The following is a 57,011-nucleotide window of genomic DNA, read 5'->3' as shown; positions in this document are numbered from 1 at the left end:
GACCTGTTGCAGCCGGGCCGCGTCCGCCGACACGAGGGCCGGTTCGTCGGGCAGGTCGAGCCGCCAGGTGTGGTCCATGCCGGCCGCGCGGGCGTCGCTGACGGTGTCCACGACGAGCGGGACGAGATCGGTCTGTTCGAACTGCAGGGGCCGGCCCGCGTCGAGCCGGGCGAGCAGCAGCAGATCCTCCACGAGCAGCGTCATCCGGCCCGCCTCGGACTCGATGCGGCGAAGCGCGTGCCGGGTGTCGGGGCCGACCTGTTCCCGCCCGCGCCGGGTCAGTTCGGCGTAGCCGCGGATGGAGGCCAGTGGTGTGCGCAGTTCGTGGCTGGCGTCCGCGACGAACTGCCGCACCCGCGTCTCGCTCTGCTGGCGGGCGTGCAGGGCGCCGTGCACATGGTCGAGCATCCGGTTGAGTGCGACGCCGACCCGGCCGACCTCGGTGTGCGGGTCGCACTCGGACTCCGGGACCCGCTCGCTGAGGTTCACCTCGCCGGAGTGCAGGGGCAGTTCGGAGACCCGGGTGGCGGTGGCGGCGACCTTGCGCAGCGGCCGGGTGGCGACGCCGACCAGGACATGGCCGGCGATCCCGGCGGCGACCAGACCGGCGGCGGTGACGCTGACCTCGACGAGGATCAGGGTGTTGATGTTGTCGTCGGTGTCCTTGGTCGGTACGGCGACGTAGTAGCTGCCCTTGGGTCCGGTGACGTACTGGGCGCGGTAGCTGCCGAGGCCGGGGATGTCCACGGTGTGCATGCCGCCGTCCCGGGTGACGGCGCCGAGGGCCGCGAGCTGGGCCTCGGTCAGCGCCTTGGGGCTCATGTCGTAGGTGTGGTCGGACTTGTGGCCGACCTTGCCCTCGGTGACCACGCCGTCCTCGACCTGGGCCGCGACCGTGTACTGCGGCTGCGGGCCCCGGGTGACGAAGTCGGACAGGTCGAGCGCCTTGCCCTGCTGGTCGTCGTCCGGGACGGGGACGCCCTTGCCCTGGACGGGCGGGGCGAGCAGGCCCAAGGCGCGCGCCCCGACCTCGGCGAGCTGGCCGTCGAGCTGCTGGTACAGGTGCGAGCGCAGCGCCAGGGTGGTCACGGTGCCGATCACCGAGCAGACCACGGCGATCAGCACGACGGATGCGACGACGAGCCGCGTCCGCAGGGTGCGCGGCTGTCCCTTTCCCGGTCTCGGCTTCGCTCGATCGGGGGGACCCCCACGTCGCTGCTGCGTACGCGGCCGTCGGCGCCCGCTCATGACACGGCGGGTTTGATCAGATATCCGGCGCCGCGCCGGGTGTGGATCATCGGCTCGCGCCCGGCGTCGATCTTCCGGCGCAGATAGGAGATATACAGCTCGACCACGTTGGCCTGGCCGCCGAAGTCGTAGGACCACACGCGGTCGAGGATCTGCGCCTTGCTCAGCACGCGGCGCGGATTGCGCATGAGGAAGCGCAGCAGCTCGAACTCGGTCGCGGTGAGGTGGATGTTCTCGCCGGCCCGCGCGACCTCGTGGCTGTCCTCGTCGAGGGTGAGGTCGCCGACGACCAGGACGGAGTCGGAGCGCCGGTCGGCGGCGCCGGACCGCCGGATCAGGCCGCGCAGCCGGGCGACGACCTCCTCCAGGCTGAACGGCTTGGTGACATAGTCGTCGCCGCCTGCGGTGAGTCCGGCGATCCGGTCCTCCACCGCGTCCTTCGCGGTCAGGAACAGGACCGGTACGTCCGGCAGTTCGCGGCGCAGCCGGCCCAGCACGGTCAGCCCGTCCATGTCGGGCAGCATCATGTCCAGGACGACGGCGTCGGGCCGGAACTCACGGGCGCTCTGCACGGCGCCCTGCCCGTCACCCGCGCTGCGGATCTGCCAGCCCTCGTATCGCAGAGCCATGCTCAGCAGTTCGGTGATCGACAACTCGTCGTCCACCACAAGCACTCGGACGGGGCTCCCGTCCGGCCTCAGCAGTTCGGTGCGCCCCTGGGGCGAGGTCGTGGTCATGGTGGACACCCTGACGAGAGGCTCTGAGAGCGCCCTTTCAGGTGTCTGTGATTTCCCTGAGAAACCCACAGGCGCCGCTCAGGGAACTCCTGGGAACGGCATGAGCCGCACCGGTGCCGCCGGTGCGGGTCACAGCCGGAACAGCCGCGCCCCGTTGTCGTGGCACACCGCCCGCAGCCACGCGTCGCCGAGGCCGAGCCGTTCCAGGGCGCGCAGCTGATGGACGTACGGGTAGGGGATGTTGGGGAAGTCGGAGCCGAGCAGGACGCGGTCGCCGACGTCGGCCAGGCGGGGCAGGGCGCGCCTCGGGAAGGGCGCGTGGCCCTCGCTGAAGTCCGTGAACGCCATCGTCGTATCGAGCCGTACCTGCGGGTACCGCTCGGCCAGCGCGAGGAAGTCCTCGTACTCGGGCATGCCGAGGTGCGCGACGACCAGCCGCAGCCGCGGATGCCGGGCCAGCACCCGCCCGATCGGCTCGGGTCCGGTGTGCTTGCCGGGCGCGGGCCCCGAACCGCAGTGGATCACCACCGGGACCCCGGCCTCGGCGAGCAACCCCCAGACGGGATCGAGGAGTCCGTCGGCCGGGTCGTACGCCCCCACCTGCACATGCGCCTTGAAGACCCGGGCGCCCTCGTCGAGCGCCTGGCGGACGTAGTCCGGGGCGTCCTCCTCGGGGAAGAGGGTGGCGGTGTGCAGACAGTCCGGTGTGCGGCCGGCGAAGTCGGCGGCCCAGCCGTTGAGCCAGCGGGCCATGCCGGGCTTGTGCGGATACAGCATCGCCGTGAAGGCCCGTACGCCGAACTCCCGCAGCAGCGCAGACCGTTCGCCCTCCTCGGTGCGGTAGGTGATCGGCCATTCGAGGCCGCCGGTGAGCGGGCCGAGCCCGTCGAAGTACGCCCAGACCTTGTGCAGCACCCGCTCGGGCATGAAGTGCGTGTGCACGTCCACCAGCCCCGGCAGCCCGAGCCGCCCCCAGAACCGCCTGACTTCGGCGGCCTCGACGGCAGGCTCCGCCTCAGTACCCGTCACGCGCGCGCTCCCCAGCGGTGATCGCTCATGTCCCCCACGATCGCCGACGGCACCCGGGCTGTCCACGCCCGGCCGTGGGGACCACTCAGAAAAGCTCGTCCTGAACCCCCGTCTCCTCCCGGAACCTCCGCACGGGCACCGTCACCCCACCACCGGCCCCACCGACCCCGGGCAGCGCCGGAACCAGCTCCCATCCGGTCATCAGCCGGGTGTCCAGGACGACCGTCCCTCGCTCGGTGGCGAGATGCAGATCGGGCCCCGCCACCGCGACCAGCGCACCGCTCACACCCCCGCCCGCGACCAGCTCGCTGACCTCGCCGTAGGCGGTCGCGAGGCCCGCCGTCAGCCCGAACACGCCGGCATGGTCGACGGGCCGGAACGGCTCCCTGACCAGTGCCTCGGGCCAGGCGTCGAGCGCCACGGCGCGCGCGTGCAGTGCCTCGATCTCGACCGCGCGCTCGGCCGGTGTGCCGGGCAACGCCGACCGCACCGCCCGTTTGACGCCGTACGGGATCCGGTCGGGCACCCGCAGCGCGGCCCGCAGCAGTTCCTCGGCGCGGCGCGCGGCCATCAGCGGGCCGCGGGCGAGCCAGCTGAAGCAGACGGCACCCTGTTCGAGGAGACGCGCCGAGCCCCGTTCTTCGGCGGTGATCCCAACCTTGACCAGGTCCGGTCCGAACCACGCCAGATACACGTGGTACGGCCGGGGGTCGTCCGCGACGGTGTCGGCGGCCACGGAGTGCGCCCGCTCCAGCCGTGCGCACTCCTCGCACCGCGCGCCAGTGCTCCGCCCCGACACGGCCGCCCGCACCGGGCAGGGATGCCCGCGCGCTCCCCCACATGTCCGCACACCCCCCTCCACAACCCCGAAGGCCACCCGTTTCCCCCGAGGCAGCGCACTCCTACGCCCCCCGTCCCACGCCAGCACGGGGCCGTCCACGGCCCACCGCAGCCCCGCGCACTTCCACGCCTGTGCCATCACCCCCGACACTAGACCCACCCGCTGACAACGCCCCTCGCCTCGTCGGACGGTCAGGCCCCGGCGGTCAGCTCCCCGCCTCCGCGACCGCCGGCCGGGGGCCCTCGGGAGCCGGGCCGTTCGCCACCACCGCCGTAGCCCGCCGCCCGCGTCCCGCGAGCCGACAGGCCACACACCCGGGATGTCCGCCCCACGGACCCCGGCCCCCCACACCGCACAGACGGCCGGGCCCACCAAGCCCCGCCCCACGAGCGCCGCCGCCGCACGGACCGGGCCCGCCAAGCCGCCCCACGGACCCCGCCCCCACTCACCGCACAGACGACCGGGCCCACCAAGCTCCGCCCACGGGCGCCGTCGACGCACACACCGCACAGACGGTCAGGTCCGCCAAGCCCCGCCGCTCGGGCGCCGTCAACGCACGGACCAGGCCCGCCCGCGCCGCCGCCGCGTGCCCTCGGACGGTGGGGTGCGGCTAGGGTCGCCCCATGGGTGCCGCCATAGCCGCCATGGTCACTGCCGTCGTCGGGGTCCTCGGCACGCTCTTCGCGCCTGTGGTCACGACCTGGGCGGCCAAGCGCCAACGGGCCGAGGAGCGCCGGACCGAGGAGAACAGACGGCGCTTCGAGGAGCGGCGCTCCGCCTACACGGCGATGAACCGGGCCTCCCGCCACTTCCACACCATGCTGAAGGACGCCCTGCACCGGCTGCGGGACGGTGTCTACACCGACGACGACCGCGTCCAGGTCGAGGAGGCACGCCGCGACTACCGCGACCGCTACGCCGAGGCCCAGATGATCGTCCCCGAGACGGTGCTCAGGGCATCCCGCGAGGTGAACGCCGTCCTGGCCGCGGCCGACGCCACCGCCAAGCGCATCGATCGCGGCCTGACGCGCGCAGGGGAAAGCGCCGAACAGGCACTCCTGGACCTCAAGGCCGCGGAGCCCCGGCTCACCGCCCTGCGCCGCATCATGCGCGAGGACCTGGGCCTGCCCGACTGACCCGGCCCGTGCGGGGACGACCAGGGGCGGGGTCCAAGCAGCCGGTCAGCGGACCAGCAGATCGATCAGGCCCGTCAGATCCTCGTCGCCACCGCCCTCGGCCAGGCGGCGGCGCATCAACGCGAAGTACGGGCTGAGCAGTTCCGGGCTGACCCCCTGCTGTGCGGCGGTGCTCAGAAAGGTGGGCGCGCCGGCCGCCTGCATGGCGAGACGGGAGACGACGCCCTCGGTGTAGTCGCCGCTGCGCAACCGCTCCGCGGTCCGGTGCACGCCCGGCGCCATCGCGACGAGCCAGTCGGCGAGCAGCGGGGCGAGCGACGTGGGATCGATGTCCTCCTTGCGGATCAGGGCGAAGGCGTGCGCGGCCCCGGCGAACATCCCGTACATGGCACTGAGCAGGGCGATGTCGTGCAGGGCCGCGAAGCCCGCGTCCTGGCCGACGTACGTGGTGCCGGCGGGGACGCCCAGCGTCTGCCGGTGCCGCTCGAACAGTTCGCGTGAGCCGCTGTAGAGGACGTAGCCGCCGGCCTGCGGGACGCCGATCATCGGAGGGACGGCCATGATCCCGCCGTCCAGGTAACGGGCGCCGCGCTCGCGGGCCCAGGCGGCGCGGGCGCGGGCCTGTGCCGGGGTGCCGGTGGTGAGGTTGACCAGGTCCCGGCCGGTCAGGTCGGTGCGGGCCAGCGCCTCGCCGACCGAGGCGTCGTCCAGCAGACAGACCACGAGCAGGGTGTTCGCCGCGACCGCCGCGGCGGCACTGTCCGCGACCGTCGCGCCCTCGGCGGCGAGCGCCGCCGCGCGGGCCGGGGTGCGGTTCCAGACGGTGAGCGGGTGCCCGGCGACGAGCCAGGCACGGGCCAGCGCGGTGCCCATCGCGCCGAGGCCCAGCAGCGTGACGGGAGCCTTCTCAACGGTGTTCCGTGTCATGCCGATCAGGCTGGTCACAGGCCCGCGGCCGATCAAGTACGCACTTCGGAGTGGGTGGTTACCCTGAGGTGAGCGAGCACGTCGGAAGGGTGGGGCATGACCACGCTGAACCGGCCGGGCGCACCGGACGGGCATGTCTGCGGGATCGACGCCGCGATGGAGGGGATCGGCGGCAAGTGGAAGGTGCTGATCCTCTGGGCGCTCCACGAGCACCCCCACCGCCGCTTCGGCGAACTGCGCCGGCTGCTTCCAGGGGTCAGCGAGAAGATGCTGGCCTCGCACCTGCGCGAGCTGGAAACGGACGGCATCGTGCGCCGCATCTCCTACGACGAGGTCCCGCCCCGCGTCGAGTACTCACTGACCGACGACGGCACCCGCCTCAACGAAGCCCTCCAGCCCCTGGCGGCCTGGGGCCGCACCCGGCCCACGCCCGTGACACCGGCCGGCGCCTGACGCAGGCTCGTGCGGGGCCACTTGGCGAGCCGTCCCATCCTTCCTCGCCTTCCTCGCCTTCCTCGCCTTCCTCGCCTCGTACGGCCAAGGCCGTCTGCGTCGTCTGCGTCGTCTGCCGTGAACGGCACTGCTTGACCTTGTCGCAGCGACAACGTTTCTACTGGTGCCATGCGAATCGGAGAGCTAGCCGGCGTCGTCGGCGTCACCGCCCGCGCCGTGCGGCACTACCACCGCATCGGGCTGCTGCCGGAGCCGCCGCGGCAGCCCAACGGATACCGCGAGTACACGCTGCGCGACGCCGTCGAACTGGCCCGCATCCGCCGTCTGACCGAGCTGGGCCTCAGCCTGGACGAAGTGAAGGACGTGCTGGCGGACGACGCGGGCAAGGACTTCGTAGAGATCCTCGCCGAGTTGGACGCCGACCTGGCCCGTCAGGAGGAGGCCATCCGAGAGCGTCGCGTCCGCCTTGGCCACCTCCTCAAGCAGGCCGAGCGGACCGGGCGGTTGCCCGCCGAGGCCCCGGTCTCCCCCGAACTCGCCGCGCTCTTCGTCACCATGGCCCGCGCGGCGGCGCGGCTGCCCGGACCGGAACCGGCGATGGCGGCCAAGGAGCGGGAGCTGCTGGCCCTGCTGGAGACCGGCTCGCCGGGCGGCGACCGCGGCTGGCTCCACGCCATGGGGCAGAGTCTGAGCGCCGACGCCGAGGCCGTACGGCGCACCTACGCGGCATACGCCCGGATGGATGCACTGGCCGAGGCGGCCGAGGACGACCCACGGGTGGATGAGACCGCGCGGGCCATCGTCGGGAGCATCCCGGACGAGGTGGCGCAGGCGCTGATCGCCGCGGACGGCAAGGACGGATCAGAGGAGGACGGCTTCACGGATGCCCTCTTCGCCGAATTCGCTCCTGCCCAGGTGGTGGCGGTGCTGCGCACCATGCTCAACCCGGCCTGGCGATCAACCGCCACCGCACCCTGAACCCACCCGCCACGACCCGCCGACTTCAGCCCCCGTGAGGGCGGTGGGTGGGACGGGTGGCCTGGCGGCATGACGGGCCCGCGCAGGGATGAGCCCGAGGTCCACCGAGGCCGGCCAGTAATCGAACGCAGGCTCCTGCACTTCACCTTAGAGTGGGCTGATCGACTCCTGTGGATGAGCCGGGAGTTGATTCTCAAGGGGAAGAGACAGGGGGGCATTTGATGTCCGGCTTTTTGGGTGGGCGGTTCCGAAGACCCGCTGGGGTGGCAGTGAGCGGGGCGTTGGTGACGGCTTCGGTGCTGCTCGCGCCCATGGCGAGTGCCACGGATGGAGAACCCGCCACGGTAGGCCTGGTCTCCGCGGTACAGGATCCGGCACACAGCACGGCGCCGAGTGCCGAGGTGGGGGACGGTGGCCGTGTCGAACTCGTCGACGGACGGGACGTCCGGGTCACGGCGGACCCGGAAGGCTCCGGGGGCCACCCGGCCCGCTACACGGTCGCCGCCACGAACGGCACGCTTTCCGTACGGCCGACAGGAAAGTCCGCGGCGGACCGTACGGCTGCCAGGCTTCCGCTGACAGCGACGGGCACCCGCACGGGCACCATGCGCAGCGGTCTTACGACGCGGAGCGCCGCCGCGTCGACGTACACGGTGAAACTGAGCATCACGCACGCCGACGTCAGGTCCAAGCTCTTCTACGTCTGGAACCGCAAGACCTGGACGTCGTACGCCGTCAACAGCAACACCGTAGGGGGCACCTCAAGCGTGAAGCTGCCACCGGGCGACTACTTCTCAGTGGCGTTGCACGACGACTGGATGGAGCCGAGCTACCTGCTCACCCGGACCTTCACCGTCGGTTCGGCCGCCACCACGGTCACATTCGACCAGCGCGCGGCCAAGGAAACCGCGATCCGTACCGATGACACCACCGCCGCCCGGGACTCCTCCGCCGTGTGGATCAGCGTCCCGGGCGGCGACCTGGCGGGCTTCGCCGGCGGGGGGCCCGACAAGGTGTACGTCACCCCGTTCTCGGTGCCTGGTGTCTCGCTGCGCCTGCACGAGGTGCTCGGCAAGAAAGGCGCGTCCGCGAGCGTCCCCAGCGCCTACCGTTACGACCTCACGCACAGCTTCAACACCACGGTGCCGGCCTCGCCCATCAAGACGGTCCGTACCTCTGCCCTGGCGAAGACCGTCACGAAGGTCAACGCCCCGGGCACCCGCACCACCGCGACCCTGGAGAGCGTCCCTTCCTCCGGCGAGTGGACGGGCGTGTTCATCGGCGCCTCGGTGCCGGCCGCCGGTTCCGTCACCGAGTACGTCACCCCCGGCATCACCTACAGCCGCTTCCTGGACTACGGCACCGGCGAGCTGAGCCTGAACCTCCCCGATCGCACCCTGCCCGCCGGGACCAGTGCGGGCGAGGTGCTGGGCGCGGCCCCGCTCCAGCCGACGCGCGGCCAGTCGATCGGCTCACAGCGGTCCTTCGGGAAGATCCGGCTGTACGAGCCGAGCGCCTTCGGTGACACCGCGGGCCACACGGCCAACGACTTGCGCGCGACCTACGCCTACAAGCTGGCGTCCGACGGCGTCACCTACGCCCAGGCCTCGGGCCTCGACAGCTCCCACGCGCTGACATCTTCGAGCCTGCCGTCGTTCGAGCGGACGTACACCCTCGACCAGAGGGTGCACCGCCGTGTCCCGTACTCCCGGTTGTCCACGGACGTCCACAATGAGTGGACGTTCCGTTCGGACTATGCGGAAGGCAAGGAACTCCCGCTGATCGATGCTCAGTTGAAGGTCTCGGGGCTCGACGGCCTGGGTCGCGCGGCTGCCGGGGCGGTACGGATCGACGCGAGCGCGAGCACCCGCAGCACGGCGGCAGAGGCGAACACCAGGGTCACGGGTCTCGCGTACTCCACGGACGACGGCACGAGCTGGACCGACCTGCCCGTCGCGGCCGACGGCTCCGCCACGCTGGACGTACCCGCCACCGCCTCCTTCATCACCCTGCGCGTCACCGCCGCCGACGACCAGGGAGGCAGCCTCCGCCGCACCATCGCGCGGGCGTTCGGGGGCCCGGCCCCGCAGAGCGACAAGACGGTGGGTGCGACCCGTATCTCGAACATCGTGGTGAACGGCGGAAAGCCGGTCGAGCTGACCGACGAGCCGTTGCAGGTGTTCAAGGCGAAGTTCACCGCGACCGACCCGTCGGGGATCGCGAGCGGCGACATGTACCTCTACCGGGGCTCGTACGCCACCCCCGACGCCGTCCTCTACGGCACGTGGCCGGCGACCTGCACCAAGGCCGACGCGACCACGTCCACCTGCGTGACGCAGTTCGCCTACATCCAGCCGCGCTGGACCCTCGGTCGTAACTCCCTCGCCGGTGTCTGGAAGGTCGCCGCCTGGGCCGAGTCCGCGGACGGCACGGGGTACGTCGATCTGCACGCCGCCAAGTCACCGTCCGTGGTGCGCGATGCGAGGGTGACGGCGAACGCGTCCCCCGAGCCGGTGACCAAGGGCAAGACGCTCACGATCACGGGCAAGCTCTCCCGCGCGGACTGGGAGACGCTCGGCGGCTATCACGGATACGCCGGGCAGAAGGTGAAGCTCCAGTTCAGCAAGAAGGCGACGTCCGGGTACACGACTGTGAAGACGATCTCCACCAGCAGCACGGGAGGTCTGAAGACCACGGTGAAGGCGTCGACGGACGGCTACTGGCGATACGCCTTCGCTCGCACGTCCACCACCGCGGCCGCCACCTCCACCGGCGACTTCGTCGACGTCCGCTGACTTCGCCCGCCCTGCCGGACCCCCGGATCCGATCCGGGGGCCCACCCTGACCAGCCGCCTCGGCCCGGCCAGCGCCTCGGCCCGGCGAGGGCGTAGGCCGCCATGGGCGGTACCGGGGCGAGACCCGGTGATCCAAACCCCGTTGCTGTACACCCCTGAAACGCAAGAGGCCCCGGATCGCTCCGGGGCCGATCCGTAGGATCGGGCAGCGCACTATGAAGACTGCCTGCGGCCCCTCACTCCGTTCGCACAGGTTGGCGATCATGTGCGCCTGTGTGCCGTCGTTGCCGTCAGCGCTGCCGTCACCTCCGAGCGATGGTGTAGCAGCGATTCGACCTGGCCTCGCGCACCAGGCGCGGACTCGCAGCGACTAGGACGAGTCGGATGCGGACTTCCGTCACATCAGACCAACCCGCGCTCCTGCCTCCGGCCTAGGATTGCCGCCCCGAAGCGTATGCAGAGTAGTCAACCGCTTGAATCCGAGTTGGGAGCACGTCCCAACCGATCTGCTCCTACCGCCCAGACAGGCAGCATATTAGAACACAAGTTCTTGTGACTAGTCGGTATGCAGCCGTAGCGTCCAGGGTGTCGGTCGGCACGGGCCCGCAGTGCTCCTTGCCGCCCTCGGGCTGGCTCACTGATAGCGTGCCGCCGCCGGCCGACACCCCCGCGGTGTGGCTCGACAGAGGCATGAAGGTGACGCAGTGACTTCAAGTCAGGGTGCCCACCGCACTCCCCGTCCTGTCTCATCGAGCGCGAGGGCAGCAGCCTGTGATCCTGATCGGTGTCGATCCCCACAAGTCGTCCCACACCGCCGTCGCCGTCGACGTCGCCGGCCACCAGGTGGCCCAGCGCCGGTTCGTGGTGAACTCCGGCACCTTCCGCCAGCTGATGCGCTGGTGTGAGCAGTGGCCCGACCGTCGTTTCGCGGTCGAGGGCGCCGGCGGCCTGGGCCGCTCGCTCGCCCAGCAACTGGCCGCCGTGGGCGAGAACGTGGTCGACGTGCCCTCCACCCTGTCGGCCCGGGCTCGGCTGCTCGCCACTGGCGGAGACCGCAAGACCGATGCCAAGGACGCCCTCCACGTCGCTCAGGTCGCGCTCTTCCGCCATGACCTGCGCCTCGTGGTCCAGGAAGACCAGACCACGATCCTGCGGTTGCTGACTGAGCGGCGGGACGACCTGGTCCACGAGCGCACCCGCGTCCTCAACCGACTCCATGCCGTCCTGCGCGATCTCCTGCCCGGCGGAGCACCCACCGGCTTGTCGGCCGACAAAGCCGCCGCCTTGATGAAGGGCATCCGGCCGGTGACGGCCACCGACAACTGCCGCCGGGACATAGCCCGTGACCTGCTGGCCGACCTGCGCAGACTGGACCGGCAGGTCAAGGACAACGAAGCTGAAATGCGCGAGGCCATCGCTGCGACCCGCACCACGTTGACCACCCTGCCGGGCCTGGGCATTGTGCTGGCCGCGAAGGTCCTCGGCCACATCGGGGACATCAGCCGGTTCCCCACCGAGCACCACTTCGCCAGCTACACCGGCAGCGCACCCCTGGACGCCTCCAGCGGCAACAACGTCCGTCACCGGCTCAACACCGGCGGAAACCGCGCGCTCAACTCGGTCCTGCACACCATCGCCGTCTGCCAGATCCGCGACGGCGGGCGCGGGCAGGACTACTACCTCCGCAAGATCGCTGAGGGGAAGACGCCTTCGGAGGCCCGCCGGGCCCTCAAGCGACGCCTCTCCAACGTGGACTACCGGATCATGAAACGAGATCAACGGAACCATCTCGTTCAAGCCGCTTGACACACAGAGGCGCTGACAGGTCGGGTTGAGCAGAGTGGCTGCCGGGTTGAACAGCCGTCAATGTGCCCTCCCAACGACTTGGAGGGTGAGTTGTGAGTCGCCTCCATCAGAGTTACCGTTCACCGCGGTCTACGAGATCAGCCGAGATAGGGCCGATCACGGTGCTCCAGGAAGTGACGGATCCGGAACCGCTGCGTATGGTGCATCGGCAGCTGATCGATCTCCTCCGGCTGGACGAACCGCAGCTCCGTGGACTCGTCCGAGATCGCGAGTCGGCCGCCGATCATGCGGGCGGTGAAGCAGATGTTGAACTGTCGGCGCACCTCGCCGTCCGAGTAGGCGATGACGTGGCGGGGGTCGGTGTACGTGCCCACGAGCCCGGTGATCTCCACGTCCAGACCCGTTTCCTCCTTCACCTCGCGGACGGCCGTTCCCGGGAGTGAGTCAGTCATCTCCATGCCGCCACCAGGGAGCGCCCAGAGATCGTTGTCCCGGCGACGCTGAAGGAGCACGCGCCCTTCGTCGTCGGTAACCACGGCGGACGCGGCGACCACCAAGCTGTTCGGCTCCGGTGCTGCCGGGTCGTCGTAGTACTCGGTCCGTGCCATGGTCACCCTTCTGTCACTGGCGTCGCGGTCTCCCACACCGCATCGAAGCTGCTGGCGTAGGTGTCGAACATGCCGCCCTCTCCGCTGCGCCGAAGATGCCACACGGGAGCACCGTAGGCGTTCACGCCCCAGACGTGGGCATTGACCATCGCCTGATCGTCCGCACGATAGATCGAGTTGTAGAGCGTGGTGGCGTGGGTCCGCACCTCGATGCCGGATACCCCGGCAAGGGGGCGATAGTGCATGAGGGCAAGTCGGCACCGGGACTCGATCCCGTGACCGAACTTCTCCTCCGTGCCGCGCTGTTGGACATTCACGCTGTCCGGATTTCCGATCGCGATACGGACTGCACACCCGTCGGCAGCTCGCTCTCGCAGCAGGTCGTTGAGCCGCGGGTACGCCTCGTGCAGGAAGACGGCGGCATACACCAACACGTCGATGTGCTCGTGGGCCTGGGCCAGCATGTCCACGAAGGTGGAGAGGGGGATGTCCGCCCGCTGGTCGTAGAGGGCCACTAGTTCCGGACTGACAGCGCGGGCAGGGCGTGCCTGCCGGAGCGCGGGCCATAGAGCGTGCACGTCTTCTCCTAGCGTTTCCGCTGCCAACATGGCTGTGGCACGGCGCGGCGTACGCCCCAAATTGACCCATCGTTCCACGGACTTGGGATCGACTTCGACCTTGTCCGCGAGGGCGGTGTACGTCCAACCGCCGGCCGCCATGGCAGCACGTAGCCTCTCGTTCGGCATCCCAATCTCTCCTAACACTCGGGGACGGCACTAGGGACGTTCTACCCGACGCGGGACGTCCCAAAGTGGCGTTTGTTGGAGGTTCCGACGTCCCCATGAGCGACAGGATGCTCGTGCACATGGCGAGCAACCAGCAGACCAGACCAGGCATCGGTGAACTGGCGAAGGACACCTCCAGGAACCGCATCGGCGTCGTCATGGATGAGGTCGGCTGCCGTGTGCAGATAAGGCCGATCGGCGGCGGCGCCGAGTGGGACGTTATGCCGGACAACGTGGAGCCGCCGAGTGCGCGGGAGGAACTAAGCGCACGTCTGGCCATCAAGAACCGCAACCGTCGGGCCGGGCTGTGATGCGCGTTATCAGCCGGTACGCGGGAGTCCTGTTCATCGTGGTGATCAGCGGGTCATGCGGCCTGGTGATCGGCATGGCTCTCGCCATGGGTCAGTAGACGGGTCGCCCCGGACGGGTGCCATTTCCCGGTTCTCCCCTCTCCGTTCGGGGCCGGCCATTCAACCAACGCACCGTCACACACAAGGAGTAGTCGCATGACTGCAACGGCGAACGATCAGAAGACCGGTCGCGCGGTGGCTGGTGAGGAGCTGTTCGAGAGCCTCGCCCACTTCGTGGTCATCCACAATGGGCAGTCGCCCGACCGTGCCGAGCGGATCGCGGACCAGGCGGTGGCCTTCGTGGTCACGGCGGCTACCGCCACGATTCCCATGGTCCCGTCGGATGACGTCGACCTCGGTCTGCACGCGCTCATCCTGCACACGAAGGAGTACGCGGAGCTGTGCGAGCGATACGCGGGCAGCTTCCTGCACCACAACCCGAAGCCGGGTGGAGGGGCCCGCGACCCTGAGAAGGTCGCCGCCTCGGCACGTGCCATGAAGGCGGCCGGTTTCATGGTCTTCGACGATCTGTGGACCGTGGACGGCACGAACCTCGCTCAGTGCGACTCGGACTGCGGCCGACCGTACGGACAGGCGTAGCACACAACAGCAGCAACGCGGCCGACCTTGACTCGTGGTCGGCCGCGTTCGCCCGGAAGGAGAAGCGAGTTGCCCGGCTCAACCCCTGAACCGCCGATCGTGGTGCTCGACGCGCTCATGCCCACGGCTCAGCGCCTGGTCCTCAATCGTCGGGGCTCCATGGTCTGGGAGGTGGAGGGCCCTCGCGGCCGCCACGCCGTGAAAGTCGGCTATCCGATCGAGGCCACGGCCGACTGGCCCGCCCAGCCCTGGGCCGCGCTCGCGCCCGCCCGCGAGGGTGCTGTGATGTATCGCCTCGGCTTCGCTGACTTTGCTTACGGCGAGTGGGAAGACGGGACCTGGAACTTCCAGCCGTGGCGTGAGGGGCCGGACCTGTACCAACTGTGGGAGCCCTGCCGTAGGCCAGACTCCTCCATCACACCGCACGCCACTGTGGCATTGGGCTGCGTCGAGGCTCTGGCAGAACTCCACGCCAAGGGCTGGGCACACGGTGACGTACAGCCCGCCCACTTCATTATCGGGCCGGAGCGGACGCACCTCATCGACCTTGCCCTTTCCCGAGGTGGAAGTGTGCCCGAGGGGTACGACTTCCCGTTCCGCGGCTGCCTCGTCCACTACGAGGCACCGGAGATCGCCCGCAGCGTGCTCGACACTGGGGAGGCCGAGCCGACGCCGGAAGCGGACATCTACGCGCTCGGCGCTTCCTTGCTGATCTCAGCCACGGGCTGGCGGGCGGTCGAGTATCCGGACGACGCTCCGCGCCCCGTGCAGCGAGAGGCCGTAGCGAACGGCCGACGTCGGCCCGTGAAGGCGTCTGGTGAGCTGGGCGAACTGATCGACGCGATGCTTAGCCATGCTCCCGAGGATCGGCCCACCATCTACGAGGTGGGTAAGGCCCTGAGCTGATCCCGAGCCTTGGTTCATCCGGCGTCGCTCGCGCGGCTGAACCCAACAATGGCTGTTGCGGTTCGGCCGATGGAAGCCCTGCTCTGACTAGAGCCACCGAACGTCAGCCAGGGCGGCGGGTGCGCCGACTGAGTACCCGTCACGTGTGTCTCCAGCGACCCCGTTCCGGCCTCAGCCACGCTTCCTCCATTCGTCACGGGCCGTACCGCGATCCGACCTGAGCGTTGCCGACGTGGCCCGTCCACTGAGTTCGGGCTGCGGCTCTGCGGGTCATGTGCCTTGGAGTGGTGGGCTGTTGAGTGGCGTGGTCGCGCTTGGCGGGTGTCGGCCTGGTCCTGGTGCTCGGGCTGGTCGGGTTGCTTCCTGCTCTGGCTGTTCGCCTTGGCTGTGCTGCGCGCTGAGCGGGTGGGGGCCGCCGGAGCGGCGGCGGAGACAAGGAGCGGCGGCGGCCCTTGGCCGCCAGCGCGCACGGCCCGCCATAGGCGGGCCGCGTCTACGGCAAGACCTGGGACGAGGCGCACGAGAAGCTGACCAAGCTCAAGGCCGACTCCCTCAACGGCCTGCCGGTCGCCACCAACAAGATGACGATCGCCGAGTACCTGACGTACTGGCTGACGAACGTCGCCAAGGGCAAGGTCCGCAGGACGACCTACGTCAACTACGAATCCCTCGTCCGTAACTACGTCACCACGGAGTTCGGCAAGAAGAAGCTGGTCCGGCTCACCGCTCGCGACATCCGCGCCTTCCTCGCGAAGACGGCGGTCACCTGCCAGTGCTGCGCGCAGGGCAAGGACAGGAAGCGGCCGGAGCACAAGCGGCGCTGCTGCGCCCTCCGGAAGTGCTGCAAGAAGCTCCCGTCTGACCGGACCGTGCGCTTCCTGCTGGTGATCCTGCGTGCCGCTCTCCAGCACGCGGTACGCGAAGACGAGTTGCCCCGCAACGTGGCCCGGAACGTGGAGCTGAGCATGGGAACCAAGCGCGAGATCGAACCGCTCACCGCCAAGGAGGGGCGTCAGCTCCTGGCGGCGGCCCGCGACAACCGCCTGTGGGCCGCGTACGAACTGGCGGTCCGCATCGGCCTCCGGCGCGGTGAGCTGCTGGGGCTTCGCTGGTCGGACGTGGACCTTCACGAAGGCGTGCTCACCGTTCGGCAGGCCCTACAGCGCGTCGGCGGTGAACTGCTGATCGTCGCGCCGAAGACTCAGCGCTCGGCTCGTCGCGTGGCCCTGCCGTCCGAGTGCGTCACGGCGCTCCGTGCCCAGCGGGCGCAGCAGATCGCCGACCGGAAGGGCGCCGGGGACAACTGGAAAGGCACTGGTCAGGGCCTCGTCTTCACCACCAAGAACGGGACCCCCATCGAGCCGCGCAACCTGAACCGCTCCTTCGAGGTGCTGTGCGTCCGCACCGGCGTCCGCAAGGTCCGCTTTCATGACCTACGCCATACCTGCGCCTCGCTCCTCCACGAGCAGGGCGCCGCCTTCGATCGTGTCGGCGACGCGCTGAGGGGTGACGGCAACGGTCCGGACGACGATGACGGCGCGGCCGGTGTCCCGGTAGCCGTCTGATCGGCCTCCGAATCCGGTTGCCGTCAAACACTGCCGTCAAGGCATGAAGCAGAGGCCCTGTGGATCACTCCACAGGGCCTCTGACATGCTGCGCACTCGGCAGGATTCGAACCTGCAACCTTCTGATCCGTAGTCAGATGCTCTATCCGTTAAGCTACGAGTGCTTGTGTTGTTTTTCTTGCCGCTCTTGGTCCTTCTGGCCCGCTCGCGGCGACAGGAAGAACATTACATGACTGCCGCCGCCATGTGAAATCCATTCCGCTCATCCCTTGTGACCTGCGAAAACACCCGGACGGCGGGGTGGCGGGGGCAACGACATCGAGGCCCCGGTCCGTGGGGACCGGGGCCTCGGTGATCAGGTGCGGAGGCGGAGGGATTTGAACCCTCGATGGGCTTTAAGGCCCAAACCGCATTAGCAGTGCGGCGCCATAGACCGGACTAGGCGACGCCTCCAGCACTACCCCTCACGCGAGCGCGCGAGTGGTGCGTGCAGATGATGACACAGTCGAGCGTGCTGTCACCAATCGCCCCCCACGGTACTAGGCAGGCGGGCCGCAGAGCAAAGCCCTTGTCCTCGGCGGGCCTGCCGCGCAACGTCCGGCGGTCTCAGGCGTTGGTCAGGTCATGTTGCTGGTCACCTCGCGAACCGTCGGCTCCGCCGTCGCCCTCGCCGCCGCCTCCGCGCTCTCCGTCACGGCGCTCTCCGCCGTCGCCGCCGCCACGCCCGCCGCCACCTCCATGGCTGCCACCTCCGGGGTCACCGGAGCCGCCTCCGCCTCCGCGCCGCCGCCCGTCCGGGACGAGGACCGGCCCGGCGGCTCCGGCGACCGGCTGATCGTCACCGTGCGCTACGCCGGCCCGGGGCAAGACGGGACGTACGAACTGGTCTGCCACCCCGCCGCCGGCAGCCACCCGGACCCGCGGAGGGCCTGCGCCACCGTCGACCGGAACACCCACTGGGGCAGCGATCCGTTCGCGCCGGTCCCGGCGGACAGCGTCTGCACGATGATCCACGGCGGACCGGCGACCGCCCATGTCACCGGCAGCTGGGCCGGACGCCCGGTGGACGCCACGTACAACCGGAGCGACGGGTGTGAGATCGCGCGGTGGAACCGCATGGTGCCGCTCCTGCCCGACCTGGGTTCCTGACAGCCCAACGGCGAACCACAGCGAGTCACACCACTTGCCCGCGGCGCACAGCCGCCGTAGCGGCCAGCCGTAGTGGCCGGCCGCAGCGCCCGCCCGCTGCGGCCATACGCGGCAGTGGTCCGGCGCGCCCGAGGCCGGCGGGTGGTCCGCCGAACGGGCGAATCGGCGAACTGGGGTCAGGCGGTGGGGTGGCCCGGCTGTCGGGGCCGGGGGCCGCAGGCGGTTCGTGGCGGAATCCCCGGTCCCGCAGAAGTCCGCAGAAGTCCCGCAGAAGTCCCGCGGAGGTCTCGCGCGGCCGACGGCATACGGTCACACGTTCCCCGTCACTTCGTCGTGCGACCTCCCTCTCATCCGGCGTCCCGAGCGCAACCACTGCCTTTAGACTCCCTCGCGTGACACGCTGCGAGCCGGTTGGCAAGATGGCACGAGCGGTCGGCAAGGTGCGGTAACAGGGAGGAAGCGTCTCGTGAGCAGCAGGCCATCCCGAGGCGCTGCTCGCCTCGCAGCCATACTGGACGCGCTGCCCGACGCGTTGGTGCTGGTCAACGCCAATGGGACCGTCGTCAACGCCAACACCATCGCGCTGGAAGCCTTCGAGGCCCCGGGCACCGCCCTGGTGGGGCGCGGGCTGCTCGATCTGCTGCCCCAGTTCGACTCCCGTCTGATCCCGGGCTCCATGCGGCGGCCCGATCACATCGACCCGCTCGGGCGGACCAAGCCCACGCGGATGATCGCCCGGCGGACGGACGGCAGCGAGTTCCCCGTCGAGGTCACCAGCGCGAACCTGGAGAACGGGCAGCAGGCGTACGACGGTTACGGCTACACCGGCGACGAACTGCTCATGCTCGTCGTGCGCGACCTGTCCGGGACCGTCGACACCGAGGCCGAGCTGGCGCGCTCGCAGCGGCAGACCGAGATGATCCTGCGGGCCGCGTCGGAAGGCGTCGTGGGCACCGACACCGACGGGCGGATCGTCCTCGTCAACCCGGCCGCCGCCCAGATCCTCGGCTACCGCGCCGGCGAACTCGGCGGCAAGGAGCTGCACACCCTCGTACTGCACTCCCGCGCCGACGGCTCGCCCTTCCCGTACGCGGAGTCGCCGCTCGCCGACACCCTGCGCTCCGGGCGCAAGCACCGGGTGCGCGGGCAGGTGCTGTGGTCCAAGGGCGACAAGCAGGTACCGGTCGACCTGACGACCGCGCCCGTACGCGACGGCGACCAGCTGGTCGGCGCCGTGATGACCTTCACCGACCGGCGGTCGTACGACGCCCTGGCCGACGAGAAGGCCACCGCGGACGAGCAGCACGCGCAGGAGATCGAACGGCTCTCCGAGGAGCACGCCTCCGACCTCACCGCGCTGCGGCAGCAGCACGTGGCCGAGCTGGAGGAGCTGCGCGAGCTGCACGCCGAGGAGCTGGCGTCCAACGAGGAGCGGTACGCCGCGCTCGGCGAGCGGGAAAAGGACCGCTACGAGGCGCTGTCCGGCCGGCACGAGCAGCTGCTCACCCTGCTCGCCGACTCCCTGCGCGGCCCTCTCGACGAGCTGCGCCGCGAGCTCGCGGCCCTCGCCGCCGACGACGCCGGCCAGCTGTGGCCGGAGGCCAACCAGGTGCTCCACCACCTGTCCGCGGGCTACTCCCGCATCACCCAGCTGATCGACAACGTCCTCGGCTACCAGCGGCTCGACGCGGGCACGGACGACATCACCCGTACGAAGGTGATGCTCGACTCGGTCGTCGCCGCGGGCGTCGACGGTGCCGTCGAGCTGATCGGGCCGGGCCGGGTGCAGTTCGCCGTGCACGCCCCGCCCATCGAGGCCGAGGTCGACCCGCGGCGGCTGGCGACCGCTCTCGCGCACCTCGTGGCGGACGTCGCCGGGGTCGACGCGACCGGCAACACACCCGTGTCCGCCGGGGGTTACCTGGACAACACCGTGGTGGTGGCCGCGGCGCAGCGCGGCGAGGTGGTACGGATCGAGGTCCGCGGTCCGTACGCCGGGGGAGACCCGGTGCACCAGCCGATCGTGCGCGGGATCGTACGGGCCCACGGCGGCGTGCTGCAGACGCACGAGGTGCCGGGCATGAGCGGCAGCGCGTACGTGCTCGAAGTGCCGATCGGCGGCGGTGCGGGTGCCGTTCCGCCGCCGGCCCTGCCCGTGGCCGCCGCCGACGTGCCCGCCCCGGCCGAGCAGACCTCCGGTGGCGGGCGGCGGCGGGCCCGGCGGTCCTCTGTGGACGCCTTCCTGGAGAGCGAGGTCTCCGGCGAGTCCGGCGCCGACACGAAGGCGCCCGCGCCGACCGGGCGGCGCAGGAGGCGCGCGGCCGAGGCGCCGGCGGAGGGCGCGGAGGTCTCCAGCGGCACCGGGCGGCGCCGCGGGCGGCCCGCCGAGGGCGCCGGAAACGAGGGCGCCGGGGACGGGGACCAGGGCGTGACCGAGGGCGCCGTCATGACGGCGGCCGAGCATGCGGCGGGCACCGCCGCCTCGGGCACCGGCCTCGGTGGGACCGTGCCGCCGCAGGGCGTGCCCGGACCCGTCGGCCGGCGCGACGGCGGCGAACAGCCGCAGGCCGCGCTGCCGCCCGCCCTTCCGAGCGCGGGTGCCCCGAACGCGCCGCAGGCCGGGCCTCTTCCGCTCAGCGCGGCTCCCGTCGGCCCCGTGGCCGCCGGTTCCGGGGCGGCCGGTTCCGGGACGGCCGGTTCCGGGACGGCCGGTTCCGGGACGGCCGGTTCCGGGACGGCCGGTTCCGGGACGGCCGGTTCCGGGACGGCCGGTTCCGGGACGGCCGAGGGTGGGCAGCCGACCGGGCGTCGGCGGCGTGCGCTGGCCGCGGCGGCGGAGCGCGCCGCGGCGCAGGAGGCGGGTGCCCGTACGGTGTTCGCCCTGCCGCCCGCCGAGGCGGACCGCTCGCCCGAGCCCGGTGCCGGGAGCGGCGGCAACGGGGGCAACGGCGGCAACAGGGGCGGTACCGGGCAGGCACCGGTGCCTGCCCCTGGGAACGTGCCGCCTCAGGCTCCGGGACAGGCGCCCGGCCGGGTACCGACCGCGGCTCGGGCGCAGGGCACCGTTCCGGCCCAGGGGGCGATGCCGGTCCCCGCGCCGGGGGCGATGCAGGTTCCGGCTCAGGGGCAGGCACCGGTTCCGGCCCAGGGACAGCCGCCGGTCCCCGCGCCGGGGCAGATGCCGGTTCCAGCACAGGGCTCGATGCCGGTTCCGGCTCAGGGGCAGGCACCGGTTCCGGCCCAGGGGGCGATGCCGGTCCCCGCGCCGGGGCAGATGCCGGTTCCGGCGCAAGGCTCGATGCCGGTCCCGGCCCAGGGACAGATGCCGGCCCAGGGACAGTCGCCGGTCCCCGTTCCGGTTCCGGGGCAGGCGCCCGTCGCCGGGCAGGCTCAGGGGTCCGGTGTCGGTGTGCCGGGGGACAACGGCCGGCACGACGCCGTACCGCTCAACCAGGCCGAGGACCACACCCCGCCCCAGCCGCACCCGACCAACGCGCCGACGGGTCGCCGGCGGCGGGCCGTGGCCCAGCCGGGGGAGCGTCCGGCGGCGCCGGGCACGCCCGCGCAGGGCATGCCGGTCCAGGCCGAGGGGACGGCACAGCCGGGCGTCGCGGCGCAGGCCGCACCCGGACCGCAGGCCCTGCCGAGCGCGGCCGTGTCCGCGCAGGGCAGCGTCGGCCAGGGTGTGCAACTCACCCCGGGTCAGCCGATTCCGGCGCCGGGGCAGGCCGCACCCGCGCAGCCCGTACCGCCGCCTGCGGCGCCGGGGCCGCAATACCTGCCGGGACAATCTCAGCCGGGTCAGCCGACGCAGCCAGGTCAGCCGGGTCTACCGCCCGCCGCCCAGCCGTTGCCCGCGGAGACCGCACCCGTCGCTCCGGCCGCGCTGCCCGCCGCCGAGGCGACCCCGGCCCAGCCCGCGCCCGGCACCCCGCTCCCTGCGGAACGGTCCGGTGCCCAGCCGCGTGCGGCCCAGCCGTTGCCCGCCGAGGCGGCCGGCGCTCCCGTGGACCCGAACTCGACGCAGGGCCGGGCGATCAGTGTGCGCACGCTGGGGCAGGGTGTGCCGTTCAGCAGGCAGGCGGCCCAGGTGCAGCAGCCGACGGCCACGCCTCCCCCGCACGGTCCGAACGCCGCCGGCCGGCGCCGCAAGCTGGGCACGCCGCCGGATCCGGCCGTGCGCCCGGAGCAGCGCACCGAGCAGGACGCCCGTCCGCACCCGCCGGCCGAGCAGCCGCCCGCGCAGCCGTCGCTCGCCGGCCAGTCGCGGCTCGCCCCGGGCACCGAGGGCGCCGGACGCTCGTACGCCATCGGCGCACCGGACGAGAACGCCGCCGAGGGGCCCGAACCGCTCGACGGTCCCGGCGGCGCGGTCGAGGTCGCCGACCTGCCGCGCCCGCAGCCGATGGACGACGAACTGCCGCCCGAGCCGCTGGACAACCCCCGTCGGCTGCTGGTGTGGCCCGCCCCGGACGTCACGACCCAGCAGGCGCTGAGCGACCGCGGCTACCGTCCGGTGATCGTGCACTCGCGCGAGGAGGTCGACGCGCAGATCGCCGCCTTCCCGGCCGCACTGTTCGTGGATCCGCTGACCGGGCCCATCACCCGTACCGCGTTGCAGGCGCTGCGGCAGGCCGCCGTGGCCGCGGAGGTGCCGGTCCTCGTCACGGCCGGGCTCGGCCAGGCGACGCGGGAGGCGGCGTACGGGGCCGACCCCGCCGTCCTGCTGAAGGCGCTAGCGCCGCGGGACAGCGAGCAGCATCCGCCGCGCGTGCTGCTCATCGAGGAGCACGCGGAGATCGCGCTGGCGCTGACCTCGACGCTGGAGCGGCGCGGGATGCAGGTCGCACGGGCCGCGAGCGACGCCGACGCGGTGACGCTGGCCGGGCAGCTGCGGCCGAACCTGGTCGTGATGGACCTGCTCCAGGTGCACCGCCGGCAGAGCGGGATCATCGACTGGCTGCGCGCGAACGGGCAGCTCAACCGCACCCCGCTCGTCGTCTACACCGCCGCCGTCGACCAGGCCGACCTGCCGCGGCTGGCCTCCGGCGAGACGGTGCTGTTCCTCGCGGAACGCTCCACCAGCACCGAGGTGCAGGCGCGCATCGTCGACCTGCTGGCCCGCATCGGCACCAACTAGGCGCTGAGCGCTCCGCCGGGTGTGCCGCGCTGCGCCGTCGGTCGGCTGCGGCGCCATCGTGGCTGGTCGCGCAGTTCCTCGCGCCCCTTCGGGGCGCTGATGGTCACAGGCGGGTGACGTCCAGTTGGCCGTCCGCGTACCGCCTGCGCAGCACCTTCTTGTCGAACTTGCCCACGCTTGTCTTGGGCACCGCCTCGATCACCGTCCAGCGCTCCGGGAGCTGCCACTTGGCGATCCTGGCCTCTTCGGCGAGGAAGGCGCGCAGGGTCTCGAAGTCGGCGGTGGCGCCTTCCCTGAGGACCACCGTGGCCAGCGGGCGCTCGCCCCACTTGTCGTCGGGGACGGCCACCACGGCGGCCTCGGCGACATCCGGGTGGGACATCAGGGCGTTCTCCAGATCGACCGAGGAGATCCACTCGCCGCCGGACTTGATGACGTCCTTGGCCCGGTCGGTGAGGGTGAGGAAGCCGTCCGGGCTGATGGTGCCGACGTCCCCCGTCTTCAGCCAGCCGTCGTCGCTGAACTTGTCGGCGGGGCGCAGGGGTTCGGTGCCGGGGCCGTTGTAGTAGGCGCCCGCGATCCACGGCCCGCGCACCTCCAGTTCGCCCGCCGACTCGCCGTCCCAGGGCAGCCGCTCGCCGCCCGGTCCGGTGAGGCGGGCCTCGACGCCGGCCGGGAAGCGGCCCTGGGTGAGCCGGTATGCGAACTCCTCCTCGGCGCCGATCGCGTGGGCCGGCGGCCGGGCCACCGTGCCGAGGGGGGAGGTCTCGGTCATGCCCCAGGCGTGGCAGACCCGCATGCCGAGCCGGTCGAAGGCCTCCATCAGCGCGGGCGGGCAGGCCGAGCCGCCGATGGTGACCTGGGTGAGGCAGGATACGTCCCGGGGCTTGGCGGTCAGCTCGGCGAGCAGGCCCTGCCAGATGGTCGGCACGGCGGCCGCGTGGGTCGGGCGCTCGGCCTCGATCATCTCGGCGATCGGTACGGGCTGCAGGAACCGGTCCGGCATCAGCATGTTCACACCGGTCATGAAGGTGGCGTGCGGCAGGCCCCAGGCGTTCACATGGAACTGCGGGACCACGATGAGCGAGGTGTCCTGGTCGGTCAGGCCCATGGACTGGGCCATGTTCACCTGCATGGAGTGCAGATAGATGGAACGGTGGCTGTAGACCACGCCCTTCGGGTCGCCGGTGGTGCCGGAGGTGTAGCACATGGCGGCGGCCTGACGTTCGTCCAGTTCCGGCCAGTCGTAGGTGGTTGGCTTGCCCGCGATCAGCTCCTCGTACTCGTGCACCTGGGCCGGGCCGCCGGCCAGCGGGGCGCGGTCGCCGGGGCCGGAGACGACGATGTGCTCGACCGTGGTCAGGGCGGGCAACAGCGGGGCGAGCAGCGGGATCAGCGAACCGTTGACGATGATCACCCGGTCGGCCGCGTGGTTGACGATCCAGGTCAGCTGCTCGGCGGGCAGCCGCAGATTGAGCGTGTGCAGCACCGCGCCCATCGCGGGGATCGCGAAGTACGCCTCGACGTGCTCCGCGTTGTTCCACATCAGCGTCGCGACCCGGTCGTCGCCGCGCACCCCGAGGTCGTCACGCAGGGCGTTCGCCAGCCGCACCGCGCGGGCACCCGCCTCGGCGAAGCTGCGCCGCTGCGGCTCGCCCTCCCCGGTCCAGGTGGTGATCTGGGACCGTCCGTGCACCTGCACTCCATGCAGGAGGATGCGGGTGACGGTCAGTGGTACGTCCTGCATGGTGCTCAGCACGGCGTCCTCCCGGGGCGACATTGCCTACGCGGCAGTAAGGGCTGGCCCGATTCTGCTCACATACCGTGCGGTATGTCACTAGGGACGAATGATCGATCACCGCACGGGCCGTCCCGGTCCGCCCTGGACGAACCCCTACCGGACCAGCCCCAGCTCGGGGTCCTCGCGCAGCTTGCCGAGCGCCCGGGACACCGCGGACTTCACGGTGCCCACCGACACGCCGAGCACCTCGGCCGTCTGGGCCTCGCTCAGGTCCTCGTAGTACCGCAGGACGACCATCGCCCGCTGCCGCGCCGGCAGCTTGGTGATCGCCCGCCACATCGCGTCGTGCAGCGCCTGACGCTCGGCCGGGTCGTCGTCGCCGGGCAGGGGATCAGGCTCGGGCAGCTCGTCGCACACGAACTCGTCGACCTTGCGCTTGCGCCACTGCGAGGTCCGGGTGTTCAGCAGCGCCCGGCGCACATAGCCGTCCAGCGCCCGGTGGTCCTCGATCCGCTCCCAGGCCACATATGTCTTGGTGAGCGCGGTCTGCAGCAGGTCCTCCGCGTCGCTGGGGTTCGCGGTCAGCGAACGGGCGGTACGCAGCAGGACCGGCTGCCGGTCCCTCACGTACGACGAGAACGATGGATACATGGAGGTCCCCCCGTTCGGGCGCAGCCGAGAGTGAGGGAGGGTCAGGGTCTGCCTCGCCGCCGTGGCGGCGTCCGAAGCACTGGTGCAGACGGGTGTGGTCATGGCTCCCACGCTATGAGCGGGCCGGGTGAGGCGGATCGGCCGCAGGTCCCGAAGCAGAGTCCCCCTCAGGTTGTAGGGGTGGGGTTGGCTACACCTACTGAAGGTGGAGCGGGGAACGACCCGTACTCCGGGATGACCCCTGCGGGCTCAGCCGTCCGCCGCCAGCACCAGGCCCGACGTGGGCACTCCGGTACCGGCCGTCACCAGGACGCGGCCGGCCCCCGGTATCTGGTTGGCGGCCGTGCCCCGCAGCTGGCGCACCCCCTCCGCGATGCCGTTCATCCCGTGGAGGTAGGCCTCGCCGAGCTGTCCGCCGTGTGTATTGAGCGGCAGCCGCTCCTCGGCCACGAAGTCCGCCGCCTCCCCTCTCGCGCAGAACCCGAACTCCTCCAACTGCATCAGCACGAACGGAGTGAAGTGGTCGTACAGGATCCCCACGTCGATGTCGGCCGGGGCCAGCCCGGAGGTACGCCACAGCTGGCGTGCCACCACGCCCATCTCCGGCAGCCCGGTCAGGTCGTCGCGGTAGAAGCCGGTCATCTGCTCCTGGGCGCGGCCGGCGCCCTGGGCGGCCGCCGCGATCACCGCCGGCGTCTGCGGCAGATCGCGCGCCCGCTGCACGGAGGTGACCACGAGCGCCTGCCCGCCGTCCGTCTCCTGGCAGCAGTCCAGCAGTCTGAGCGGCTCCACGATCCAGCGCGAGGCCGCGTGGTCCGCGAGCGTGATCGGGCGGCCGTGGAAGTACGCCGCCGGGTTGGTCGCCGCGTATCTGCGGTCCACCACGGCCACATGCCCGAACGCCTCGGGGGTCAGACCGTACGCGTGCAGATAGCGCTGTGCCGCCATCGCCACCCAGGAGGCCGGGGTGAGCAGCCCGAACGGCAGCGCCCAGCCCAGCGCCACGCCCTCCGCCGACGGCTCCCGGTGCTGTACGCCCGAGCCGAATCTGCGTCCCGACCGCTCGTTGAACGCGCGGTAGCAGACCACCACTTCGGCCACGCCCGTCGCCACGGCCAGCGCCGCCTGCTGGACGGTGGCGCAGGCCGCCCCGCCGCCGTAGTGGACCCGGGAGAAGAAGGACAGCTCGCCCATCCCACAGGCCTGGGCCAGGGTGATCTCCGGGCTGGTGTCCATCGTGAACGTCACCAGCCCGTCCACGTCGAGAGGGGTCAGCCCCGCGTCCTCCAGCGCCGCCCGGACCGCCTCCGCCGCCAGCCGCAGCTCGCTGCGGCCCGAGTCCTTGGAGAACTCGGTGGCCCCGATGCCGACGACGGCGGCCCGCCCGCCGAGCCCGTCGCGGCCGCGCACGCTCATCACGCGCCCCCCGTCGGCACGGTGACCGTGACCGTCCCGGTCACATGCCGGCCGACGGCGTTGGCCCCGACCACGCGTACCGTTGCGGTGTCGCCGTCCACCTGCTCGACCGTGCCCGTCAACACCATGGTGTCGCCCGGGTGGTTGGGCGCTCCGAGCCGGATGGCGACCCTGCGCAGGACGGCCCTCGGGCCGAAGTGGTCCGTGATGTATCTGCCGACCAGGCCGTTCGTCGTCAGGATGTTCATGAAAATGTCCGGGGAGCCCTTCCGCCGGGCCAGCTCCGCGTCGTGGTGCACGTCCTGGTAGTCCCGTGACGCGATCGCACCGGACACGATCAGCGTGCGGGTGATCGGGATCTCCAGCGGCGGCAGTTCCACACCGGCCGTCAGCGCCGTCCCGTCCGCCGTCACCGTCATGACTCACTCCCCACTCGCGATCAACTCCCCCAGTTCCTGGAGCACTTCGCTCCCACATCCCAGATAGGTGTCCAGCTGCCGTCCCCACAGGAAGTGCCGGTGCACCGGGTGGTCGAGGTCGGCCCCCGTGCCGCCGTGCAGATGCTGGCCCGTGTGGACGACGCGCTGCCCCGCCTCGGACGCCCACCAGGCGGCGGTCAGCGCATGGCCGGCGTACGGCAGTCCGGCGTCGCGCCGCCAGGCCGCCTCGTACACCGTCACCCGTATCGCCTCGGTGTCCATATGGGCGTCGGCGGCCCGGAGTTGGACGGCCTGCCGGGTGGCGAGCGGTCGGCCGAACTGCTCCCGGGCGTTCGCATGCGCCACGGTCCGGGCGAGCGACCCCGCGCAGACGCCGGCCTGAAGACCGGCGAAGGCGGTGCGGGCGGTGGCGAGGAGATCGTCGTAGGCACCGGTGTCCCAAGGCGACGTGCCGGTGCCCAGGCGCTCCGCGGGTGCGTGGTCCAGGGTGAGCCGGCCGGCCGACCAGGGGGCGGTCAGGTCGATCGGCGTGATCGTCACGCCGGAGCCGAGGGGCGTCAGCCACAGCCGTCGCCGGTCGTCGGCGACGAGGACATGCGTGGCGTCCCGCAGCCACGGGACGACGGGCACCGTGCCGGTCAGCTCGGCCGGGGCCGGATCCGCCGCGGCCTCGGGCCCGCCCGGCGTCCGGGCCCGGACGCCGCCCTGGGCCGGAAACGCCCCGGTGACCACCAGCGAGCCGTCCCGGAGCCCCGGCAGCAGCCGTTCCCGCTGGTCCGGGGTGCCGTGCGCCGTGATCGCCAGGAGCCCGAAGACGCAGGTGGCCGCGTAGGGCACCTGGGCCGTGGTGCGGCCCTGTTCCTCCAGGAGCAGGACCAGGCCGAGCAGTCCCAGGTCCTCCACCGCGCCCACCAGCCCCGCACCGGTGAGGGCCTTCCACAGTTCCGGGTCGCTGCCGGTGCCGGCGGCCGTGAGGCGTTCGTGCGTGGCCAGGTCGGCGAAGATCCGCGCGGCCAGGTCGCGCGCCGCGGCCTGGTCCTGTGTGGGCGTGAAGTCCATCTCAGGCTCCGTCCTCGGTGACCCGGAAGACCGGCAGGACCAGCGGGTCCTCGCCGGTGCCCGCCCCCTCGTACCGCCGGAACTCCAGGCGCACCGGCAGGCCGATCCGCACCTTGTCGTACGGCACTCCCACCACATTGCTCACGATCCGCACGCCCTCGGCCAGTTCGATCAGGCCGACCGCGTAGGGAGGGTCGAACGCGGGGAAGGGCGGGTGGTGCATCACGACGTACGAGTGGACGGTGCCCTCGCCGCTCGCCTCGACCGTGTCCCAGTCCGGGCTGCCGCACGCGTTGCAGCCCGGCAGCCAGGGGTGGCGCAGGGTGCCGCAGCCGGTGCAGCGCTGGATGAGCAGCCGGTGCCGGGCCACACCCTCCCAGAAGCCGGCGTTGTCCCGGTTGACCACCGGGCGTGGGCGCCCTGGCCTCGGTTTCCGGCGGGCGGTAGGGGCGTACTTGAGGATGCGGAAGCGGTGCGTGCCCACCAGGTCCGCGCCCCTGCGGACGTCCGTGCGGGTCGTGATGAAGTACCCCGTGCCGAGCCTGGTCGTCTTGCGCTGCGACACCGACTCGATCACCGCGTCGAAGGTGATCTCGTCCCCAGGGCGCAGGGGCCGCAGATACTCCTGCTCGCAGTCGGTGGCGACCACCGAGGTGCAGCCCGCCTCGTCCAGGAGGGTGAGCAGTTCGTCGTACGCGTCCGTGCGCCCCTCGTGTCCGGACAGGCCGCCCATCGTCCACACCTGGAGCATCGTGGGGGGAGCCATGGCGTCCGGCCCTTCGTACGCCGGGTCGGTGTCGCCCATCGCCTCGCACCAGTGCCGGATCATCGGCGCGTTGACCGGGTCCTTGCCCGCGCAGGCGACGGCGGCGGCCCGCCCCTCGTACGCCCTGAGCCGGCCCCACAGCTCATCCGGGGCGCCCTCGCCCGTCACCGTCCCGGTCCCCACGCCGGCACCCGTTTCTGCCACAGCCTTCCCCCCGTCACTCACACCCGCACCCGCACCCGCACCCGCACCCGCCACGATCGCCGTCGCCGCGGCCTCCGTCTCTTCCCGCTCTCCCCGCTTTCCCTGCACCGCCTCCCCCTCCGCGCCCGTCACCGCCGCCCCCTCGTCATCCCGAGCCGCATCGTCGCGACGATCTCCCGCTGCACCTCGCTCACCCCGCCCCCGAACGTGTTGATCTGCGCTGCCCTGTTCAGCCGTTCGAGCTCGCCGTCCCCGAAGGCACCCGGCGATCCCGATCGCACCGTCCCCGCCAGCCCGTCCGTCCCGATCGCGTGCTGGCATATTCGATACACCGCGACCGCCGATTCGGTTCCCGCCACTTTCACGCCGCTGGCGTCTCCTGGCGCGAGCCGGCCCGCCCCCACATCGCCCACCAAACGCCAGTTCAGCAGGCGTGTCGCGGCCAGCCGGGCATGTGCCTCGGCGAGCTGGGCCCGCACCCATGGCTCGTCAATCCGACGCCTTCCGGTCACCGGATCGGGGGTACGGGCGGCGGTGAGTGCGGCGGCGTAGAAGTCCTCGGCCTGCATGCCGACCGCGGCGAGGGCGACCCGCTCGTGGTTGAGCTGGTCGGTGATGAGCGACCAGCCCCCGTTCTCGGGCCCGACGAGGTTGCCGGCCGGGACGCGCACCCCGTCGTAGTAGGTGGCGGTCGTGGTCTGCCCGCCCACCGTCTCGATCGGCGTCCACGAGAAGCCCCGCGCGTCGGTGGGGACGAGGAGGATCGAGATGCCGCGGTGCCGGGGCGCCTCGGGATCGGTGCGGCAGGCCAGCCAGATCCAGTCCGCGTGCTGGGCGCCCGACGTGAACGTCTTCTGCCCGTCGATCCGCCATCCCTCGCCCTCCCGCACGGCCCGCGTGCGCAGTGACGCCAGGTCGGTCCCGGCGGACGGTTCGCTGTAGCCGATCGCGAACGTCAGTTCCCCGCTGAGGATCCGGGGCAGGAAACGGGCCTTCTGTTCCTCGCTGCCGTACTTCATGAGCGTGGGTCCGACGGTGTTCAGGGTGACCATCGAGACGGGGGCGCCGGCCCGGTACGCCTCGTCGAAGAACACGAACTGCTCGTCAGCGCCGCGGCCCTGGCCGCCGTACTCGACGGGCCAGCCGAGCCCGAGCCAGCCGTCGGCGCCGATGCGGCGCAGCAGCGCGCGCCGTTCGCGCGGGCCGATGGGCGCCGTCGGCAGCAGGGCCCGGAAGTAGGCACGGAGTTCGGCGCGCAGCCGCTGCTGGCGTTCGGTGGAGGCGAGGTGCACGGCGGGGGTACCTCCCGGCCCGGTACGGGACTCGTACGGGCCGGGTCCGGGCCCGTACGAACAACGGTTTCTGACTGTCCGTCAGATACCTTCTGGTGTCAAGGTCGCCGCAGGACGGCGGAAAACGCCTGCGCGGCGGCACCGAAGTACCACCGCGCAGACGTGTTGCGACCCCGAAAGCACACCCCGCACGGGAGGTCAGTCGCGGCTCACCACAGGCGGGTGAAGTGGATGTTGATGTTCTTGTTCCCCTGCTGGATGGCGGTGAACGCGGAGCCCCTGACCTGAGCGGTGTTGCTCTGGTTCGAGGCGCCGTAGCCGACCGCGCTCTGCTGCGTGGTGGACGAGTTGCCGGTGTTGTTGCGGCCGACCCCACTGCCGACGACGCTCGCCACGCCGGCGTTCGATCCGTCGTCCGCGATGGCACCGTTGTCCGCACTCGCGACGCCGGTGAAGAGGACGGCTGCGAGCGGGAGCGCGGAGACGGCGGCGAGAACGCGGGCGGTACGGATGCTTGCCATGTTGTTCCTCCAGGACGATGCCCATCGGCCGACTGGCCGGGAGCACGGGAATTCATGAAGTACAGCTACTGCCAGGGAAGTTGGCCGACCTCCCGGGTGGTTGAGCACGACGTCGCGAATCCAGAGTTGCCCACCACATCCCTGGCGAACCACCCCACAGGCCCCGATTAGCACTCAAGCGTGAGGACAAGTCGATAAACCCCTTTCGACATCTTTAGTGATCTCATGGCGCCATCGCCCCCAGTACGAACTTCTCGGACCCAAGCAACACAAGCGATGAACCGTTTCGGCACATTTCCGGCCAACCCGTCCGGGCCCGGCATGTCGCCGCGACTCCCTCTTCCCTTTTTCGAACGGGTGTACGAACATGGATCCATGGCCACCACCGACCGGCAGGCCACGACGCTGGCCCTCGCGCACGCCCTGTCAGCCGCCGAACGCGGACTGGCCGTCATCCCCCTGTCCCGGACGAAACTCCCGGCCCTGCGCTCCCCGCACCGCGACCACCCCGACCCCGCCCCCTGCCACGGCGAGTGCGGCCGCCTCGGCCACGGCGTGTACGACGCCTCGACCGATCCGGCCCGCATCCGCGAACTGTTCGCCGCCGCCCCCTGGGCCACGGGTTATGGCATCGCCTGCGGACTCCCCCCGTACCACCTCATAGGCGTCGACCTCGACACCAAGTCCGGCACGGACTCCTCGGCCGCCCTGCGCGAAATCGCCCTGCGCCATCTGTTCACGATCCCGGAGACCGTCGTCGTGCTCACACCGAGCGGCGGGCGCCATGTCTGGCTGACCGGCCCGCCGGACGCCGTCGTCCCCAACTCGGCCGGCCGGCTCGCCCCCGGCATCGACATCCGGGGCGCCGGCGGCTATCTCGTCGGCCCCGGCTCCCGCACCGACCACGGCGTCTACGCCACCGCGCCCGGCACCGCCCACCTGACCCCCGCGGCCTGCCCGCCCGCCCTGCTGCGCCTGCTCCTGCCGCCACTCCGCGCGCCCCATCCGGCGCCCCCGGCGTCCGGAGACCACGGCAGGGGGCTGGTCCAGTTCGTCCTCGCGGCCCACGAGGGCCAGCGCAACACCCGCCTGTTCTGGGCGGCTTGCCGCGCCTACGAGAACGGCATCGGACCCGCCCTCGTCGCCCCACTGGTCGAGGCGGCCCTCAACACCGGCCTCTCGGAGCGCGAGGCGCAGGCGACGATCGCGTCGGCGGCACGGATGACGGGGCACCGGCCGTGAACGGCCGACCCAGGCACCAAGGGCTCTCTCGCTGAACCGGCGTACGGCGGACGTGGGGCCGTCAGTGCGCCGGATCGCGGGGCCCTTCGACCGTACGTGTGGACGACCCCAGGTGCGCGCCACGTCACCCAGCCCCGTCGTCGAACCGGCGACGGTCACCATCGCGCCAGGCGAGACCCAGCATGCGACCGTCTCGCCCTGGTGCCGGCCGGGGGCGTCGCGGTCGCCGCGGCCGGGCAGACCGGCAGACGGCGCGCCCGCACCTGATCTCTCAAGGGAGCAGCGGGCCACCACCCCGCACACCTGGGCCGCCGACCGTCGGGCCGGCGGCCCAGCCGCCTCACCGGAGCTGGTGCGCCTGCCCCGCATGGCGATCTCATCGATGACTCAAGCGTACGGGATATACCGTCAGCCGGTATATGCTGCTCGGGTGACCGACCAACCACTGAGGGAGCCGACGCTCCTGATCCTGACCGCCCTCGCCGATGCGCCCCGCCATGGGTACGGCCTGATGCAGGAGGTCGAGAAGATCTCCCAAGGCCGGGTCCGCCTACGGGCCGGCACCCTCTACGGCGCCCTGGACCGCCTCCTGAAGGAGGAACTCGTCCGCGTCGAGAAGGAAGAGATCGTGGACAGCCGCATGCGCCGCACCTACGCGCTCACCGCGAAGGGCACGGAACGTCTCGCCGCGGAGGCCGCCCGCCTGCGTTCCACAGCCGACGAAGCCGCACGCCGTCTCGGCATGACCTTCCCCCAACCGGGCGGAGCCACATCATGAGCACACCGCCACAGCACTGGACGGCGCGCCTGTATCCGCCCGCCCGCCGCCACGAGTTCGCCGACGAGGTCAGCACCGCCATCGCCCAGGTCGAGGCCGAGCGCGGACGGTGGGCGGGAACAGTGGAGCGGGCCGCCGTCGTCGGCCACGCCCTGCGACTGCGCACCCGCCTCGACTCGGCCCGGCCGGGAGGCCGGCTCCTGGCGGCCGCGGCACCCGCGGTGATCGCCGTCAGCGCCGCCCTGTCCGCGTCCCTGCTCGTCGTGTGGCAACTGCCCCCGCTGCCCTGGGACGGCGAACCCGGTTACACGCCCGCCGCCTACGCCCCCTGGATCGCCGTGCTGATCTGCGCACTCGCTGCCCGCTGGACAGCCGCCCGGATCAGCGCCGGCCTCGCCCTCCTGGGCGCCCTCCTGTCACTGCCGCTGGTCTACTGGACCGACGGCGCCGACGGACTCGCCCAGAATCGCAACGCCCTCGTCGGCCTGGCCCTGGCCGCGCTCTTCGTACTCGCCGTGCCTCCCGACCTTCCGCCGGTCGGCCCGCGGGCGCGGCGCACCATGGCCCTGTCCGCTCTCGCCATGGGAGTACCGATGGTGGCCGGTTCCATCACCGTGTTCGAAACCCTGGCCAGCCCCGACGAGTTCGTCGACGCCCGCGCCGACCCGTTCCACCTGCTGTTCTTCTTCACGCCCCTGGTCTTCGCCATTCCCCTGGCGCTCGCGGTGGCCCGCTCGCGCTACGCCCCCGCGCTGGCGGCCCTGCTGCTGGGCGCCGCGGTGTTCGGGTTCGCCCCGACGATCGCGCCGGTGATCGAGATTCCTTATGGCACCCGAGGGTTGTGGGCGCAGGCGTCGTTCGCCACCGGCCTGATCGCCCTGATCGCGTACTGCGTCCGAGCCGTACGGGAGCGCCGGCGAGGCAACCCGGTGGCCACCCCTGACGGAACACGCTGACCCCGGCCCGGCACGTTCGCCGGGCCCAGCAGAAACAGGAACCCGGCGAACGAACACGGCGACGAAGCCTCCGCCGGGGGGGCAGCCGACACCAGGACGGAGGGAGCACCGACCGCGGGCCCGCCAGATCTCAAAGTCGGCATCCGCCACGGGCGCCGTCCTCGCCGATGGACGGCGCCCCGAAAGACTGAGTGGGTCATTGACCCGTCGACCTACGTCAGTTTGCGCAGGTAGAAGGCTCCTCGTGCCATGCAGCCAAGGGCCGCTGAGAGAAGCAGACCGATGATGACGGACTGCTTCGCCTTCTCCTGCAGGCTGTCGTCGAGCGCCGCGAACGTTCCCCAAGGAGCTCGACGCACGGGGATGTCATCACCAGCGCGCCCCGGATACCGGACCTTCGCCAGCGGAACAGTTGTGTCTTCGCCATCGGAGACGAATCGCCCTTCGCAGAGGGTGTAGGGGCCGCCCTTGCCGCCGTCCTTCCGGACGCAATCGGACGCTGCGATGTGCCCGCTTTCCCCCAGGACGCCGAGCGTCACCGCCGCCTGCACTCCGATCAGCACGGAGATGCACAGGAGCACCAACCCGAGGAAGGCCCAAGCGCCTGCGGCGGCGTACTGCGTGGATTGGCGCCCTCTGTGCGCTGTGGCCACCCCGGCATTCTCCTAGGCCCGCGCCCCTCCCGTGCCCCGTCGAGCGGGAAACCACTGGGAACCGCGGTCCGTCACGGTGCCCGGACATGCGAACGGCCCCCGACCACCTTTGCCTGGTCAGGGGCCGCATCGCCGTTCTCAACGCGGAGGCGGTGGGATTTGAACCCACGGTGACATCGCTGCCACGACGGTTTTCAAGACCGTTCCCTTCGGCCGCTCGGGCACGCCTCCCCGCGCTGCGCGGTGGGCAGCGCGGGGACAAGACTAACCGGTCGGCACACGCGCGTGGAGGTCAGCTGTCGCCCTCGCGGGAGCCGAGGGCCAGTTGGACCGTGTGCTCCTGGCCGTCCCGCTCGTAGGTGATGGTGACCTTGTCGCCGGGCTTGTGGGTCCAGATCTCGCCGATCAGGGTCGGGCCGCTGTCGATCACCGTGTCGTCCAGCTTGGTGATGACGTCGCCCGGCTTGAGCCCCGCCTTGGCCGCGGGACCGCCCGACTCCACCGCCGCGGAGCCGGCGGCTGTCTGGTCGGTGATCTTCGCTCCGTCCGTGGTGTCCTCCAGGGAGACGGACGCGCCGATCTTGGCGTAGACCGGCTGGCCGGTCTTGATCAGTTGCTGGGCGACGTACTTGGCCTGGTTGATCGGGATGGCGAAGCCGAGGCCGATGGAGCCGGACTGGCCGGAGCCGCCCAGTCCGCCGCCGCTGCTGGACTGGATCGCGGAGTTGATGCCGATGACCGCGCCGCCGGCGTCCAGCAGCGGACCGCCGGAGTTGCCCGGGTTGATGGACGCGTCGGTCTGCAGGGCGCTCATGTAGGACGCCTTGCTGCTGGCGCTGCCGTCACTGGAGGCGACCGGCCGGTTCTTGGCGCTGATGATGCCGGTCGTCACCGTGTTGGACAGTCCGAAGGGGGCGCCGATCGCGATCGTCTCGTCGCCGACGGCCACCTTGTCGGAGTTGCCGAGAGCGAGCGGCTTGAGGTCGGAGGGGGCGTTCTTGAGCTTGATGACGGCGACGTCGTAACCCTGGGCGTGGCCGACGACCTCGGCGTCGTACTTCTTCCCGCTCGGGAACGTGGCCGTCAGTTTGCCGCCGCCCACGGCCTCCGCCACCACGTGGTTGTTGGTGACGATGTGGCCCTGGGTGTCGAAGACGAACCCGGTGCCGGTGCCGCCCTGGCCGCTGGCGCCCTCCGCCTCGATGGTGACCGTGCTGGGCAGAGCCTTGGCGGCGACGCCCGCGATCGTGCCCGGGGAGCGCTTGACCTGCGAGGCGCTGCCGTTGTCGGTGGCCGAGACGGTGGTGGAGCCGGTGTCGTCGTTGTTCTTGGCCAGGGTGTAGCCCAGTCCGCCGCCGAGTCCGCCCGCGACCAGCGCGGCCGCGAGGACCGCGGCGACGAGCCCACCGCGTCCGTTGCGCGGCTTGGGCGCGGGCTGCTGCCACGACGAGCCCCAGCCGGAGCCCGCGCCCGCGCCGCCGTCCGCGTAGGAGGGCATGGCGGGGGGCGGGGGCGGCCAGGAGCCGTCCGGGGCGGGCCCGGGGGCCGACGCGCCGCCGGACGGGCCCGCCGAGGCGTACGCGGCCGGTGCCCCGTCATGCTCCGGTGCGCCGGGGGCGCCCTGGGGCACCGGCGGGATCGGAGCCGTCGGCGCGTTCCCCGCGGGCGGGGCTGCCTGCGGGGAAGCAGCGGGAGATGCCACCGGCACGGGGGGTGCGGACGGGGCCGGGGGTACCGTGGTGCCCTCGTTCTCGGTGCTCACAGCTCTTCTCCTCGATCCACGGCTGTTGTTCTCGGTCGCACTCGGTCACGCGCATTCATGATTGTTCACGGTCCGGCGCGATGCAGCTGTGCAGGTGCTTTTGTCTGACGTCAGCTTTTCCCATGGGCCGTCAGAGCACCATAAGCGGTGGCTGTGGGTCCGAGACCAGCCTTTATATAGGTCTTTTCTGACAAAATTTCCATTCTGGAGCGAAGCCGGTGCCGCCGTTCGCTTCGCGTACGCGCCGGTGCCTCCGCGCGTACCCCCTCACGATGGGACCATGACGCGGTGACCCACGCACCACAGCACCACATCCAGGTCGTCGCCCACCGGGGGGCCTCCGAGGACGCCCCCGAGCACACCCTCGCCGCCTACAAGAAGGCGATCGAGGACGGTGCGGACGCCCTTGAGTGCGACGTACGGATGACCGCGGACGGCCACCTCGTCTGCGTCCACGACCGGCGCGTCAACCGTACGTCCAACGGGCGCGGGGCGGTGTCGGCCCTGGAGCTGGCCGACCTGTCCGCCCTGGACTTCGGCTCCCGCAGGAGCCGCGAGATCTGGCGCGGACGGGACGAGGAGCCCGACTGGGAGGTCCGCCCGGAGGACCGCGCGGACACCTCCGTGCTCACCCTGGAGCGACTGCTCGAACTGGTCGCGGGCGCCGGGCGGCGGGTGGAGCTGGCCGTCGAGACCAAGCACCCTACGCGTTGGGCCGGGCAGGTGGAGGAACGGCTGCTGCTGCTCCTGAAGCGGTTCGGGCTCGACGCCCCGGCCGCCGCCGAGCAGGCGCAGGTGCGGGTCATGAGCTTCTCGGCGCGCTCACTGCACCGGGTGCGGGCGGCCTCGCCGACGCTGCCGACGGTCTACCTGATGCAGTTCGTCTCGCCCCGGCTGCGCGACGGGCGGCTGCCCGCGGGCGTCCGGATCGCGGGCCCCTCGATCCGCATCGTGCGCAACCATCCGGCGTACATCGAGCGGCTGAAGCGGGCCGGTCACCAGGTGCACGTGTGGACCGTGAACGAGCCCGAGGACGTCGACCTCTGCGCCGAGTTGGGCGTCGACGCCATCATCACCAACCGGCCCCGGGCGGTGCTGCGCCGGCTCGGCCGGTGACACCCTGCGGCACCGGGCGAACGCCTGTGACGTAAAGCGTCTCGTAAGGACCGGTTCACACCCCTTGACCCCGTCCGTACGCCTGGAGCATTCTCCCTTCTCGGCCACAGCATCGAAATCAAGCCACACCCTGACGCCTCCGTCACGGGGAGTGCTCCGGCGCGTTCCGTCCGTATTCGATCGTTGCGAATGCGTCACCGGCCGCGGATTGGCCGGTTTCCGGTACAGGCCGGTGGGGCATCCACACCGTGGCGTGGGGCGAAGGAGGTCTCGGGGGTGGCGTTGGTGGTGGCACAGGAAGTGCCCACGTCGTCGAGCATGGCCGTTCCCCATGGCCCTGCGGGCGTGGGGAAAGCAAGACATCGGATGCGCGAGCAGCTGCGCGGCGGTGGCGTATCAGAATCGGTCATCGACGATGCCGTACTGGTCCTTTCCGAACTTTTGAGCAATGCCTGCAAACACGGGCGACCACTGGGTGACGCGTCGGTCGGGGACGGGGACGTCCGGGCCGCGTGGCGCGTGGACCCGCGCGGTCGGCTCATCGTCGAGGTCACGGACGGCGGCGGTCCGACCCGCCCGGCTCCGGCCACCCCGTCGGTCACCGCGCACGGCGGTCGCGGGCTCAACATCATCACGGCACTGGCCGCCGACTGGGGCGTACGGGACGACACCCGGGGCGAGGTCACGGTGTGGGTCGTCGTCCACGCGGACGTGCACGATCCGGACGCCGGGCACCGCCGGGACGACTTCGCCGCGCGCGTCGCGGCACCGGCCGTCGCCACACTCCCCGAATTCGGCCTGGCGGACGCCTTCGAGGACGTGGACTGAACTCCCGGCTCGTCGGTTCGTTCAGCCTGCGGTCGATTCGTTCAGCCTGCGGTCGGTTTGTTCACCTGCGGTCGGTTCGCCGAACCACGGGCTCGCGAACCGTCGGTTCCCCCGGCCCCAGATGCGCAGGCCGTATGTTCGCGGGGCCGGCGTTCGTTCGCAGGTTGTCGGCGGGAGCCATTGCGCCGGCCGGGTCGCCGCGTTGTCCACAGGTCCCGGTCGGTCGCGGCGCGAACGGCTAGGCTCCGCCCGTACGAGATGAGCCGTAACCGGGAGACACCCACCATGGCCAAAAAGCGACCCCAGACGAAGGCCAAGCGCCCGCAGACCCCGGGCGGAGTCGGCGCCGCAGGCGCTGACGGGCATGTTCCGGTTGTCGGCGCCCGCGAGCCCTGCCCCTGCGGCAGCGGCCGCCGCTACAAGGCATGCCACGGCCGGGCCGCCGCGCACGCCGCGACCGAGCTGGTGCAGCGTCCCTTCGAGGGCCTGCCCGGCGAGTGCGACTGGGTGGCGATGCGCGAGCTGGTGCCCGCGGCCACCGTCGAACTGCCCCTGAAGGACGGCCTGCCCGAGGGCGTCCCGTCGGTCACGCTGGCGACGGTGCTGCCGATGGCCTGGCCGGCCCTGCGCCGCGACGACGGCTCGGTGCTGCTCGGCCTGCAGAACGACACGGCATCCGGCGACATCAGCCGCGACCTCGCCGACACCCTCCAGCAGGCCCTCTCCGCCGAGCCGGGCACGCCCGTCCAGGGCCGCCGCGCTCCGGCCGAGGGGCCGCGATTGCAGGATCTCCTCGACCCCGAGGGCGCCTTCGAGCCAGTTGTGCACAGCGGCTTCGAGTTCTGGGTCCCGGACCCGGAGAACGCCACTCCGGACGTGGCCGCCTCCCTGGAGCGGGCCAACGCCGCGGCCGTGCCCACGGTGAAGCTGTCCGGCGTGGACGCGGCGTACTGGTGCCAGACCCCGGAGAAGAACCACCTGCGCTGGGTCATGCCGCACCCGGAGGAACGTCTTCTGGACGCTCTCACCCGGCTGCACGCGGCGGGCCGCTCAAGCCTCGGCGAGGGCACCCGCCTGGTCGGTTCCTTCCGCGCTCACGGCCTCACCGTGCCGGTCTGGGACCTGCCGAGCACCGTCTCGGCCGAAGACGTGGAGAAGCCGGCCGCCGAGTTCGCCGAGCGGCTCGCCGCCGCCCTGGCCACCGACGCACCGCTCACCGCCGACGAGCGTCGCGCACGCGGGGGCCTGACCAACCGGCAGGTCACCCTCAGCTGATGCCGGGTGCCACCCCGGTGTGCGGCCGGCCGGCCGCACACCGGTTCGCCGCATGAGGTGACTCCTGTCACAACTCCCCGTCGGGACAGGGAAATCGGTGTCCGAATAGCCAAGACCGAATTTGCGAACCGCCGATCTCTTGTTACCGTTCCAGTAGCCCGGTTGCTGGTGCATCCCCCGTCGCCAGCAACCGGGCCTTTCCATGTCCTGCCGCACGGTACGCGGCGCAGCCGTTCGTCAACTGCCTTCTGAGGGACCGGAGTTGCTGCCCGACCTGAGCAGCAGCGGCCCCTGGCCCCTGCGCTCCGAGAACTCGGTGACCGCGGTGTATCCGTCCAGCGCGCCCCGGGTGCGCTCCCGCGGTGTCTCGCAGGTGTCGGGCACGTCGTCGGCGCCCACCGAGCAGTGCATCCGCACGCTGCGGTCACCGGGCCCCATCAGGCTCAGCACGGAGTCCAGCGCCGCTCCGGTGGCGTTGCGGTAGTAGGTACGGGCCCAGGTGTCCGCGCCCTGGGTCAGGACACAGGTCTGCGCCTCGATGCCGTCGGGGGAGGAGAGTTCCGGGCCGCAGCGGGCGGCCGTGGCGAGGCCCAGACCGAGCAGCACCGGAGTCCGGCCGGGCGCGGCGGGTGAGTTCTTCTCGTCGTCACGCGCGTCGCGCGGTGCACGGTCGTACGAGGGCTCGTACGGCGAACCGTGGGCGGCCTCCTGCGGGGAACGGCGTACGGCCGCTCCGCCTGCGTCACCGACGGGGCCCGCGGAGGCCACGGCCAGCGGCAGCGCCAGCGCGCATGCCGCGATGCCCGCCAGGGCGAGCAGACGAACGTTCATGGGCGGACGATAACGAGCGGGCGCGGGCGCAGAGTGCCGCGCGCGCCCGACACCCCTACAACTCGGGCGCGCTCACACCCGTACGAGTGAGCGCGTCGACCACGGCATCGACCACGGCCTCCACGTCGGGCACCCAGGGCGCGGCCGAGCCGGGCAGTGGGGCGCGCTCCCAACGGATGGCGCCCTGGCCGGTCTCGGACGGGGGCAGGGCGAGGTAGCCGCCGTCGCCGTGGAAGCGGAGCGAGCCGGGGACGAAGTCCTTGGCGTAGAGCAGTTCGCCCAGTTGCTCCATGGAGTAGGGCTTCACGAGCAGCGCCCATCGGGTGGGCGCGGCGATCACCGGGCCGAGCCGCATGCCGCGGCGATCGAGGGCGTCGAGGGCGCGGGCCGCCGCGAGGGCCGGCAGGCTGACCGCGCAGGGCGCCTGCCCTCCGGTGGCGAGAACGATGGGCGCGCCGGGCCGGTTGGTCCACCACCAGCGCACCATGCGCGCGTCGGTGGTGGCCGCGAGGAGGCCGGGGTCGAAGGGGTGTGCACCGGGCACCGTGCACTCCGGGTCGGGGCACGCGCAGCGGGCCCGGCCCTGCGGGTCCGGTGCCACACCCGGGAGCACCGGCCACTGCCATTCCGCCGCGAAGGTCAGGGCCGCGCTGATCAGGTCAGACCCCCCGCCGTTCCGCCTGGACAGGAGCCTGCGTCGCCTTCCGAGGATCTCGCGCATGAGCGCTCGTTCCTTTCCGTTGCACCGCTGGCAACACCGTGGACCACATCACACCATGTGTCGATCACTTCACTGTGCGTACCTGTTGGCGCATCACACCCCTGCTCCGCGCAAGGGGGTCCCCAAGGGGTCGAGCGTTGGCCGTTTCCGCGTCCCTGCTGCGTCTATCAAAAGCACGGCCGCGGCGTGGGGGTGGCGAAGTCTGGCGCTTTGCCGTCACGCGTATTTCTCTTCGCCTCCGCCACGGGAGGATGGGGCACGGTCGTCGGTGGTTAAGACGCCCGGGTCCGTCGCCAGGTTCCGGGTGACCCCCAACCACCCCTGGCCTTCTCCGAGTACGTACCCATCACGACCGCTGTGACGCTCCGTGGAGCAAGGCCAGTCGACCGCAATGAACCGATACCCGAGGCAGTTTTAGGCCAACTTTGCCGTTGCGCAAGGGGTCCGGCGAAAACCCGCAACAGACCCATGGACACCAGGAATCCCAGCAGGACAATGCTGGACATCCCCTCACGAGTGCGTGTACATGTGGAGACATTGCCAGCGGCGCAGAATGACATGGGGGTTTGCGATGCTATGGAGCAATACGCACCGGTCTGAAGGCCGGACGCCATGAACGCCCCGCACCCTCCGAAAGTGGCCGGAATCGATTCAACACTCCCCACGCCAGCACACACTGTCGCGCCAGTCACCGCCGCCCCGGGCGCACCTCACGTGACGAAGACCTCCGTTCCCCACGCCCCGCCGCCCGGCGCCCTCCTCCAGGACCGGTTGGCCGGCTGGGTCTCGGACCTCACGACCCTTCACGAACTCACCGAACGCCTCGCCCGCACGGACTCGCTCGACCCCGCACTCCAGGAACTGCTGCGCGCCGGAGCCGCCCTCGTGGGCGCCCGGCGCGGTCTCGTCGTACTGGAACCGGACGACGGCCGCGGCCTCGGCAGGACGGTCGGCCTGGGCCTCGCCCGGTCCGATCTCGGCCACATGGAGACCGTGCCCCGCGGCGCCCTGCCCTACGGCAGGCTCCTCGACACGGCGGCCGGACTGCCCGGCGGCGCCGGTGAGATCGCCCACCCCGACCTGTTCGCCGAGGACGGCCTCGACCCCCGCCACCGTGAGGTGGCCGTACGCCTCGGCTACGCCGCCAGCTACGCCCTGCCCCTGTCCACCGCGGCCGCCGGCCGTCTGGGCGCGGCCGTCTGGTTCTACGACGAACCCGCCGAGCCGCACGAGCGGCAGCGCCATCTCGCCGGCCTGTACGTCCGCTACGCCACCGAACACCTCGCCCGGCTGCTGGAACTGGAGCACACGCGCGCGTGCATGGCCACCGTCGCCGAGGAGTTGCTCCCCTCCCGGCTGCCCCGGGTGGCCGGCGTCCAGCTCGCCGCCCGGCACAGCAGCGGCCCGCGCGGCGGCGGCGACTGGTACGACGCGCTGCCGCTGCCGGACGCCGCGCTCGGCCTCGCGGTCGGCTCGGTCACCGGCTCCGGTCCGAGCGCGGTCGCCGCGATGGGCCGGCTGCGCGCGTCCCTGCGGGCGTACGCCGTGATGGAGGGCGAGGACCCGGTCGCCGTCCTGTCCGACCTCGAACTGCTGCTGCGCCTGACCGAGCCCGCCCGCTCAGCCACCGCCCTGTTCGCCTACTGCGAACCGGCGCTGCGCAAGATCACCCTGGCCGGGGCCGGCCACAGCCCGCCGCTGCTGATCGGCGAGCGGCGCACCGAGTTCGCGGAGACCTCGGTTTCCGCGCCGCTGGGGATGCTCGCCTGCTGGGAGGCGCCGAGCGCGGAGATCCAGGCCGAGCCCGGAGAGACGGTTCTGCTCTACACCGACGGGCTGCTGCGGCGCACCGGCGACGCCATGGACCGCGCCTTCGCCCGGCTGCACGCGGCGGGTGCGGGGGCGCCGCGCGCGCTGCGCCGTGACCCCGGTGCGCTCGCGGACCACGTACTACGGGCCATGCTGCCGGACGGGCAGGGCGCCGTGGACAGCGAGGAGGACGTCGTGCTGCTGGCCGCGCGCTTCGACTGACCACCGGCGGAAGGCCGACCCGCCGCTCTTGACCACCGACGGAAGGCCGACCCGCCGCTTCAGCCGAACGCGCCCGCAGCCCGCCGCTTCAGCCGAACGTGGTCCCAGCCCACCGGTTCAGCCGAGCACCGCCGCGACCACCCCTTCAACCGGACGGGACCCCGGCCCACCGCTACCGCCGAACGTCGGCCTGGGGGGCGCTTCCGCCGGGTGGGCCCGTGCGAAGGTCGCATGACCGGGCATAACAGGTCGTCCGGCCCCGGGTCCGGCGCGGTACGACCGTACGATGATGAGGGTCCCCCTGCTCGGGCGGAGCCCAGAGCGCCGAGTGCTCGGGGGAGGATCCGTGCCGTATCGAGGAGGATGACCGTGGCCGACGAACTCAACCCGGAGACCCCGGAGACTGAGTCGGAGGAGCCGATCAAGCAGCGCAAGAACGGCCTGTACCCAGGCGTTTCCGATGAGCTCGCCGAGAGCATGAAGTCCGGCTGGGCCGACACGGAGCTGCACGACCTGAAGCCGATCGCGCAGGCGGAGCACACCGCGCGCCGCCGTGCCGCGCTGTCCGCCCGCTTCCCGGGCGAGCGACTGGTCGTCCCCGCGGGCAACCTGAAGGTGCGCTCGAACGACACGGACTACCCCTTCCGCGCCTCGGTCGAGTACGCCTACCTCACCGGCAACCAGACCGAGGACGGCGTGCTCGTCCTGGAGCCCACCGCCGACGGCCACCAGGAGACGATCTACCTCCTGCCCCGCTCCGACCGCGAGAACGGCGAGTTCTGGCTCTCCGGCCAGGGCGAGCTGTGGGTCGGCCGCCGCCACTCGCTCACCGAGTCCGAGGCGCTGTACGGGATGCCGGCCGCGGACGTGCGCGAACTGGCCGACACACTGCGCGAGGCCACCGGCCCGGTCCGCGTCGTACGCGGGTACGACGCCGGGATCGAAGCCGCCCTGACCGACAAGGTCACCGCCGAGCGCGACGAGGAACTGCGCGTCTTCCTCTCCGAGGCGCGGCTGACCAAGGACGACTTCGAGATCGGCGAGCTGCAGAAGGCCGTCGACTCCACCGTGCGCGGCTTCGAGGACGTCGTGAAGGTCCTCGACAAGGCCGAGGCGACCAGCGAACGCTACATCGAGGGCACGTTCTTCCTCCGCGCACGCGTGGAGGGCAACGACATCGGCTACGGCACCATCGCCGCCGCCGGCCCGCACGCCTGCACGCTGCACTGGGTCCGCAACAACGGCCCGGTACGCCCCGGCGACCTGCTCCTGCTCGACGCCGGCGTGGAGACGCACACGTACTACACCGCGGACGTCACACGCACGCTGCCGATCAACGGCCGCTTCTCCGAGATCCAGAAGCGGATCTACGACGCCGTGTACGACGCCCAGGAGGCCGGCATCGCGGCCGTCAAGCCGGGCGCCAAGTACCGCGACTTCCACGACGCCGCCCAGCACGTGCTCGCCGAGCGGCTCGTCGAGTGGGGCCTGATCGAGGGCCCGGTCGAGCGCGTCCTGGAGCTGGGGCTGCAGCGCCGCTGGACCCTGCACGGCACCGGTCACATGCTCGGCCTGGACGTTCATGACTGCGCCGCCGCACGCACCGAGACGTACGTGGACGGCGTCCTGGAACCCGGCGTGGTGCTCACCGTCGAACCGGGCCTGTACTTCCAGGCCGACGACCTGACCGTGCCGGAGGACTACCGCGGTATCGGCGTCCGCATCGAGGACGACATCCTCGTCACCGAGGACGGCAACCGGAACCTCAGCGCCGGTCTGCCACGTCGCTCCGACGAGGTCGAGGCCTGGATGGCCACACTGAAGGGCTGACGCCGTATCCGAAGGGCCGGGCACCGGCGGTGCTCGGCCGTGTCGGTTGCCGCCGGTCCCTGGCCGGTCGCGGTTCCCGCACCCGAACGGGGCGCGGAGCCGCGTGACGCGCGGCGCGGCGCGGCCCGGTCGGTGTACTCGGCGATCCGCCGGGCGGTCCCGGTGGCCCTCGTGCGCGTCGGCCGCCGCTGCCGGCGCGGTCGCGGCAGGCCCGGCACCCCCAGGGCGCCCCGTTGACCACCGCCGACCAGGCGCACCGAGTGCTCCGTGCACCGCCCGATCGCGCCGAGACCGCGGGCAGCCCTGGAGTCAGTGCGCCGGTGCGGCGGGCCGCGGCGGTCATCGCCGTGAGATCGGGCACCAGCGCCCTTGGCCGACCAGCACAGCAGGCGGTGGTCCCGGCGGTCAGCCGGGGCAGCGAGATCGTGCGGGTCGGGCAGGCCGGGCCTGGGGGTCGGCGTCGGCTGTCCGGTGGGCGCGAGCCGGTCGTCAGGCCGTGAGCAGGTTGGGATCCTTGGTCCACTTGAGCATCTTGTCGAAGCTCACCACCGTGCCGCCGCGCCCCGGCTTGTCGCCGATGTGCACGTGATCGGCGAGTTCCCGGATCAGGCACAGCCCGCGACCGTGCTCCGCGTCCACGCGCGCGGCGCGAACGACAGGGGGTCGCGCGAAGCCGGGACCGGAGTCGGTCACCTCGATGCGGCACTTCTCGCCGTCCAGGTAAGCGGTCACGCGGTACGCCTCCGAGGCGCCGCGCGCTCCGTCCCCACCGTGCTCGACGGCGTTCGCACAGGCCTCGCTCAGGGCGACGGACAGGTCGTAGGAGATGTCGGGGTCCACGCCCGCCGTCTCCATGGTCCCCATCAGCAACCGTCTGGCGAGGGGAACGCTCGCGGCTTCGCGGCGCAGATGGAGTGACCACCAGATGCTCATGCTCCAGCCTCCTGGCCGCGGCTCGACATACCGTTACGTATTGCCGCCCGCACGCCGGTGTAAGCACACCCGTGACGTGACGCCGCCCATACGGCGGATGCGTTCCGACAGGAATCGGTGTATGGGGGACTTTCGGACCTGCCGTGGGACACGCAGGGTTCCAGTGGGATGATGAGCCCGCCATGTCTGCCCCCCACCCGCGCACGGCGCGCTCCGGAGACCAGCTCCGGATCCTGCGGGCCGCGGTCTTCGCCGCGGCCTGCGTCGTGCTGGCCGCGGCCGGGCACGCGCTGGCCTCCTGCGCCTCCGTTCCGCTGTGGACGCTGGGTGCCGGCTTCCTGGCCTCCATGGTGCTCGTGGCGCCGCTCGCCGGCCGGGAACGCTCGCTGCCGGGCATCGCCGCGCTGCTGGCGGTCGGTCAGACCGCCCTGCACGTGCTGTTCGGGCTGGGTCAGCACGGTACGGCCGCGGTGGCGTCCGGCGCGGTGTCGGCGGGTTCGGCAGGGTCGACGGCGTCCATGGGCTCGATGGCGTCGATGGGCCCGATGGGCGGGATGAGCGACGCCACGCTGGTCGAACAGGCCGCGCGGCTCGTGTGCGGCGCCGGTGCGGCGGCGATCACCCCGGCCCACGCCTACCGGATCCTGGCCGACGCCCAGGTGATCAACGGTTCGGGCCCGAACGCCGTGCACCACGCGGTCGCCCCCACTGGTCCCGCCGGTCCCGCCGGTCCCGCCGCCGACGCGCTGCTGCCGTCGCTGCCGATGCTGCTCGGCCATGTCCTCGCGGCGGTCGCCGTCGGCTGGCTGCTGCGTCGCGGCGACGTGGCGCTGCTGCGTCTGATGGAACTGTCGGCGCACGGAGTCGCCGAGGCGGCGCTCGTACGTTCCCTGCGCGGGGCGCTCGCGCTGACCCGCGCGCTGCGGGGCGGCTTGTGGACCGAACCGGGCCCGGCCCCGCGTCACCGGCGCACGCGGGACCAAGCGCCCGCCCCGCACACGACCGCACTCCAGCACACGGTGGTCCGACGCGGTCCCCCGGCCGTCGGCGCAGTCGTCCTCGCCGCCTGACGCGACGGACCGCCGCTCCGCCCGGAACCCGGTAGGAGAGGAGAGGCCGGCCGCCGTCGTGCGGCACGCGCGCGTGCACAGCGCGCGCCCCTCTTCCTGACCGGAACCACCGGAACTCACTCGGAGTGGAGTGTTGTCTGCCATGAAGGCTTCTCGTATCGCCGCCGCCACCGTCGTCGCCGGCTCGGCCGTCCTCGCCCTGTCCGCCCCCGCCTTCGCACACGTGTCCGTGCAGCCGGAGGGCACAGCGGCCAAGGGCGGCTACGCCGTCGTCGACTTCAAGGTCCCCAACGAGCGCGACAACGCCTCGACCACCAAGCTGGAGATCAACCTCCCCGCCGACCACCCGCTGGCCTCGGTGATGCCGCAGCCCGTCGACGGCTGGGACGTGAAGGTCACCAGGTCCACGCTGGACAAGCCGCTCGAATCGCACGGCGAGAAGATCAGCGAGGCCGTCACCAAGGTCACCTGGACCGCCGACGGCAAGGGCATCGAGCCGGGCTACTTCCAGAAGTTCCCGCTGTCCATCGGCGCCCTGCCCGAGGACACCGACCAGCTCGTGTTCAAGGCGATCCAGACGTACTCCAACAAGGAGGTCGTGCGCTGGATCGAGGTGCCGCAGGAGGGCCAGGCCGAACCGGACAACCCGGCCCCGGTCCTCGCGCTGTCGGCCGCAGCCGAGGACGGGCACTCCTCCTCGGGCACCGACGCCGCCTCGGACAAGGCGGACACCGCGGGCAAGGCCGAGAACGCCGCCGCCGACACCAAGGCCGCGGACTCCTCCGGCGGCAGTGACACCACCGCACGCGTGCTCGGCATCGTCGGCATCGTCGTCGGCGTGGCGGGCGTCGGGTACGGCGTGGCCGCCGGGCGTCGGCGGACCACCGCCTGAGCCTGTTCACCAGCGGCGGGCACGGGGGTCGGGCGACCCCGGCACGACCCCCCGTGCCCGCCGGAGTTCTCACATCTGGGACATTTTTCTATGCGCAAGAAGACGTTCGCCGCGGCCGCACTGCTCGCCGCCGCCACCCTGACCCTCTCCGCCTGCGGCAGCGGGGACGACGGCACATCGCCGATCGCCGTGGTCTCCGAGGAGTCCGGCTCGGCCAGGGCCGTGACCATCCTCGACAAGCCGTTCGAGAAGCCCGACCTGGTCCTCACCGACACGCACGGCAAGAAGTACGACCTGCGCGCGGAGACCGAGGGCAAACCCACGCTGGTCTACTTCGGCTACACACACTGCCCCGACGTCTGCCCGCTGACGATGAACAACATCGCGGTCGCCAAGAAGGCGCTGCCGAAGGCGGAACAGGACGAGCTGCGGGTGGTGTTCGTCACCACCGACCCGGACCGTGACACCCCCGCCGAGCTGGGCAAGTGGCTCAACGGCATCGACTCCCAGTTCATCGGCCTGACCGGCGACTTCCCCACCATCCAGGCCGGTGCCCGCTCCCTCGGCATCTCCATCGAGCCGACGACCAAGGACAAGAACGGCAAGCTGGTCTCCGTCCACGGCACCCAGGTCGTCGCGTTCTCGCCGAGGACCGACGGGGGCTATCTGCTCTACGGCGAGGACGCCACGGTCGACGACTACACCAAGGACCTCCCCGAGATCGTCAAGGGGGACAAACCGTGAGGCGCCTCGCCGTGCCCGCCGCCGCGCTCGCGGCCGCGCTGGCCCTCACCGGCTGCGGCGGTTCCGACGACGCGAAGGGCGAGGCGAAGGGCGGCTCGGCGGCGGACCTATCGGTCGGCTCCTCCTACATGCCGCAGCCGGTCTCCGCCGACATGGCGGCCGGGTTCCTGACGATAGTGAACAAGGGTGGTACGAAAGACGAGTTGACCTCGGCCAGCAGCGATGTGGCCGAGCGGGTCACCCTGCACTCCACCACCGGCGGGTCCATGCAGGAGGCCGCCTCCTTCGCGGTCCCGGCCCACGGTCGACTCGTGTTCAACAGCGGCGGCAACCATCTGATGTTCGAGAGCCTGAAGCGCAAGCCGGAGCAGGGCGACACGATCACGCTCCGGCTGAACTTCGCCGAATCCGGCCCCCTCACCGTCGAGATGCCGGTGAAGTCGGCCACGTACAACCCGTCGACCGGACACTGAGGAGGGACCACCCTTGACGCGGACCATCACCCCCCGCCTGCGGACCCTGGTGCTGCTGTTCCTCGCCGTCACCGGCGCGCTGCTCGCCGGCGCCGGTCCGGCCTCCGCGCACGCCGCGCTGACCGGCAGCGACCCCGCACAGGGGGTGGTGGTCGACAAGGCGCCGGACCAGGTGTCGCTCACCTTCTCCGAGCAGGTGTCGATGAGCAGCGGCTCACTGCGGGTCCTGGACCCCAAGGGCAAGCGGGTCGACTCCGGCGAGCCGTCCAACGTGAGCGGTACGACGTACTCGGTGCGGCTCGTCGCCGGCCTGGCCGACGGCACGTACACCGTCGCCTACCAGGTCGTCTCCGCCGACAGCCATCCCGTCGCCGGTGCCTACACATTCTCCGTCGGCGCCCCCTCCAAGACCACGGTCTCGGTGTCCGGCGAGGCGGTGGGCGGCGGGGTCGTCGGCTGGCTCTACGGGTTCGGCCGCTATGTGTCGTACGCGGGCTTCATCGTGCTGGTGGGCGGGGCCACCTTCGTCCTGGCCTGCTGGCAGCGCGGCTCCGGGGTGCGGGCGGTGCAGCGGCTGGTCGTCGGCGGCTGGGTCGCGCTGACCGCGGCCACGCTCTGGCTGCTGCTCCTGCGCGGCTCCTACACCGGCTCCGGGGCGTTCGGCGACATCTTCGACCTGGATCTGCTCGGTCAGGTGCTGCAGACCAAGACCGGGGCCGCGCTGGTCTCCCGGCTGCTGCTGCTCGCCGCCGCCGCGCTGTTCATCGCCGTCCTCTTCGGCGCCTATGAGAGGCGGGAAGACGCGGAGAAGCGCGATCTGACCTTCGGGCTCGCGGTCGGCGGATCCGTGGTGGCCGCCGGGCTCGCGGCGAGCTGGGCCATGGCCGAACACGCCTCGACCGGTCTGCAGCCGGGCATCGCCATGCCGGTCGACGTGCTGCACCTGGTGGCGGTCGCCACCTGGCTGGGCGGCCTGGTCGCCCTCCTCGTCTCGCTGTACCGGGCGCCCGAAGAGACACCGGTCGGCGCCGCCGCCGTGCGCCGCTTCTCGGCCGTCGCCTTCGGATCCGTGCTTACGCTGGTCGCCACCGGCATCTACCAGTCCTGGCGGCAGCTCGGCACCTGGTCGGCGTTCACCAACACCCGGTACGGGCAGCTGCTGCTCGTCAAGATCGGTCTTGTGGTGCTGCTGGTCGGCATCGCATGGATCTCCCGGCGGTGGACGGCCCGGCTCACGGACGCGGCCGGTTCGAAGTCCGGGGCGGCCCGGTCCAGGACGGCGCGCCAGGAGAAGGAACAGCCGAAGAAGGAGCGCTCCGGGAAGGATCGCTCCGGTAAGGACCGCGTCACGGAGCCGGCCGAGGCCCCCGCGTCCGCCGGGTCCGTGCGGTCCGCCTCCGGCGAGTCCGCGGGCGGTGCCGGCGGCAGCAAGCGCGCCACCCAGCTGGCCCGGCAGCGGGCCGCCGTGGACACCGCCCGGCAGAAACGGCTGCGGGACGCCGACCCGAGCCGGTTCGGCCTGCGCCGCTCGGTGCTCGCGGAGGCGGGCGTCGCCGTCGTTCTGCTCGCCGTCACCACCGCGCTGACGCAGACCGAACCGGGCCGCACCGAAGTGGAGGCGCAGGCCGCCCAGTCGTCGTCCGCGTCGTCCTCGGCGTCGGACCCGTCCGGGGCGCTGACCCTGGACATGCCCTTCGACACGGGCGGCAAGGACGGCAAGGGCCTCGTGCGGATCGATCTCGACCCCGCGCGCGTGGGCGGCAACGAGCTGCATGTCTATGTGCAGCGGCCCAACGGCCGGGCCTTCGACATCCCCGAGGTCAAGATCGCCTTCACCCTCGACGCGAAGAAGATCGGGCCGCTTCCCGTCACACCCGACCACATCACCACCGGGCACTGGTCCGCGAGCGGAGTGCAGATCCCCATGGCCGGCGACTGGAAGATCGCCGTGACCGTACGGACCTCCGACATCGACCAGACGACCGTCTCCAAGAACGCGCAGATCGGCTGAACCGCACCATGGCTGACCAGACCACGCACTCCGAAGTCACCGCCCCCGAGGAACCCGCCGCGGAACGCGACGGCACCGGGGCGGGGATGTCCCGGCGGAAGCTGCTCGGCACCGCCGGCGCCACCGGTGTGGTGCTCGGCGCGGCGGGCGCGGCCGTGGGCTACACGGCCGCGCCCGCCCAGGCCACGCCGCTGACCTCGCTGGGCGCCGGCCGGGCGATGTTTCACGGGAAACATCAGCCCGGCATCACCGAGGGCCTTCAGGCCCGCGGCCACCTCATCGCCTTCGATCTGGCGGCGGGCGCGGGCCCCCGGGAGGCTGCGGCCCTGCTGCGCCGCTGGTCGGCGACGGCCGAACGGCTGATGGCGGGCGAGCCGGCCGCGCATGAGGACACCGATGTGGCCCGCGATGCCGGCCCGTCCTCGCTGACGATCACCTTCGGCTTCGGGCACGACTTCTTCACCCGCACCGGCCTGGAGAAGCAGCGCCCGGCCGGCCTCGATCCGCTGCCCGACTTCTCCTCCGACCGGCTCGACAAAGCGCGCAGCAACGGCGACCTGTGGGTGCAGATCGGCGCCGACGACGCCCTGGTGGCCTTCCACGCCCTGCGCGCGATCCAGAAGGACGCCGGCGCCGCGGCCCGTGTGCGCTGGCAGATGAACGGCTTCAACCGCAGCCCCGGCGCGACCGCCCACCCGATGACGGCCCGCAATCTGATGGGCCAGGTCGACGGCACCCGCAATCCCAAGCCGGCGGACGCGGACTTCGACGAGCGGATCTTCGTGCCCGCGTCGGGCGAGCCCGCCTGGATGGCGAACGGCTCGTACGCCGTCGTACGCCGTATCCGCATGCTCCTCGACGACTGGGAGAAGCTGACGGTCGCCGCCCAAGAGGGCGTCATAGGACGCCGCAAGTCCGACGGGGCACCGCTGTCCGGGGGCACCGAGACCACCGACATGGACCTGGAGCGGGCCGACGACCAGGGCACCTACATCGTCCCCGTCAATGCGCACGCCCGTATCACCCGGCCCGACCAGAACGGGGGCGCGGCGATGCTCCGGCGCCCGTTCTCGTACCACGACGGACTCGCCCCGGACGGGACGCCGGACGCGGGGCTGCTGTTCATCTGCTGGCAGGCGGACCCGCTGCGCGGCTTCGTGCCGGTGCAGCGCAAGCTGGACCGGGGCGACGCCCTGTCGAAGTTCATCCGGCACGAGGCGAGCGGCCTGTTCGCCGTCCCGGGCGGGGCGGCGCGGGGGGAGTACGTGGGGCAGCGGCTGCTGGAGGGCTGAGGCCCCGGGGGCATGAGGCCCCGGCTGGCCTCGGTTCACTCCCTGGAGGGGCTGTGGTGAGACGCGTGGGCCGGGTCCGCCTGCGCCCATTAGGGTGAGGTCATGCCAGCCAGCTATGCGTATCTGGGTCCCGAGGGCACCTTCACCGAGGTCGCCCTGCGCACGCTTCCGGAGGCGGCCACCCGGGAGCTGATCCCGTACGTGTCCGTGCAGTCCGCACTGGACGCGGTGCGCACCGGTGAGGCCGAGGCCGCGTTCGTGCCCATCGAGAACTCGGTCGAGGGCGGCATCACCACCACCCTGGACGAGCTGGTCGCGGGCACCCCGTTGATGATCTACCGCGAGGTGCTGCTGTCGATCACCTTCGCACTGCTGGTGCGGCCCGGCACCCAGCTGTCGGACATCAAGACGGTCACCGCCCACCCGGCCGCCCAGCCGCAGGTCCGCAACTGGCTCAGGGCCAACCTGCCGGACGTCACCTGGGAGTCGGCCGCGTCGAACGCGGACGGCGCCCGGCTGGTCCAGGAGGGCCGGTACGACGCCGCCTTCGCGGGCGAGTTCGCCGCCGCCCGGTACGGCCTCGTCCCGCTGGAGACCGGGATCCACGACGCGGAGAACGCGCAGACGCGGTTCGTGCTGGTCGGCCGGCCCGCCCGGCCCGCCGCTCCGACCGGCGCGGACAAGACCTCCGTCGTGCTGTGGCAGCGCGACGACCACCCGGGCGGACTGCGCGACCTCCTCGGCGAGTTCGCCACCCGCGGCATCAACCTCATGCTGCTCCAGTCCCGGCCCACCGGTGCCGGCATCGGCAACTACTGCTTCTGCGTGGACGCCGAGGGGCACATCTCCGACCGCCGGATGGCGGAGGCCCTGATGGGGCTGAAGCGGATCTGTCTTCAGGTGCGGTACCTCGGCTCGTACCCGCGGGCGGACGTCGGGCCGGACGGGGTGCGGCCCACACCGCCCGGTACGTCGGACGCGGAGTTCGTGTCAGCGGCCGACTGGGTGGCGCGATGCCAGGACGGTCGTTTCTAGCCAGTCCTACCTGCATATCTTCGTTATCCACAGGGGTTATCCACAGGCACTCTTCTCGACCTGGGGACAAGTCGACAAGAGGGAGCCGACCGGTCGACAAATCGCCCTGGCGGCCCGGACGGGGCCACCGTCACGCCGGTCACCCTTCGTTCACCCGTTTCTCATGGTTCACCTTCAGGAGCAGCCTGTTTCCGCCCGTAAGTGAGTGTCGCCCCGGTTTGCACGGGGAATTCTCCGGCTCCAGCAGGGGTTCCGGAGTGATCAATTCCGAAATCCACAGTTCTTCCACACAGCCTGTGGATAACTCTCGCCGGAGTGTGGATTCCTGTGGACAACCGAGTGCCCAAGTCCCGCTCTTCACAAGGGATTCGAGTCAACCCGGCGCCTTACGCCTGCCTCGTCCCGGGGAGTGAGACGGTCACCATTGACACACATCGCCACGCATCGCCACAGCTCGCAATTGCCGCATAACGGAACGTAGGTCGCGATTCCGAACGCGCCGGAATAGTGATTCGTGGGCGGCAACCCCGCACCGGTAGCCTTGAGCGCGTGATTGACCTTCGCCTGCTCCGTGAGGACCCCGACCGTGTGCGCGCGTCCCAGCGCGCCCGTGGAGAGGACGTCGCGCTCGTCGACTCCCTCCTGTCCGCCGACGAGCGGCGCAGGTCGTCCGGCGTCCGCTTCGACGAGCTGCGCGCCGAGCAGAAGCAGCTCGGCAAGCTCATCCCCAAGGCCTCCGGCGACGAGAAGGGCGAACTGCTCAAGCGCGCCGAACAGCTCAAGGCCGACGTCAAGGCCGCCGACGCGGAGCGCGACGCGGCCGACGCCGAGACCCAGGAACTGCTCGTCCGGCTCGGCAACCTCGTCCACCCCGATGTGCCCGTCGGCGGCGAGGAGGACTTCGTCACGCTGGAGACGCACGGCACGGTCCGCGACTTCGACGCCGAGGGCTTCAAGCCCAAGGACCACCTGGAACTGGGCCAGCTGCTCGGCGCGATCGACGTCGAGCGTGGCGCCAAGGTCTCCGGTTCGCGCTTCTACTTCCTCACCGGCGTCGGCGCCCTGCTGGAGCTGGCCCTGGTGAACGCGGCGATGGCCCAGGCCACGGCGGCCGGTTTCACGCCGATGCTGACCCCGGCGCTGGTCCGGCCGCAGTCCATGGCCGGCACCGGCTTCCTCGGCCAGGCGGCACAGGACGTCTACCACCTCGACAAGGACGACCTGTACCTGGTGGGCACCTCCGAGGTGGCGCTGGCGGCGTACCACATGGACGAGATCCTGGACGCCGGCCGGCTGCCGCTGCGTTACGCGGGCTTCTCGCCCTGCTTCCGCCGTGAGGCCGGCTCGCACGGCAAGGACACCCGGGGCATCTTCCGGGTGCACCAGTTCGACAAGGTCGAGATGTTCTCCTACGTCGCCCCCGAGGACTCGCAGGAGGAGCACCGGCGGCTGCTGGAGTGGGAAAAGCAGTGGCTGACCTCGCTTGAGCTGCCGTACCGCGTCATCGACGTCGCCTCCGGTGACCTCGGCGCCTCGGCCTCCCGCAAGTTCGACTGCGAGGCGTGGATCCCCACCCAGGGCAAGTACCGCGAGCTGACCTCGACCTCGGACTGCACCGAGTTCCAGTCCCGCCGGCTGGCCATCCGGGTCCGGGACGGCAAGCAGGTCAAGCCGCTCGCCACGCTCAACGGCACGCTGTGCGCCGTGCCGCGCACCATCGTGGCGATACTGGAGAACCACCAGCAGGCCGACGGTTCCGTGCGTGTTCCCGAGGTGCTGCGCCCGTACCTGGGCGGCCGGGAGGTCCTGGAGCCGGTGGCCAAGTGACCTCCGCTTTCCCCTACGCACTCGTCGCCACCGACCTCGACGGCACACTGCTGCGCGACGACGGATCGGTTTCGCGGCGCACTCGTGACGCGCTCGCCGCGGCCACCGCGGCGGGCGCCGCACACATCGTCGTCACGGGCCGCGCGGTCCCCTGGACCCGGCATGTCCTCGACGACCTCGGCTATCAGGGCCTCGCGGTGTGCGGGCAGGGCGCGCAGGTGTACGACGCCGGTGAGCACCGCCTGCTGACGTCCGTGACCCTGGACCGTCAGCTGGCGGCGGTGGCCCTGGCCAAGATCGAGGCCGAGGTCGGCCCGCTGTTCCTGGCGGCGAGCCGGGCCGGCCTGGACGGCGAGGTGCTCGTCGGCCCCGGGTACGCGCTCACCGGGGCGTTGCCGGCGACGCCGTTCACGGATGCGGCCGATCTGTGGGCCGCCCCGCTGAACAAGATCTATGTGCAGCACCCGGAGCTGTCGGACGACGAGTTGGCCGAGGCGGCGCGGGGCGCCGCGGGCGGCTTCGTCACGGTCGCGATGGCCGGCGAGGGCATCGTCGAGCTGCTGCCGCTGGGCCTGTCCAAGGCGACGGGGCTCTCCCTGGCGGCCCGCCGGCTCGGTCTGAAGGCGGCCGACACGATCGCCTTCGGCGACATGCCCAACGACATCCCGATGTTCGGCTGGGCGGCCCACGGGGTGGCGATGGCCAACGCCCACGAGGAACTGAAGGCCGTGGCTGACGAGATGACGACCTCGAACGAGGAGGACGGCATCGCCCGGGTCCTGGAACACCTCCTCCCCTGAACCACCCGCCCCCTCCTCAGGCCAAGCAGGGCGACACACAGACGAGGCGACAGAGACGGGCCGCCGCCGTCCGATGGCAGCGGCCGACACACGGGGACGGCGTGAGCCAGCGGCTTACGAGGCGCCGGAACGCAATGCCGCGGGCCCTCGGCAGCGGTTGCCCGCGGCACCTGCGGCAGCCGACCGACCACGGGTCAGCAGTGCGCGGTGGCCGTCCACGCGAGCACGGTGCGTCTTGATCGGAACCGACACCGCCAGCGACACCGACGCCCTCCATCACACCGCAGGCAGGACCAACCCGGCCGAGGGCGAGCCGGGCGCCGCCCCCGGCCATCCCGACGAACCAAGCGCCCCCGCGCCGCCGCGCGAGCCGTCGGCTACCGCCGCACCGCAGACACCCGGCCTCCACGCCCGACGGGAGCCGTACCCGGGGGCGGCATGCTCCCCCGGTGGTCTGGTGATCGTGATGGTTGCGGACGGTGGCGGTTCCGCGAGGGGCCGTCGGCCTCGGGCCGGGCCGCCGGGGCCTTCTAACCCCATCCCGGGCCAAGAAGCCCGGCCAAGTCGCAGTGACAACGTCTCGCGGAGGATGCACGGATCGAACGTGCGCGGGCTTTCCAGGCCCGACCACGGCTTAGCAAGCCGGTGCCTTACCACTCGGCCAATCCTCCGGGTGGGCGGCCCACGCGAGAGCGACATCGCGTGCTCGAAGCGGCCGCCCCGGGCAGCTCCCCGTGCGGGGCGGGCTCATACGGAGTGGGTAGTCAC

The 57,011-nt window shown here is 71.6% G+C and carries 48 protein-coding genes and 4 tRNA genes (1 of these 52 cut by a window edge); 28 read left to right on the top strand and 24 right to left on the bottom strand.

Features of this window, described 5'->3' with window-relative positions:
* The 4 genes from ACFYTE_RS06465 to ACFYTE_RS06450 all read right to left on the bottom strand — a co-directional run.
* Window positions 1-1,248 carry the 5' portion of an ATP-binding protein gene (locus ACFYTE_RS06465; protein WP_388705718.1) on the bottom strand. Its footprint begins 402 nt before the window's first position, so 1,248 of the gene's 1,650 nt are visible here — the first part of the coding sequence; its start codon is at window positions 1,246-1,248; its stop codon lies off the left edge, out of view.
* Window positions 1,245-1,985 (bottom strand): response regulator transcription factor, encoded by a 741-nt coding sequence (locus ACFYTE_RS06460; protein ID WP_388705715.1) that lies wholly within the window; start codon window positions 1,983-1,985, stop codon window positions 1,245-1,247. The genes ACFYTE_RS06465 and ACFYTE_RS06460 overlap by 4 nt, the downstream gene beginning before the upstream one ends.
* Window positions 1,986-2,114: 129 nt before the next feature.
* The gene (locus ACFYTE_RS06455) at window positions 2,115-3,014 is read right to left on the bottom strand and encodes an amidohydrolase family protein (protein WP_388705712.1); all 900 of its coding nucleotides are present in this window, start codon (window positions 3,012-3,014) and stop codon (window positions 2,115-2,117) included.
* An 85-nt stretch (window positions 3,015-3,099) separates the two neighbouring features.
* Window positions 3,100-3,993, bottom strand: a complete 894-nt coding sequence (locus ACFYTE_RS06450; protein WP_388705710.1) for a DUF2797 domain-containing protein — start codon at window positions 3,991-3,993, stop codon at window positions 3,100-3,102.
* A gap of 485 nt (window positions 3,994-4,478) precedes the next feature.
* Between ACFYTE_RS06450 and ACFYTE_RS06445 the strand changes: the two genes are divergently transcribed.
* Window positions 4,479-4,991: a hypothetical protein gene (locus ACFYTE_RS06445; protein WP_388705707.1), complete on the top strand. Its 513-nt coding sequence runs from the start codon at window positions 4,479-4,481 to the stop codon at window positions 4,989-4,991.
* A 45-nt stretch (window positions 4,992-5,036) separates the two neighbouring features.
* Here the strand turns inward: ACFYTE_RS06445 and ACFYTE_RS06440 are convergent, their stop codons facing one another.
* Window positions 5,037-5,918: an NAD(P)-dependent oxidoreductase gene (locus ACFYTE_RS06440; RefSeq protein WP_388705704.1), complete on the bottom strand. Its 882-nt coding sequence runs from the start codon at window positions 5,916-5,918 to the stop codon at window positions 5,037-5,039.
* A 96-nt stretch (window positions 5,919-6,014) separates the two neighbouring features.
* Between ACFYTE_RS06440 and ACFYTE_RS06435 the strand changes: the two genes are divergently transcribed.
* The 4 genes from ACFYTE_RS06435 (at window position 6,015) to ACFYTE_RS06420 (ending at window position 11,950) form a co-directional block, all read left to right on the top strand.
* Window positions 6,015-6,371 (top strand): winged helix-turn-helix transcriptional regulator, encoded by a 357-nt coding sequence (locus tag ACFYTE_RS06435; protein WP_388705701.1) that lies wholly within the window; start codon window positions 6,015-6,017, stop codon window positions 6,369-6,371.
* Window positions 6,372-6,539: 168 nt separating this feature from the next.
* Window positions 6,540-7,349, top strand: a complete 810-nt coding sequence (locus ACFYTE_RS06430; RefSeq protein ID WP_388705699.1) for a MerR family transcriptional regulator — start codon at window positions 6,540-6,542, stop codon at window positions 7,347-7,349.
* A gap of 311 nt (window positions 7,350-7,660) precedes the next feature.
* Window positions 7,661-10,144 carry a hypothetical protein gene (locus tag ACFYTE_RS06425; protein ID WP_388705696.1) on the top strand — a complete coding sequence of 828 codons (2,484 nt, stop codon included), beginning with the start codon at window positions 7,661-7,663 and terminating at the stop codon, window positions 10,142-10,144.
* A gap of 771 nt (window positions 10,145-10,915) precedes the next feature.
* Window positions 10,916-11,950, top strand: coding sequence for an IS110 family transposase (locus tag ACFYTE_RS06420; protein ID WP_388705693.1), 1,035 nt, complete (start codon window positions 10,916-10,918; stop codon window positions 11,948-11,950).
* A 137-nt stretch (window positions 11,951-12,087) separates the two neighbouring features.
* Here ACFYTE_RS06420 and ACFYTE_RS06415 read toward each other — a convergent pair whose 3' ends face one another.
* Together ACFYTE_RS06415 and ACFYTE_RS06410 are read right to left on the bottom strand one after the other, a co-directional pair.
* Window positions 12,088-12,558, bottom strand: coding sequence for an NUDIX domain-containing protein (locus tag ACFYTE_RS06415; protein WP_388705690.1), 471 nt, complete (start codon window positions 12,556-12,558; stop codon window positions 12,088-12,090).
* 2 nt (window positions 12,559-12,560) lie between these two features.
* Window positions 12,561-13,304: an XRE family transcriptional regulator gene (locus tag ACFYTE_RS06410; protein WP_388705687.1), complete on the bottom strand. Its 744-nt coding sequence runs from the start codon at window positions 13,302-13,304 to the stop codon at window positions 12,561-12,563.
* Between the two features lie 107 nt (window positions 13,305-13,411).
* Here ACFYTE_RS06410 and ACFYTE_RS06405 point away from each other — a divergent pair, with 107 nt between their 5' ends.
* The 4 genes from ACFYTE_RS06405 (at window position 13,412) to xerC (ending at window position 16,764) form a co-directional block, all read left to right on the top strand.
* Window positions 13,412-13,654, top strand: a complete 243-nt coding sequence (locus ACFYTE_RS06405; protein WP_388705946.1) for a hypothetical protein — start codon at window positions 13,412-13,414, stop codon at window positions 13,652-13,654.
* A gap of 195 nt (window positions 13,655-13,849) precedes the next feature.
* Window positions 13,850-14,293: a glycine-rich domain-containing protein gene (locus ACFYTE_RS06400; RefSeq protein WP_388705684.1), complete on the top strand. Its 444-nt coding sequence runs from the start codon at window positions 13,850-13,852 to the stop codon at window positions 14,291-14,293.
* Between the two features lie 69 nt (window positions 14,294-14,362).
* Complete coding sequence (locus ACFYTE_RS06395; protein ID WP_388705682.1) at window positions 14,363-15,199, top strand: protein kinase; 837 nt, start codon at window positions 14,363-14,365, stop codon at window positions 15,197-15,199.
* Window positions 15,200-15,780: 581 nt separating this feature from the next.
* The gene (gene xerC / locus ACFYTE_RS06390; protein WP_388705679.1) at window positions 15,781-16,764 is read left to right on the top strand and encodes a tyrosine recombinase XerC; all 984 of its coding nucleotides are present in this window, start codon (window positions 15,781-15,783) and stop codon (window positions 16,762-16,764) included.
* Window positions 16,765-16,855: 91 nt separating this feature from the next.
* Here xerC and ACFYTE_RS06385 read toward each other — a convergent pair.
* Window positions 16,856-16,928 (bottom strand) — tRNA-Arg (locus tag ACFYTE_RS06385).
* 198 nt (window positions 16,929-17,126) lie between these two features.
* Window positions 17,127-17,217: transfer RNA gene (locus tag ACFYTE_RS06380), tRNA-Ser, on the bottom strand.
* A 171-nt stretch (window positions 17,218-17,388) separates the two neighbouring features.
* On the opposite strand from ACFYTE_RS06380, the gene ACFYTE_RS06375 reads away from it, so the two are divergent.
* Both ACFYTE_RS06375 and ACFYTE_RS06370 read left to right on the top strand, forming a co-directional pair.
* Entirely contained in the window at window positions 17,389-17,913 is a 525-nt protein-coding gene (locus tag ACFYTE_RS06375) for an SSI family serine proteinase inhibitor (protein ID WP_388705677.1), read from the top strand.
* 466 nt (window positions 17,914-18,379) lie between these two features.
* A complete protein-coding gene (locus ACFYTE_RS06370; RefSeq protein ID WP_388705674.1) occupies window positions 18,380-23,053 on the top strand; it encodes a PAS domain-containing protein in 4,674 nt (1,557 codons plus the stop codon).
* A 103-nt stretch (window positions 23,054-23,156) separates the two neighbouring features.
* On the opposite strand, the gene ACFYTE_RS06365 is transcribed toward ACFYTE_RS06370, so the two are convergent.
* From ACFYTE_RS06365 to ACFYTE_RS06330, 8 genes are all read right to left on the bottom strand, one after another.
* Window positions 23,157-24,812, bottom strand: coding sequence for a long-chain fatty acid--CoA ligase (locus ACFYTE_RS06365; RefSeq protein ID WP_388705671.1), 1,656 nt, complete (start codon window positions 24,810-24,812; stop codon window positions 23,157-23,159).
* A gap of 135 nt (window positions 24,813-24,947) precedes the next feature.
* Complete coding sequence (locus tag ACFYTE_RS06360) at window positions 24,948-25,547, bottom strand: SigE family RNA polymerase sigma factor (RefSeq protein ID WP_388705668.1); 600 nt, start codon at window positions 25,545-25,547, stop codon at window positions 24,948-24,950.
* A gap of 147 nt (window positions 25,548-25,694) precedes the next feature.
* Entirely contained in the window at window positions 25,695-26,861 is a 1,167-nt protein-coding gene (locus tag ACFYTE_RS06355; protein ID WP_388705665.1) for a lipid-transfer protein, read from the bottom strand.
* Window positions 26,861-27,253: a MaoC/PaaZ C-terminal domain-containing protein gene (locus ACFYTE_RS06350; RefSeq protein ID WP_388705944.1), complete on the bottom strand. Its 393-nt coding sequence runs from the start codon at window positions 27,251-27,253 to the stop codon at window positions 26,861-26,863. Before ACFYTE_RS06350 ends, ACFYTE_RS06355 begins: the two co-directional genes overlap by 1 nt.
* 30 nt (window positions 27,254-27,283) lie before the next feature.
* A complete protein-coding gene (locus ACFYTE_RS06345) occupies window positions 27,284-28,360 on the bottom strand; it encodes an acyl-CoA dehydrogenase family protein (protein WP_388705662.1) in 1,077 nt (358 codons plus the stop codon).
* A 1-nt stretch (window position 28,361) separates the two neighbouring features.
* Window positions 28,362-29,309 (bottom strand): bifunctional MaoC family dehydratase N-terminal/OB-fold nucleic acid binding domain-containing protein, encoded by a 948-nt coding sequence (locus tag ACFYTE_RS06340; protein WP_388705659.1) that lies wholly within the window; start codon window positions 29,307-29,309, stop codon window positions 28,362-28,364.
* 149 nt (window positions 29,310-29,458) lie between these two features.
* Window positions 29,459-30,622 carry an acyl-CoA dehydrogenase family protein gene (locus tag ACFYTE_RS06335; protein ID WP_388705657.1) on the bottom strand — a complete coding sequence of 388 codons (1,164 nt, stop codon included), beginning with the start codon at window positions 30,620-30,622 and terminating at the stop codon, window positions 29,459-29,461.
* A 209-nt stretch (window positions 30,623-30,831) separates the two neighbouring features.
* Window positions 30,832-31,143, bottom strand: a complete 312-nt coding sequence (locus tag ACFYTE_RS06330; protein ID WP_388705654.1) for a hypothetical protein — start codon at window positions 31,141-31,143, stop codon at window positions 30,832-30,834.
* Window positions 31,144-31,518: 375 nt separating this feature from the next.
* Between ACFYTE_RS06330 and ACFYTE_RS06325 the strand changes: the two genes are divergently transcribed.
* The 3 genes from ACFYTE_RS06325 to ACFYTE_RS06315 all read left to right on the top strand — a co-directional run bounded on the left by ACFYTE_RS06325 (window position 31,519) and on the right by ACFYTE_RS06315 (window position 34,119).
* A complete protein-coding gene (locus ACFYTE_RS06325) occupies window positions 31,519-32,385 on the top strand; it encodes a bifunctional DNA primase/polymerase (RefSeq protein WP_388705652.1) in 867 nt (288 codons plus the stop codon).
* 430 nt (window positions 32,386-32,815) lie between these two features.
* Window positions 32,816-33,163, top strand: coding sequence for a PadR family transcriptional regulator (locus ACFYTE_RS06320; RefSeq protein WP_388705650.1), 348 nt, complete (start codon window positions 32,816-32,818; stop codon window positions 33,161-33,163).
* Window positions 33,160-34,119, top strand: a complete 960-nt coding sequence (locus ACFYTE_RS06315; RefSeq protein WP_388705647.1) for a hypothetical protein — start codon at window positions 33,160-33,162, stop codon at window positions 34,117-34,119. Before ACFYTE_RS06320 ends, ACFYTE_RS06315 begins: the two co-directional genes overlap by 4 nt.
* Window positions 34,120-34,331: 212 nt before the next feature.
* Here ACFYTE_RS06315 and ACFYTE_RS06310 read toward each other — a convergent pair whose 3' ends face one another.
* From ACFYTE_RS06310 to ACFYTE_RS06300, 3 genes are all read right to left on the bottom strand, one after another.
* Window positions 34,332-34,772, bottom strand: coding sequence for a hypothetical protein (locus ACFYTE_RS06310; RefSeq protein WP_388705644.1), 441 nt, complete (start codon window positions 34,770-34,772; stop codon window positions 34,332-34,334).
* 144 nt (window positions 34,773-34,916) lie between these two features.
* A tRNA-Ser gene (locus ACFYTE_RS06305) sits at window positions 34,917-35,003 on the bottom strand.
* 61 nt (window positions 35,004-35,064) lie between these two features.
* On the bottom strand, window positions 35,065-36,534 hold the full coding sequence (locus tag ACFYTE_RS06300) for a S1C family serine protease (protein WP_388705641.1): 1,470 nt from the start codon (window positions 36,532-36,534) through the stop codon (window positions 35,065-35,067).
* Between the two features lie 288 nt (window positions 36,535-36,822).
* Between ACFYTE_RS06300 and ACFYTE_RS06295 the strand changes: the two genes are divergently transcribed.
* From ACFYTE_RS06295 to ACFYTE_RS06285, 3 genes are all read left to right on the top strand, one after another.
* On the top strand, window positions 36,823-37,650 hold the full coding sequence (locus ACFYTE_RS06295) for a glycerophosphodiester phosphodiesterase (RefSeq protein WP_388705638.1): 828 nt from the start codon (window positions 36,823-36,825) through the stop codon (window positions 37,648-37,650).
* 189 nt (window positions 37,651-37,839) lie between these two features.
* A complete protein-coding gene (locus tag ACFYTE_RS06290; protein WP_388705636.1) occupies window positions 37,840-38,478 on the top strand; it encodes an ATP-binding protein in 639 nt (212 codons plus the stop codon).
* A 285-nt stretch (window positions 38,479-38,763) separates the two neighbouring features.
* Window positions 38,764-39,753, top strand: a complete 990-nt coding sequence (locus tag ACFYTE_RS06285; RefSeq protein WP_388705633.1) for a DUF5926 family protein — start codon at window positions 38,764-38,766, stop codon at window positions 39,751-39,753.
* Between the two features lie 237 nt (window positions 39,754-39,990).
* Here the strand turns inward: ACFYTE_RS06285 and ACFYTE_RS06280 are convergent, their stop codons facing one another.
* On the bottom strand, window positions 39,991-40,584 hold the full coding sequence (locus ACFYTE_RS06280) for a hypothetical protein (protein ID WP_388705630.1): 594 nt from the start codon (window positions 40,582-40,584) through the stop codon (window positions 39,991-39,993).
* A 55-nt stretch (window positions 40,585-40,639) separates the two neighbouring features.
* Entirely contained in the window at window positions 40,640-41,305 is a 666-nt protein-coding gene (locus tag ACFYTE_RS06275; protein ID WP_388705628.1) for a bifunctional DNA primase/polymerase, read from the bottom strand.
* A 612-nt stretch (window positions 41,306-41,917) separates the two neighbouring features.
* Between ACFYTE_RS06275 and ACFYTE_RS06270 the strand changes: the two genes are divergently transcribed.
* Together ACFYTE_RS06270 and ACFYTE_RS06265 are read left to right on the top strand one after the other, a co-directional pair.
* Entirely contained in the window at window positions 41,918-43,336 is a 1,419-nt protein-coding gene (locus ACFYTE_RS06270; RefSeq protein WP_388705625.1) for a PP2C family protein-serine/threonine phosphatase, read from the top strand.
* Between the two features lie 363 nt (window positions 43,337-43,699).
* Window positions 43,700-45,166 carry an aminopeptidase P family protein gene (locus tag ACFYTE_RS06265; protein WP_388705622.1) on the top strand — a complete coding sequence of 489 codons (1,467 nt, stop codon included), beginning with the start codon at window positions 43,700-43,702 and terminating at the stop codon, window positions 45,164-45,166.
* A 489-nt stretch (window positions 45,167-45,655) separates the two neighbouring features.
* On the opposite strand, the gene ACFYTE_RS06260 is transcribed toward ACFYTE_RS06265, so the two are convergent.
* Window positions 45,656-46,099: an ATP-binding protein gene (locus tag ACFYTE_RS06260; protein WP_388705619.1), complete on the bottom strand. Its 444-nt coding sequence runs from the start codon at window positions 46,097-46,099 to the stop codon at window positions 45,656-45,658.
* A gap of 182 nt (window positions 46,100-46,281) precedes the next feature.
* Between ACFYTE_RS06260 and ACFYTE_RS06255 the strand changes: the two genes are divergently transcribed.
* From ACFYTE_RS06255 to ACFYTE_RS06215, 9 genes are all read left to right on the top strand, one after another.
* Complete coding sequence (locus ACFYTE_RS06255; RefSeq protein ID WP_388705615.1) at window positions 46,282-47,169, top strand: hypothetical protein; 888 nt, start codon at window positions 46,282-46,284, stop codon at window positions 47,167-47,169.
* Window positions 47,170-47,311: 142 nt separating this feature from the next.
* Window positions 47,312-48,061: a YcnI family protein gene (locus ACFYTE_RS06250; RefSeq protein ID WP_388705613.1), complete on the top strand. Its 750-nt coding sequence runs from the start codon at window positions 47,312-47,314 to the stop codon at window positions 48,059-48,061.
* A 90-nt stretch (window positions 48,062-48,151) separates the two neighbouring features.
* Complete coding sequence (locus ACFYTE_RS06245; RefSeq protein WP_388705610.1) at window positions 48,152-48,805, top strand: SCO family protein; 654 nt, start codon at window positions 48,152-48,154, stop codon at window positions 48,803-48,805.
* Window positions 48,802-49,278, top strand: a complete 477-nt coding sequence (locus tag ACFYTE_RS06240; protein ID WP_388705608.1) for a copper chaperone PCu(A)C — start codon at window positions 48,802-48,804, stop codon at window positions 49,276-49,278. The genes ACFYTE_RS06245 and ACFYTE_RS06240 overlap by 4 nt, the downstream gene beginning before the upstream one ends.
* 13 nt (window positions 49,279-49,291) lie before the next feature.
* Complete coding sequence (locus ACFYTE_RS06235) at window positions 49,292-51,289, top strand: copper resistance CopC/CopD family protein (protein ID WP_388705605.1); 1,998 nt, start codon at window positions 49,292-49,294, stop codon at window positions 51,287-51,289.
* A gap of 8 nt (window positions 51,290-51,297) precedes the next feature.
* Window positions 51,298-52,581: an iron uptake transporter deferrochelatase/peroxidase subunit gene (efeB, locus tag ACFYTE_RS06230; protein ID WP_388705602.1), complete on the top strand. Its 1,284-nt coding sequence runs from the start codon at window positions 51,298-51,300 to the stop codon at window positions 52,579-52,581.
* Between the two features lie 102 nt (window positions 52,582-52,683).
* The gene (pheA, locus tag ACFYTE_RS06225; RefSeq protein ID WP_388705599.1) at window positions 52,684-53,616 is read left to right on the top strand and encodes a prephenate dehydratase; all 933 of its coding nucleotides are present in this window, start codon (window positions 52,684-52,686) and stop codon (window positions 53,614-53,616) included.
* 549 nt (window positions 53,617-54,165) lie between these two features.
* On the top strand, window positions 54,166-55,443 hold the full coding sequence (serS, locus tag ACFYTE_RS06220; RefSeq protein ID WP_388705596.1) for a serine--tRNA ligase: 1,278 nt from the start codon (window positions 54,166-54,168) through the stop codon (window positions 55,441-55,443).
* Entirely contained in the window at window positions 55,440-56,243 is an 804-nt protein-coding gene (locus tag ACFYTE_RS06215; RefSeq protein ID WP_388705593.1) for an HAD family hydrolase, read from the top strand. Before serS ends, ACFYTE_RS06215 begins: the two co-directional genes overlap by 4 nt.
* A 583-nt stretch (window positions 56,244-56,826) precedes the next feature.
* On the opposite strand, the gene ACFYTE_RS06210 is transcribed toward ACFYTE_RS06215, so the two are convergent.
* Window positions 56,827-56,914, bottom strand: a tRNA-Ser gene (locus ACFYTE_RS06210).
* Window positions 56,915-57,011 lie beyond the last annotated feature (97 nt).

It is taken from the genome of Streptomyces sp. NPDC004629 (genome assembly GCF_042873595.1).
Taxonomy (GTDB): domain Bacteria; phylum Actinomycetota; class Actinomycetes; order Streptomycetales; family Streptomycetaceae; genus Streptomyces.
This window is presented reverse-complemented; position numbering and strand designations above follow the sequence as displayed.

Coding starts and splice junctions, on each gene's coding strand:
- ACFYTE_RS06265 (WP_388705622.1), top strand. CDS start 43,700: ATGACCGTGGCCGACGAACTCAACCCGGAGACCCCGGAGACTGAGTCG.
- ACFYTE_RS06345 (WP_388705662.1), bottom strand. CDS start 28,360: ATGGACTTCACGCCCACACAGGACCAGGCCGCGGCGCGCGACCTGGCC.
- ACFYTE_RS06375 (WP_388705677.1), top strand. CDS start 17,389: ATGTTGCTGGTCACCTCGCGAACCGTCGGCTCCGCCGTCGCCCTCGCC.
- ACFYTE_RS06355 (WP_388705665.1), bottom strand. CDS start 26,861: ATGAGCGTGCGCGGCCGCGACGGGCTCGGCGGGCGGGCCGCCGTCGTC.
- xerC (WP_388705679.1), top strand. CDS start 15,781: ATGACGATCGCCGAGTACCTGACGTACTGGCTGACGAACGTCGCCAAG.
- ACFYTE_RS06290 (WP_388705636.1), top strand. CDS start 37,840: ATGCGTCACCGGCCGCGGATTGGCCGGTTTCCGGTACAGGCCGGTGGG.
- ACFYTE_RS06250 (WP_388705613.1), top strand. CDS start 47,312: ATGAAGGCTTCTCGTATCGCCGCCGCCACCGTCGTCGCCGGCTCGGCC.
- ACFYTE_RS06325 (WP_388705652.1), top strand. CDS start 31,519: ATGGCCACCACCGACCGGCAGGCCACGACGCTGGCCCTCGCGCACGCC.
- ACFYTE_RS06460 (WP_388705715.1), bottom strand. CDS start 1,985: ATGACCACGACCTCGCCCCAGGGGCGCACCGAACTGCTGAGGCCGGAC.
- ACFYTE_RS06245 (WP_388705610.1), top strand. CDS start 48,152: ATGCGCAAGAAGACGTTCGCCGCGGCCGCACTGCTCGCCGCCGCCACC.
- ACFYTE_RS06255 (WP_388705615.1), top strand. CDS start 46,282: ATGTCTGCCCCCCACCCGCGCACGGCGCGCTCCGGAGACCAGCTCCGG.
- ACFYTE_RS06440 (WP_388705704.1), bottom strand. CDS start 5,918: ATGACACGGAACACCGTTGAGAAGGCTCCCGTCACGCTGCTGGGCCTC.
- ACFYTE_RS06425 (WP_388705696.1), top strand. CDS start 7,661: ATGGCGAGTGCCACGGATGGAGAACCCGCCACGGTAGGCCTGGTCTCC.
- ACFYTE_RS06450 (WP_388705710.1), bottom strand. CDS start 3,993: ATGGCACAGGCGTGGAAGTGCGCGGGGCTGCGGTGGGCCGTGGACGGC.
- ACFYTE_RS06415 (WP_388705690.1), bottom strand. CDS start 12,558: ATGGCACGGACCGAGTACTACGACGACCCGGCAGCACCGGAGCCGAAC.
- ACFYTE_RS06435 (WP_388705701.1), top strand. CDS start 6,015: ATGACCACGCTGAACCGGCCGGGCGCACCGGACGGGCATGTCTGCGGG.
- ACFYTE_RS06315 (WP_388705647.1), top strand. CDS start 33,160: ATGAGCACACCGCCACAGCACTGGACGGCGCGCCTGTATCCGCCCGCC.
- ACFYTE_RS06445 (WP_388705707.1), top strand. CDS start 4,479: ATGGGTGCCGCCATAGCCGCCATGGTCACTGCCGTCGTCGGGGTCCTC.
- efeB (WP_388705602.1), top strand. CDS start 51,298: ATGGCTGACCAGACCACGCACTCCGAAGTCACCGCCCCCGAGGAACCC.
- ACFYTE_RS06275 (WP_388705628.1), bottom strand. CDS start 41,305: ATGCGCGAGATCCTCGGAAGGCGACGCAGGCTCCTGTCCAGGCGGAAC.
- ACFYTE_RS06405 (WP_388705946.1), top strand. CDS start 13,412: ATGCTCGTGCACATGGCGAGCAACCAGCAGACCAGACCAGGCATCGGT.
- ACFYTE_RS06260 (WP_388705619.1), bottom strand. CDS start 46,099: ATGAGCATCTGGTGGTCACTCCATCTGCGCCGCGAAGCCGCGAGCGTT.
- ACFYTE_RS06270 (WP_388705625.1), top strand. CDS start 41,918: ATGAACGCCCCGCACCCTCCGAAAGTGGCCGGAATCGATTCAACACTC.
- ACFYTE_RS06360 (WP_388705668.1), bottom strand. CDS start 25,547: ATGACCACACCCGTCTGCACCAGTGCTTCGGACGCCGCCACGGCGGCG.
- ACFYTE_RS06430 (WP_388705699.1), top strand. CDS start 6,540: ATGCGAATCGGAGAGCTAGCCGGCGTCGTCGGCGTCACCGCCCGCGCC.
- ACFYTE_RS06285 (WP_388705633.1), top strand. CDS start 38,764: ATGGCCAAAAAGCGACCCCAGACGAAGGCCAAGCGCCCGCAGACCCCG.
- ACFYTE_RS06330 (WP_388705654.1), bottom strand. CDS start 31,143: ATGGCAAGCATCCGTACCGCCCGCGTTCTCGCCGCCGTCTCCGCGCTC.
- ACFYTE_RS06410 (WP_388705687.1), bottom strand. CDS start 13,304: ATGCCGAACGAGAGGCTACGTGCTGCCATGGCGGCCGGCGGTTGGACG.
- ACFYTE_RS06280 (WP_388705630.1), bottom strand. CDS start 40,584: ATGAACGTTCGTCTGCTCGCCCTGGCGGGCATCGCGGCATGCGCGCTG.
- ACFYTE_RS06400 (WP_388705684.1), top strand. CDS start 13,850: ATGACTGCAACGGCGAACGATCAGAAGACCGGTCGCGCGGTGGCTGGT.
- pheA (WP_388705599.1), top strand. CDS start 52,684: ATGCCAGCCAGCTATGCGTATCTGGGTCCCGAGGGCACCTTCACCGAG.